This window comes from Candidatus Mycalebacterium sp., assembly GCF_977828045.1.
In genome coordinates this window covers 1-57,671 of sequence record NZ_CDWCUL010000002.1, presented here as the reverse complement: position 1 = coordinate 57,671, position 57,671 = coordinate 1, and the positions used below count along the sequence as shown (strand labels likewise).

The 57,671-nt window shown below is 48.7% G+C and carries 52 protein-coding genes, 4 tRNA genes and 1 pseudogene (1 of these 57 running past the window's edge); 22 read left to right on the top strand and 35 right to left on the bottom strand.

Annotated elements, in window-relative coordinates:
- Window positions 1–713 carry the 3' portion of an acyl-CoA synthetase gene (locus ACY430_RS00350; RefSeq protein WP_462136924.1) on the top strand. The gene continues 517 nt to the left of window position 1, outside the view, so the window shows 713 of its 1,230 coding nt (coding positions 518–1,230); its start codon lies off the left edge, out of view; the stop codon is at window positions 711–713.
- Between the two features lie 3 nt (window positions 714–716).
- On the opposite strand, the gene ACY430_RS00345 is transcribed toward ACY430_RS00350, so the two are convergent.
- Window positions 717–1,655: an LLM class flavin-dependent oxidoreductase gene (locus tag ACY430_RS00345; protein WP_462136920.1), complete on the bottom strand. Its 939-nt coding sequence runs from the start codon at window positions 1,653–1,655 to the stop codon at window positions 717–719.
- Window positions 1,656–1,972: 317 nt separating this feature from the next.
- On the opposite strand from ACY430_RS00345, the gene hflX reads away from it, so the two are divergent.
- From hflX to ACY430_RS00330, 3 genes are read left to right on the top strand one after another with little or no spacing between them, the layout of a single operon-like run.
- Window positions 1,973–3,583: a GTPase HflX gene (hflX, locus tag ACY430_RS00340; protein ID WP_462136919.1), complete on the top strand. Its 1,611-nt coding sequence runs from the start codon at window positions 1,973–1,975 to the stop codon at window positions 3,581–3,583.
- A 14-nt stretch (window positions 3,584–3,597) separates the two neighbouring features.
- Window positions 3,598–4,728 carry a M20/M25/M40 family metallo-hydrolase gene (locus tag ACY430_RS00335; RefSeq protein ID WP_462136918.1) on the top strand — a complete coding sequence of 377 codons (1,131 nt, stop codon included), beginning with the start codon at window positions 3,598–3,600 and terminating at the stop codon, window positions 4,726–4,728.
- On the top strand, window positions 4,709–5,104 hold the full coding sequence (locus ACY430_RS00330; RefSeq protein WP_462136917.1) for a CbiX/SirB N-terminal domain-containing protein: 396 nt from the start codon (window positions 4,709–4,711) through the stop codon (window positions 5,102–5,104). Before ACY430_RS00335 ends, ACY430_RS00330 begins: the two co-directional genes overlap by 20 nt.
- A 10-nt stretch (window positions 5,105–5,114) precedes the next feature.
- On the opposite strand, the gene ACY430_RS00325 is transcribed toward ACY430_RS00330, so the two are convergent.
- From ACY430_RS00325 to ACY430_RS00310, 4 genes are all read right to left on the bottom strand, one after another.
- Window positions 5,115–6,002 (bottom strand): metallophosphoesterase family protein, encoded by an 888-nt coding sequence (locus ACY430_RS00325; protein ID WP_462136916.1) that lies wholly within the window; start codon window positions 6,000–6,002, stop codon window positions 5,115–5,117.
- The gene (mtaB, locus tag ACY430_RS00320; RefSeq protein WP_462136915.1) at window positions 5,981–7,333 is read right to left on the bottom strand and encodes a tRNA (N(6)-L-threonylcarbamoyladenosine(37)-C(2))-methylthiotransferase MtaB; all 1,353 of its coding nucleotides are present in this window, start codon (window positions 7,331–7,333) and stop codon (window positions 5,981–5,983) included. The genes ACY430_RS00325 and mtaB overlap by 22 nt, the downstream gene beginning before the upstream one ends.
- Window positions 7,333–8,415, bottom strand: coding sequence for a tRNA 2-thiouridine(34) synthase MnmA (gene mnmA / locus ACY430_RS00315; RefSeq protein ID WP_462136914.1), 1,083 nt, complete (start codon window positions 8,413–8,415; stop codon window positions 7,333–7,335). Before mnmA ends, mtaB begins: the two co-directional genes overlap by 1 nt.
- 21 nt (window positions 8,416–8,436) lie before the next feature.
- Window positions 8,437–8,510 (bottom strand) — tRNA-Pro (locus tag ACY430_RS00310).
- A gap of 89 nt (window positions 8,511–8,599) precedes the next feature.
- On the opposite strand from ACY430_RS00310, the gene murI reads away from it, so the two are divergent.
- Together murI and ACY430_RS00300 are read left to right on the top strand one after the other, a co-directional pair.
- A complete protein-coding gene (gene murI / locus ACY430_RS00305; RefSeq protein ID WP_462136913.1) occupies window positions 8,600–8,995 on the top strand; it encodes a glutamate racemase in 396 nt (131 codons plus the stop codon).
- Window positions 8,996–9,116: 121 nt separating this feature from the next.
- On the top strand, window positions 9,117–9,401 hold the full coding sequence (locus ACY430_RS00300) for a hypothetical protein (RefSeq protein ID WP_462136912.1): 285 nt from the start codon (window positions 9,117–9,119) through the stop codon (window positions 9,399–9,401).
- Between the two features lie 50 nt (window positions 9,402–9,451).
- Here ACY430_RS00300 and ACY430_RS00295 read toward each other — a convergent pair whose 3' ends face one another.
- Both ACY430_RS00295 and ACY430_RS00290 read right to left on the bottom strand, forming a co-directional pair.
- Window positions 9,452–10,444, bottom strand: a complete 993-nt coding sequence (locus ACY430_RS00295; RefSeq protein ID WP_462136911.1) for an electron transfer flavoprotein subunit alpha/FixB family protein — start codon at window positions 10,442–10,444, stop codon at window positions 9,452–9,454.
- Between the two features lie 33 nt (window positions 10,445–10,477).
- Window positions 10,478–11,317: an electron transfer flavoprotein subunit beta/FixA family protein gene (locus tag ACY430_RS00290; protein ID WP_462136910.1), complete on the bottom strand. Its 840-nt coding sequence runs from the start codon at window positions 11,315–11,317 to the stop codon at window positions 10,478–10,480.
- A gap of 85 nt (window positions 11,318–11,402) precedes the next feature.
- Between ACY430_RS00290 and ACY430_RS00285 the strand changes: the two genes are divergently transcribed.
- From ACY430_RS00285 to ACY430_RS00245, 9 genes are all read left to right on the top strand, one after another.
- The gene (locus tag ACY430_RS00285; protein ID WP_462136909.1) at window positions 11,403–11,894 is read left to right on the top strand and encodes an RpiB/LacA/LacB family sugar-phosphate isomerase; all 492 of its coding nucleotides are present in this window, start codon (window positions 11,403–11,405) and stop codon (window positions 11,892–11,894) included.
- A complete protein-coding gene (locus ACY430_RS00280; protein WP_462136908.1) occupies window positions 11,891–12,892 on the top strand; it encodes an aspartate-semialdehyde dehydrogenase in 1,002 nt (333 codons plus the stop codon). Before ACY430_RS00285 ends, ACY430_RS00280 begins: the two co-directional genes overlap by 4 nt.
- A 70-nt stretch (window positions 12,893–12,962) precedes the next feature.
- Window positions 12,963–13,850, top strand: coding sequence for a 4-hydroxy-tetrahydrodipicolinate synthase (gene dapA / locus ACY430_RS00275; protein WP_462136907.1), 888 nt, complete (start codon window positions 12,963–12,965; stop codon window positions 13,848–13,850).
- Window positions 13,851–14,450 carry a ribonuclease HII gene (locus ACY430_RS00270; RefSeq protein ID WP_462136906.1) on the top strand — a complete coding sequence of 200 codons (600 nt, stop codon included), beginning with the start codon at window positions 13,851–13,853 and terminating at the stop codon, window positions 14,448–14,450.
- Between the two features lie 45 nt (window positions 14,451–14,495).
- Window positions 14,496–14,852 carry a MerR family transcriptional regulator gene (locus ACY430_RS00265; protein ID WP_462136905.1) on the top strand — a complete coding sequence of 119 codons (357 nt, stop codon included), beginning with the start codon at window positions 14,496–14,498 and terminating at the stop codon, window positions 14,850–14,852.
- Window positions 14,853–14,877: 25 nt separating this feature from the next.
- Window positions 14,878–14,954: transfer RNA gene (locus ACY430_RS00260), tRNA-Pro, on the top strand.
- A gap of 7 nt (window positions 14,955–14,961) precedes the next feature.
- The gene (gene surE, locus ACY430_RS00255) at window positions 14,962–15,732 is read left to right on the top strand and encodes a 5'/3'-nucleotidase SurE (RefSeq protein WP_462136904.1); all 771 of its coding nucleotides are present in this window, start codon (window positions 14,962–14,964) and stop codon (window positions 15,730–15,732) included.
- A complete protein-coding gene (locus ACY430_RS00250; protein ID WP_462136903.1) occupies window positions 15,729–16,361 on the top strand; it encodes a YqaA family protein in 633 nt (210 codons plus the stop codon). Before surE ends, ACY430_RS00250 begins: the two co-directional genes overlap by 4 nt.
- Before the next feature lie 166 nt (window positions 16,362–16,527).
- The gene (locus tag ACY430_RS00245) at window positions 16,528–17,262 is read left to right on the top strand and encodes a TonB family protein (RefSeq protein WP_462136902.1); all 735 of its coding nucleotides are present in this window, start codon (window positions 16,528–16,530) and stop codon (window positions 17,260–17,262) included.
- Here ACY430_RS00245 and purM read toward each other — a convergent pair.
- The 12 genes from purM to tpx form a co-directional block, all read right to left on the bottom strand.
- Entirely contained in the window at window positions 17,255–18,298 is a 1,044-nt protein-coding gene (purM, locus tag ACY430_RS00240; RefSeq protein WP_462136901.1) for a phosphoribosylformylglycinamidine cyclo-ligase, read from the bottom strand. The genes ACY430_RS00245 and purM overlap by 8 nt on opposite strands.
- 16 nt (window positions 18,299–18,314) lie before the next feature.
- Complete coding sequence (locus tag ACY430_RS00235) at window positions 18,315–18,455, bottom strand: hypothetical protein (protein ID WP_462136900.1); 141 nt, start codon at window positions 18,453–18,455, stop codon at window positions 18,315–18,317.
- Window positions 18,456–18,458: 3 nt separating this feature from the next.
- Complete coding sequence (locus tag ACY430_RS00230) at window positions 18,459–19,649, bottom strand: hypothetical protein (RefSeq protein ID WP_462136899.1); 1,191 nt, start codon at window positions 19,647–19,649, stop codon at window positions 18,459–18,461.
- Window positions 19,636–20,187, bottom strand: coding sequence for a c-type cytochrome (locus ACY430_RS00225; RefSeq protein ID WP_462136898.1), 552 nt, complete (start codon window positions 20,185–20,187; stop codon window positions 19,636–19,638). The genes ACY430_RS00230 and ACY430_RS00225 overlap by 14 nt, the downstream gene beginning before the upstream one ends.
- The gene (locus tag ACY430_RS00220) at window positions 20,174–20,695 is read right to left on the bottom strand and encodes a DUF3341 domain-containing protein (RefSeq protein ID WP_462136897.1); all 522 of its coding nucleotides are present in this window, start codon (window positions 20,693–20,695) and stop codon (window positions 20,174–20,176) included. Before ACY430_RS00220 ends, ACY430_RS00225 begins: the two co-directional genes overlap by 14 nt.
- Window positions 20,688–22,034: an NrfD/PsrC family molybdoenzyme membrane anchor subunit gene (gene nrfD, locus ACY430_RS00215; protein ID WP_462136896.1), complete on the bottom strand. Its 1,347-nt coding sequence runs from the start codon at window positions 22,032–22,034 to the stop codon at window positions 20,688–20,690. Before nrfD ends, ACY430_RS00220 begins: the two co-directional genes overlap by 8 nt.
- A 23-nt stretch (window positions 22,035–22,057) precedes the next feature.
- The gene (locus tag ACY430_RS00210) at window positions 22,058–25,000 is read right to left on the bottom strand and encodes a molybdopterin-dependent oxidoreductase (RefSeq protein WP_462136895.1); all 2,943 of its coding nucleotides are present in this window, start codon (window positions 24,998–25,000) and stop codon (window positions 22,058–22,060) included.
- Window positions 25,001–25,026: 26 nt separating this feature from the next.
- A complete protein-coding gene (locus ACY430_RS00205) occupies window positions 25,027–25,587 on the bottom strand; it encodes a cytochrome c3 family protein (protein ID WP_462136894.1) in 561 nt (186 codons plus the stop codon).
- A gap of 112 nt (window positions 25,588–25,699) precedes the next feature.
- Window positions 25,700–26,488 (bottom strand): dethiobiotin synthase, encoded by a 789-nt coding sequence (gene bioD / locus ACY430_RS00200; protein WP_462136893.1) that lies wholly within the window; start codon window positions 26,486–26,488, stop codon window positions 25,700–25,702.
- Complete coding sequence (locus ACY430_RS00195) at window positions 26,451–26,909, bottom strand: peroxiredoxin (protein ID WP_462136892.1); 459 nt, start codon at window positions 26,907–26,909, stop codon at window positions 26,451–26,453. The genes bioD and ACY430_RS00195 overlap by 38 nt, the downstream gene beginning before the upstream one ends.
- Before the next feature lie 5 nt (window positions 26,910–26,914).
- The gene (locus ACY430_RS00190) at window positions 26,915–27,244 is read right to left on the bottom strand and encodes a metal-sulfur cluster assembly factor (RefSeq protein ID WP_462136891.1); all 330 of its coding nucleotides are present in this window, start codon (window positions 27,242–27,244) and stop codon (window positions 26,915–26,917) included.
- Window position 27,245: 1 nt separating this feature from the next.
- On the bottom strand, window positions 27,246–27,749 hold the full coding sequence (gene tpx / locus ACY430_RS00185) for a thiol peroxidase (protein ID WP_462136890.1): 504 nt from the start codon (window positions 27,747–27,749) through the stop codon (window positions 27,246–27,248).
- Here tpx and ACY430_RS00180 point away from each other — a divergent pair.
- The 3 genes from ACY430_RS00180 to ACY430_RS00170 are packed head-to-tail and all read left to right on the top strand — an operon-like array spanning window position 27,721 to window position 32,420.
- Entirely contained in the window at window positions 27,721–28,614 is an 894-nt protein-coding gene (locus ACY430_RS00180) for an outer membrane lipoprotein-sorting protein (protein ID WP_462136889.1), read from the top strand. The two genes, tpx and ACY430_RS00180, sit on opposite strands and share 29 nt — an antisense overlap.
- 10 nt (window positions 28,615–28,624) lie before the next feature.
- A complete protein-coding gene (locus ACY430_RS00175) occupies window positions 28,625–30,178 on the top strand; it encodes a hypothetical protein (RefSeq protein WP_462136888.1) in 1,554 nt (517 codons plus the stop codon).
- 1 nt (window position 30,179) lies between these two features.
- Window positions 30,180–32,420 (top strand): efflux RND transporter permease subunit, encoded by a 2,241-nt coding sequence (locus tag ACY430_RS00170; protein WP_462136923.1) that lies wholly within the window; start codon window positions 30,180–30,182, stop codon window positions 32,418–32,420.
- Window positions 32,421–32,423: 3 nt separating this feature from the next.
- On the opposite strand, the gene ACY430_RS00165 is transcribed toward ACY430_RS00170, so the two are convergent.
- From ACY430_RS00165 to ACY430_RS00140, 6 genes are read right to left on the bottom strand one after another with little or no spacing between them, the layout of a single operon-like run.
- Complete coding sequence (locus tag ACY430_RS00165) at window positions 32,424–32,735, bottom strand: hypothetical protein (RefSeq protein ID WP_462136887.1); 312 nt, start codon at window positions 32,733–32,735, stop codon at window positions 32,424–32,426.
- Window positions 32,723–33,520: an indole-3-glycerol phosphate synthase TrpC gene (gene trpC / locus ACY430_RS00160; RefSeq protein ID WP_462136886.1), complete on the bottom strand. Its 798-nt coding sequence runs from the start codon at window positions 33,518–33,520 to the stop codon at window positions 32,723–32,725. The genes ACY430_RS00165 and trpC overlap by 13 nt, the downstream gene beginning before the upstream one ends.
- Before the next feature lie 4 nt (window positions 33,521–33,524).
- Entirely contained in the window at window positions 33,525–34,553 is a 1,029-nt protein-coding gene (gene trpD, locus ACY430_RS00155) for an anthranilate phosphoribosyltransferase (protein WP_462136885.1), read from the bottom strand.
- Window positions 34,546–34,989 (bottom strand): transcription antitermination factor NusB, encoded by a 444-nt coding sequence (gene nusB, locus ACY430_RS00150; RefSeq protein ID WP_462136884.1) that lies wholly within the window; start codon window positions 34,987–34,989, stop codon window positions 34,546–34,548. The genes trpD and nusB overlap by 8 nt, the downstream gene beginning before the upstream one ends.
- A 25-nt stretch (window positions 34,990–35,014) precedes the next feature.
- Window positions 35,015–35,485: a 6,7-dimethyl-8-ribityllumazine synthase gene (ribH, locus tag ACY430_RS00145; protein ID WP_462136883.1), complete on the bottom strand. Its 471-nt coding sequence runs from the start codon at window positions 35,483–35,485 to the stop codon at window positions 35,015–35,017.
- A gap of 29 nt (window positions 35,486–35,514) precedes the next feature.
- Window positions 35,515–36,729, bottom strand: coding sequence for a bifunctional 3,4-dihydroxy-2-butanone-4-phosphate synthase/GTP cyclohydrolase II (locus ACY430_RS00140; protein ID WP_462136882.1), 1,215 nt, complete (start codon window positions 36,727–36,729; stop codon window positions 35,515–35,517).
- 145 nt (window positions 36,730–36,874) lie between these two features.
- On the opposite strand from ACY430_RS00140, the gene ACY430_RS00135 reads away from it, so the two are divergent.
- Window positions 36,875–37,033 (top strand): hypothetical protein, encoded by a 159-nt coding sequence (locus tag ACY430_RS00135; protein WP_462136881.1) that lies wholly within the window; start codon window positions 36,875–36,877, stop codon window positions 37,031–37,033.
- Between the two features lie 52 nt (window positions 37,034–37,085).
- Here the strand turns inward: ACY430_RS00135 and ACY430_RS00130 are convergent.
- From ACY430_RS00130 to ACY430_RS00115, 4 genes are all read right to left on the bottom strand, one after another.
- Window positions 37,086–37,172, bottom strand: a tRNA-Leu gene (locus ACY430_RS00130).
- A 29-nt stretch (window positions 37,173–37,201) separates the two neighbouring features.
- A tRNA-Cys gene (locus ACY430_RS00125) sits at window positions 37,202–37,273 on the bottom strand.
- Between the two features lie 54 nt (window positions 37,274–37,327).
- Window positions 37,328–38,095, bottom strand: coding sequence for a PhzF family phenazine biosynthesis protein (locus ACY430_RS00120; RefSeq protein WP_462136922.1), 768 nt, complete (start codon window positions 38,093–38,095; stop codon window positions 37,328–37,330).
- A gap of 19 nt (window positions 38,096–38,114) precedes the next feature.
- The gene (locus tag ACY430_RS00115; protein ID WP_462136880.1) at window positions 38,115–39,317 is read right to left on the bottom strand and encodes a vWA domain-containing protein; all 1,203 of its coding nucleotides are present in this window, start codon (window positions 39,315–39,317) and stop codon (window positions 38,115–38,117) included.
- Between the two features lie 36 nt (window positions 39,318–39,353).
- On the opposite strand from ACY430_RS00115, the gene ACY430_RS00110 reads away from it, so the two are divergent.
- Window positions 39,354–40,049 (top strand): PolC-type DNA polymerase III domain-containing protein, encoded by a 696-nt coding sequence (locus tag ACY430_RS00110; RefSeq protein WP_462136879.1) that lies wholly within the window; start codon window positions 39,354–39,356, stop codon window positions 40,047–40,049.
- Window positions 40,050–40,130: 81 nt separating this feature from the next.
- Here the strand turns inward: ACY430_RS00110 and ACY430_RS00105 are convergent.
- From ACY430_RS00105 to ACY430_RS00095, 3 genes and pseudogenes are all read right to left on the bottom strand, one after another.
- A pseudogene (locus tag ACY430_RS00105) lies at window positions 40,131–40,983 on the bottom strand (AAA family ATPase).
- A 44-nt stretch (window positions 40,984–41,027) separates the two neighbouring features.
- Window positions 41,028–41,522, bottom strand: a complete 495-nt coding sequence (locus ACY430_RS00100) for a GNAT family N-acetyltransferase (RefSeq protein ID WP_462136878.1) — start codon at window positions 41,520–41,522, stop codon at window positions 41,028–41,030.
- Window positions 41,519–42,292 carry an enoyl-CoA hydratase/isomerase family protein gene (locus ACY430_RS00095; RefSeq protein ID WP_462136877.1) on the bottom strand — a complete coding sequence of 258 codons (774 nt, stop codon included), beginning with the start codon at window positions 42,290–42,292 and terminating at the stop codon, window positions 41,519–41,521. Before ACY430_RS00095 ends, ACY430_RS00100 begins: the two co-directional genes overlap by 4 nt.
- 99 nt (window positions 42,293–42,391) lie before the next feature.
- Here ACY430_RS00095 and purL point away from each other — a divergent pair, with 99 nt between their 5' ends.
- Entirely contained in the window at window positions 42,392–44,617 is a 2,226-nt protein-coding gene (gene purL / locus ACY430_RS00090; protein ID WP_462136876.1) for a phosphoribosylformylglycinamidine synthase subunit PurL, read from the top strand.
- A 6-nt stretch (window positions 44,618–44,623) separates the two neighbouring features.
- Window positions 44,624–46,048, top strand: a complete 1,425-nt coding sequence (purF, locus tag ACY430_RS00085; protein ID WP_462136875.1) for an amidophosphoribosyltransferase — start codon at window positions 44,624–44,626, stop codon at window positions 46,046–46,048.
- Window positions 46,049–46,059: 11 nt separating this feature from the next.
- On the opposite strand, the gene ACY430_RS00080 is transcribed toward purF, so the two are convergent.
- The 3 genes from ACY430_RS00080 to rpoB all read right to left on the bottom strand — a co-directional run.
- Window positions 46,060–48,828, bottom strand: coding sequence for a valine--tRNA ligase (locus ACY430_RS00080; protein WP_462136874.1), 2,769 nt, complete (start codon window positions 48,826–48,828; stop codon window positions 46,060–46,062).
- Between the two features lie 23 nt (window positions 48,829–48,851).
- Window positions 48,852–53,780: a DNA-directed RNA polymerase subunit beta' gene (rpoC, locus tag ACY430_RS00075; RefSeq protein ID WP_462136873.1), complete on the bottom strand. Its 4,929-nt coding sequence runs from the start codon at window positions 53,778–53,780 to the stop codon at window positions 48,852–48,854.
- Window positions 53,770–57,671, bottom strand: a 3,902-nt coding sequence (gene rpoB / locus ACY430_RS00070) for a DNA-directed RNA polymerase subunit beta (protein WP_462136872.1), incomplete at its 5' end; no start/stop codon positions are given. The genes rpoC and rpoB, both read right to left, overlap by 11 nt.

The following is a 57,671-nucleotide window of genomic DNA, read 5'->3' as shown; positions in this document are numbered from 1 at the left end:
ACTGTTTGAGCGCGGGCGAAACTCTCAGCCCGGAGCTTTTTTCCGCGTGGAAAGACGAATTGGGGGTTTCGCTTTATAACGGACTGGGAATGAGCGAGTTCAGCTACTACGTTTCAAACATGATCGGGATGGAAATAAACCCTGAGTCCCCGGGCAAACCGCAGCCCGGCAGGAAATGTTTTCTCGCAAACCCCGAAACCGGAGAAAAGGTCGCGGATGCGCGCGAAGGGGTTCTGGTTTCCGCTCCGGACGATCCGGGAATTATGCTGGGTTACTGGAACAAACCCGAAGAGACTCGCGCAATGTTTTCTCCGAAGGGCGATTTTATGAGCGGCGATTATTTTACTGCTGACGATGACGGCTACCTGCTGCCGCTTGGGAGAAGGGACGACATGATAAACAGTTTCGGTTACAGAATTTCGCCGTTTGAAATTGAGGCGGCGCTTTCAAAACACGGCAAAGTCGGCGATTGCGCCGCCGTGGGAATTGACGCGGGCGGCGGGAAAATAATCACAACCGCTTTTGTTGTAACAAAGGAACCGGCGGGCGAGTCGCGTGATTCGCTTAAAAAGGAGTTGAGAGATTTTCTGGAAAAACGCCTCGCCAAATACAAAATGCCAAAAGAGATTGTTTTTACGGACTCAATTCCGGTTACGAAAAACGGAAAGAAAAAGCGCGGCGAATTGCGCGAGCAGTTCAGTATGACTGACTGAAAATCAGCCGGAATAAGTCGCACAGGTGATTTTCATCACTTCAAGATTGCTCTGTTTTCCAACCGCGCCCGGCACGATAATTGGAAGTTGAACCCCCGCTTCCCTGTGCGCCTCAAGCTGTTCCCTGCAACGCGCCGCCGGTCCCACAAGCGCGATCGCGTCAACTAATTTGTCGGTGAAAACCTCATGCGGTTTTTCGCCGGCCTGAATTTTTTCAACCACATCGCCATGCCCGATGTTTTTTATGAGACGCTGGTAAAACGGAAAGCGCGCGTAGCCGGAAAGCCCGGTTTTTGCGGCTTTAACCGCATCTTCCAGACTGTCTGAAATAAATGAGGGGATTCCGTTTGTGATTTCAATTTCGGAAGGGTCTCTTCCCGCTTCTTTGGCTCCCGCCACAACCTGCTCTTTTAACTGCTTCACATATTCAGGCGGAGACATATACGGCATAAGCCCGTCCGCCACCTTACCTGCGAGGCGGGCGGCAGAGTTCGTCAGTCCGGCTATGTGAACGGGAAAACCCGGCAGATCGCGTTTGATTGTCAGTAATTCCGAAGAGCCGTCCAGCATGGGTCTGAGTTCGGAAATGTATTTTTCCATCTCCTCAACCGGATTGCCCATGTCTATTCCGAATTTGTCATTGACGGGCTTGTGGCTCACTCCGAGACCGAGCATCATTCTTCCGCCCGAAATCTCCTGAACAGTAAGCGCTTCGGCGGCGCAGATGACGGGTTTGCGCATGAATATATTTGTTATCCACGTGCCGACTTTGATTGTTGAAGTCGCTTCGGCGAACACCTGCGCGTTGGAAATCGCGCTGTAAGGCGGAACTTCGGGCGAGAAAATCGCTTCAAAACCCGCGTTCTCCGCTTCGCGCGCGAGCGCTCTTAAATCATCAACTCCACAGCCCCATACGGGGGAAATAGTCGCTATTTTTGTCATTTTGCGTTCCCTTTTGGCGGTCTTTTGCCGCCTCTAATAGTTAATAGTATTTCTAATAAATTTAACCCGTGAAACGGAAAAATTACAATCCGCCCGCTTTTGACACCGCACGGGGTTGGTATTATAATCAACCGTGATGAAGAAAACAGGAGCTGAAATCTACATAATCGGGATTTTTGTTCTGGTTGCCTCAATTCTTTTGATTGCATCTCTTACGCATGTTGTATTGAAACCTTGATGTATAAAAAGAGGCAATCCCAATAGCGAACATCTCTGTTTACGGCAACAGATCCGGCCTTACCGGCAGAGAAATCAAGTTGCTTCTCAAAATCTATTCAAAATCTGTTGACCCAAACAAGGTGATGACGCCGGAATTCGGTTCCGCGCTTTGCAGGGCGTCGGAAGAGGTCAAAAGGAATGTGGCGGTTTTGCTCAATAAAAAAGGCAGAGTGGCGGCGGTTTTTGTGGGAAACTGCGGCGATTTTCAAATCGCGTCGTTTTTCAGAAGGCATCGCGACACCGGGCGCGGAGTCAGAAACTTTCGGCTCATTCTCACACATACAGACGGGCGCGGGCTTACGGACAACGAAAAATTCACGCTTATAAACGAACGGCTTGAAATAGTGGGCGTCGTTCGGATTAGGGGCGGTGGCGCGGGCGGGTTTGAGTTTGCCTATCCTCTTGTTCCGGACGCAGAGCGGAGCGATTCTGAAAAATGGAAAATCGCGGAATTCCCCAGTTGCTCAAACGTAAATTTTGATATTGAAAGCGCGCTTGAGCCGGTACAAAACAGACGTTTTGCCCCGCTAAATCCACGTCATAAAAACAGGGAACACGTTTTTCTCATTGCGACGGGGCGTTCGCAGAGGGAAGCCGGAACATCACTGCAAGAGATTGATGCTCTCGCGGTTTCTGCCGGGAAAAAGGTTCTGGGCTCACGCGTTCATATTCTCAAACGGTCAAAAAAATCCGTTGGCAACACTGTTCTCGGAGAGAAAAAATTGACTGATTTCCTTCTGCTCGCAAAACATGAAGCTGCGGGAGCGGTGATTTTTGACACCGAACTCGCGCCGTCTGAGATTTCCGAAATACAGAGCCGCACGGATATGAAAATTGTTGACCGTACGCAACTCATACTTGAAATATTTTCCCTGCGGGCTTCCTCAAAAGAGGGAAAATTGCAGGTTAAACTTGCGGAACTCAAATACGCCCTTCCCCGTCTTTCGGGAAGCGGAATTCAGATGTCGCAGCCCGGTGCGGGAATTGGAACAAGGGGGCCCGGAGAGAAAGCGCTTGAAAAGGAAAGAAGGCAACTCAGAAGACGGGTAAGGGATTTGGAGAAGCAGATGGAGGCGATATCCTGCAGGAGAGAAAGGACGCGGGCAAACCGCATGAGAGGAAACACGGAAATTATTTCGCTTGTAGGCTACACAAACGCGGGCAAGTCCACGCTGTTTTCCGCTTTGACAAAAGAGCACACCGAAATCGCGGATAAAATGTTTTCCACGCTCGGAACGAAAACCCGCAGAATGTATTCGCCGGGCAATTCCACTCTTCTTTTCACCGACACGGTCGGTTTTATAAAAGATCTTCCCAAAGATTTGGCGATGGCGTTCAGAGCGACTCTGGAAGAGCTTGGCGAAGCCGATTTACTGCTTCATGTGGCGGACGCGGGTGATCCGGACGTTGAGAGCAAGATAGACGCCGTTGAATCCATACTTGACTCAATGGGGTTTGGCGAAGTGCGCAGGCTGCTTGTATTTAACAAAACCGACATTGCCCCTCGCCAAAAACTGAAAGACCTTTCCGTGATTTATCCCGAATCCATTTTCGTTTCCGCCGCCGTGCGAAACAATCTCGGCGAGATAGCGGCGCGCACGGGTGAGATTTTAAAAGACCGCAAACAAAACTATCCTCTTGCGATATAACAGAAGGGCTTACGATGATTTCATACAAAAGAATGTCCGACCACTTGATGAGCATAATCCGCATAGACAGCGAGCCGCGTTTTGAAAAAGATGTTGCGCTTGTTCTGGAAAAAGAGATGAAGGAGATAGGCGGCGAATGTTTTTATGACGATTGCGGCGCGAAAGTCGGCGGAAATACGGGCAACCTGATTGTCAAACTTAAAGGCAATACGGACGCGCCACCGTTTTTTCTTTGTTCGCATATGGACACAGTCGCTCCCGGAAAGGGGATAAAACCCTCAATCAAAGACGGCGTTATGAGAAGCGATGGAACGACAATTCTCGGCAGCGACGACAAAAGCGGAGTTTCCATAATTGTTGAAGCGGTGCGTTGCCTCAAAGAGAACGCCCTGCCCCACGGCGACATTGAAATAGCGTTCACGATATGCGAAGAAGTTGGGTTGCTGGGGGCGAAATTCATTGACTGTTCAATTTTCAACTCCTCTTACGGAATTGTTCTTGACAGCAGCACTCCGGACCGCCTTGTTCTGAAATGCCCGGCTTCGGATAGACTCAAAGCCAAAATCACGGGTGTTGAGGCGCATGCGGGGCTGTGCCCCGAAGATGGTGTGAGCGCGATAGAGATTGCGTCAAAAGCCATAGCGAGAATGAATCTGGGAAGAATAGATTTCGAAACCACCGCGAACATCGGCACAATTTCAGGCGGAAGCGCCATGAACATCGTTCCGGGTGAAGCAAATGTTCTCGGCGAGGCGAGAAGTCACGACGAGGAAAAACTCCTGGCACAAATGGACCACATGAGTGAGTGTTTTGAGGAAGCGTCAATTGAAGTCCGCGGAGATGCTTCCGCCGTGGAAATTGAGCGGGAAAACATCTATCCCCTGATGGACGTTTCTCCCTCGTCCGTGATTACGAAAATGGTTGAGGAAACTGCGCGCGGACTCGGTCATCCGGTTGTTCTTCACACAAGCGGCGGCGGTTGCGATGCGAACTACCTGAACCGCAAGGGGCTTGAATGTGTAAATCTGGGAACGGGAATGTACGATCTTCACACAGTTAATGAGCATCTTGTTATTGAAGAGTTCAACAGGTCGGCGGATATTGTTCTTGCGACCATTATGAAAAATGCCGGACACTCAAACTAACGCCAAAACCAAACGGGCTCTCATACTTGTTGACCACGGAAGCGCCGTTGCCGAAGCCAATAGCGTGCTTGCCGAAGTAACCCGTGAAATCAGGGAAAGAGGCGCGGGCTTTGATATTGTTGAATACTGCCACATGGAGATTGCGTCTCCGACTATGGAAGAGGCGTTTCAAAAATGCGCCGAGTTGGGAGCGGGCGAGGTGGTCGTCCACCCTTATTTTCTCGTTCCGGGCAGGCATTCGGGTTTTGACATACCCGCAATGGCAAAAAAGGTTGCCAAAAAGTTTCCGAATTTGAAACACACGGTTACCGAGCCGCTCGGTCTCCATGAGAAAATCGTGGATGTTGTTCTGGAGCGCGTTTCGGGTGAGAAATAACCCTCCCGACCTACGGACACTCAATAGTTTTTGAAAGAGTAAAATGTTTGGCGTGCCTGTTCTGCCATTTTCTTTTTTTGTGATTTCTTGAAAACACCGACACTTTGTCCGTTCCGCAGTAGAACGCTAAAAAGCGGGATTCAGGATGCTTCAAACCGCCCACTTCGGGGCGTATGGAAGATATGTGAACAAACACCACTCCGTTCAGATTTTCTTTTTTCTTAACCGTGCGCGGGAAAAAATGCGGGACGTGGAGATGCCCCGAGAGCCAGAGGTCAACTTTCTCTTTTTTCAGCACTTCAGTAAAACGCTCTGAGCCCGCTATCTGCCTGTCACGAAGTCCGGAGAACACAATGGAACTTCCTTCAAGCGGCGCGTGGGTCATCACGACTACGATTTTGTCTCTGTTGTTTTCAACGGTTTTCTTCCACCACTCAAATACTTTGTTGCTTATGACAGTTGGCTTTGTGCCGTCTTCGTCTGAGATGAAAATAAAAAGGATGTTGCCGCGCAGAACGGTTTTGTTGAATTTGCCGATTTTTTTCCTGAAAAGCGCGCCGCCGTCCGGTTTGACATCGTGGTTGCCCGCGATTTCATGCCACGGCACAATATACGATTTTGACCGTGTCGCGAGATACCAGTCAAAAACTTCTTCGCTTGCGGAATTGACAATGTCCCCGGCGACAAAAGCCATGTGAACGCCCCTTGTGTTCCGGTTCAAATCCTCAACGGCGTTTTCAAAAGCCCGTCTGTGCGAGGGATGCGTGGGCTGAGTGTCCGCAAGCGCCCAGACTTTGAAAACGTCTTTCCTATCAAATATTTCATGCGGGAAAGGGGTGCCGGCGCATGATGAAAACACAAGAGGGACGAGAGCTGTCAGCAGAATGAGCGGATGCATCCTTTTGTTTTTTCTCCGCAGACCGAATCTATTCGCACTTTCAAATTGACGCCCGCCTCCAGGTTTGAGTCGGGAACCGCGACCGGTATGTAGTTGTCCGTCATGCAGATTGACCGGGTTTCAGATATCGCCGGAAGAGTTCTGCCGATGAAACTTTCATAAAAATTTTGTTTTTTCATGGCTCCGAGTTCTCGCATTTCAAAGCTTCTGCGTTTCTTAACCTCTGCGGAAACCTGCTCGTCCATCACGCACGCAGAGGTGTTTTTTCTGCGCGAATACGGGAAAACATGGAAATATGTGAGTACGGAATCGCGCGCGACCTCAAAGGTATTTTGAAACTGACGTTCGGTTTCGCCGGGAAAGCCGACCATAATGTCTGTTCCAATTGAGGCGTCCGGCATCTCGCGCCTTATTAAGTCCGCGCAATCCGTGAAACGTTCAGGTGAATAGCGGCGTCTCATTTTTTTCAAAACATCGCCGTCTCCGCTTTGAAGAGAAATATGGAAACTTTTGCAGACCGACTCAGAGCCCGCGCAAAGCCGTATCAGTTCATCGCTTATGTCTGCGGGGTCAAGCGAACTCAAGCGTATTTTCGGCAACGGGCGCGAACAGTTTTCAATCTCCCGAATCATTTCCACCAACGATGCGCCTATGTCCGTTCCGTAACTTGCGAGGTGAATTCCCGTTAAAACCGTTTCCTTGTAGCCGTTTGAGTAAAGAGTCGCGAGCCGCTTCAAAACCTCATCGGGTGCGAGGCTTCGCGACCTTCCCCGCGCTCTCGGAATTATGCAGAAACTGCAGGCGTAGTTGCAGCCGTCCTGAATTTTCAAAAAAGCCCTTGTGCGCTCCGGAAAGTTTTTTATTTTCGGGGATTCAAACTTTCTTTTCTTGTCCGCGAAAAGATCCGACACAAAAACCCGCGCAGTTTTCTGAGGCTCGCCTTTTCTGACGATTTCCGAGAGTGCGGGAAATTTGTGAGAGTTCCCGACAACATAGTCAACGCCTTCAAGCGCCGCAATTTCCTCAGATGACACCTGCGCGTAGCAGCCGGTTACCACAACGACTCCGTGGGGGTTTGATTTTTTCGCCCGCCGCGCGTAGTTCCTCGCTTCAGAATCCGCCTTGCCCGTTACGGTGCAACTGTCAATCACATAAACATCGGCTTTATCCGTGAAGTTTCCGTTGATTTCATATTTGCTTGGCGGAAGCTGTCCCAGCATTGCGGCGGTGTCGTATTGGTTCGCTTTACATCCCAGAGTTACCACCGAGATTTTGCGCCGCGCATCTTTTGAATTTGCCGTGTTGGTTTGCGCCATTTTGACCGTTTCCATTACGCCGAAAGCGCCTGTTTTATCCAGCCGCCTCCGAGCACTTCGCCGTTGTTGTAGAAGACAACGGCCTGCCCGGGAGTAACCGCTCTCTGCGGCTCTGCGAAAGAGACAACGGCTTTGCCGTCCGCCCGGATTTCAACCACCGCTTTTTTCTCGGAATGCCCGTGTCTTATTTTGGCTTTGACCTCCATTCCGTTTTCCGGCACTTCCCGAACCCACGAAAGCCCTTCCGCCACAAGGCCCGGATTGTAAAGCCCGCTCTCATTACCGACAACAATTTTGTTGTTCCGCTCATCAATTTTGATTACATACATCGGGTCGTCTTCGGGTCCCGAAGTCGGAATTTTCAACCCTTTTCTCTGCCCGACAGTGTAGGAATGGATTCCCTTGTGGTCTCCGACTTTTTCACCGCGAGTGTCAATCATTTCACCTTCGGACGGAGCGTCATCGCCGATTTGTTTGGACAGGAAATTTCTGTAATCACCGCCCGTGAGGAAACACACGCCCATGCTTTCGGGCTTTTCGGCGACTTGCAGTCCGAACTCATGCGCTTTTTGCCTGACTTCGGTTTTTCTGCTCTCTCCGAGCGGGAACATCAGGTTTTCCAGTTCTTTCTGCTTGAGTGTAAAAAGGAAATAGGTCTGGTCTTTGCGGTCGTCAATGCCTTTGAATAGCGCCTTTTCGCCTTTTTCGCCTAACACCCGCGCATAATGTCCGGTCGCCAGAGCGTCCGCGCCGAGCTCTTTCGCGCGCCGAAGCAGAAGGTCAAACTTCATAAACTGATTGCATAGAGTGCATGGAACAGGAGTTTCCCCCGATTTGTATTTGCCGACAAAATCGGCGACCACCGTTTTTTTGAACGGCTCCATGTAGTTTGCGACATAGTGCGGAATGCCGATCTGATGCGCCACATTTCTCGCGTCTCTGACCTCGTCAGCGGAACAACATCCTCCCGATGACTCGCCGTAATCCCAGAGCTGCATGGTGATTCCAATCACCTCGTGCCCATCATTTTTGAGCATCGCGGCGACAGTTGAGGAGTCCACTCCACCGCTCATCGCGACAACAATTCTTTTTTTCATTTTCTAAACCCCGGCGTTTTTTCGGGGTGACTGGACTTGAACCAGCGACCTCTGCGTCCCGAACGCAGCACTCTACCAATCTGAGCTACACCCCGCTTTTGTCTTTTCAGGGGAACAATCATAACGGATATAACATTTTTTCACAGTTGAAAAAGCAGTTTCCCAGCGTGATACATTTCTCAAAATGTCATCTCCCCGTTCAATTGGAATTTTTGATTCAGGCATTGGAGGACTCACGGTTGTCCGCGAGGTGGCAAAACTTCTGCCGCGTGAAAACATCGTTTATCTCGGCGATACCGCACGGCTTCCATACGGAACAAAATCCCGCGAAACGGTTGTTAAATACTCGCGTAAAAACGCGGATTTCCTTGTCTCAAAAGGCGTGAAATTTGTAATTGCCGCCTGTAACACCGCTTCGGCGTATTCAATGGAGGTTCTTTCGGACGAGTTGCCCGTTCCGGTTCTCGGTGTGATTGAGCCCGGAGCGAAAAAAGCGGCTTCAGTAACAAAAAACGGTAAAATTGGAGTCATCGCGACACCGTCCACAATCAGAAGCGGGAGCGTATTTGCGCGCTATTGAGTCCGAAAATTCATCGTTAGAGGTCGTCTCTCAGGCCTGCCCCTTGTTTGTTTCTCTTGCCGAAGAGGGGGTGCACGAAGGAGAAATTGCTATAAGTATTGCTCTTAACTATCTTAATCCATTGAAAAATCAGAGTGTTGACACAGTTGTTCTCGGATGCACGCACTACCCTCTTCTAAAAAAGACAATTTCCGGAGTTATGGGCGAAAAAGTAACGCTTGTTGATTCAGCGGAAGAAACTGCAAGGGAGGCAGAGGCGGTTTTGAATCAAAACGGGCTTTTGGAAACAAGCGGTGACGGCTCGCAGGAGTTTTATCTCACGGACGGCTCGGAAAGTTTTACGCAAATCGCCGAACGGTTTCTCGGAAGAGAGCCCGGGGGAATAGATGTTGTTGACCTGCCCTAGTTTGCGGCGGCATTTGCTTTCCGCCAGCGCAATTTTCTCAAAAACACCTCTCAATCAGCCAGAGCTTTTTTCAACTCTTCTGTGAGCGGCGGCAGAACCTCAAAAAGGTCTCCGCATATTCCGTAATCGGATTTCGCAAAAATCGGGGCTTCGGGATCTTTGTTGATTGAGACTATCACTTTCGAAGAACCCATTCCTGAAAAATGCTGAACAGATCCCGATATGGCAACTGCGATGTAAAGGGTGGGTGAAACCGCTTTTCCGGTCTGCCCGACCTGCATGTCGTAGGGGCAATATCCCGCATCCACCGCGGCACGTGTCGCTCCCGCCGCCGCGCCAAGCATGTCGGCGAGGTCGTATATATGTTTGAAGTTTTCCTCGCTACCGAGCCCCCTGCCGCCGGAAACAACCTTTTCCGCTTCGGTGAGTTCGGGCCTGTCGGACTCTTTTGTTTTCATCTCCACAAGTTTGATTTTGAGGTCGTCCGGAGCAATTTCAACATTCTCCTGCACGGTTTCACCCTGAACGGGCGCCTCTTCCTCTTTGAATGAGTTCGGGCGCACGGTCGCTATCATCGTGTCGCTTCCGTGAAAAGTTTGAGTGGAAATCGCGCGGCTTGAATGCGAGTAGCGGCTTATGACAAGCGCGCCGTCCGCGAAATCAACGCTGACAACTTCCATCGCGAGCCCCGAACCCGTGTTCGCCGCCACGCGGGGAATGTAGTCCTCGGAAAAAGAGCTGTGCCCAACGAGAACAATTGCGGGCGAATGTTTTTTGATGAGTTCGGAAAGCGTTTTTAAATAACTGTCGGGATTGAACTCTTTCAGGTGCTCATTTTGCGCCGTGTAGATTTTCTGCGCTCCGAATTTGCTCATCTCTTCGGGCTGCGCGGAAACCGAATCCGCCATCACAACGCCGCACAGAACCGCCCCGTCAAGTTTCGGCACGAGCGCGCGACGCGCTTCGGAGAGCGCTTCAAAAGTTACTTTTCTTATTGAACCGTCCAGTTTCTGGTCTGCCACAACCCATATTTCATTTGCCATTTTTTTGAAATCCTCCGTTTGATTTTGCGTGAGTCAGATGACTTTGGCTTCTTCCCTGAGCAGTTTGACTATTTCTTGAGCCGATTGTGCTATTTCGTCATTTTTAACCGTCGTTTCGTCCGACCCCTTGATGATTTTCAGTTTTCTCTCAATCTGCGGAACTTCAATTTTGATGGTCTTAACCCGTGAGCCGCCCTTGCCCACGTTCTCGCGCGCGATTCCAAGCGCGGCGAAATCAATGTCATCAAGCGAGACTTCCTGAACGGGTTTTTTCTTCGCCTTCATTATTCCCGGCAGAGACGCATAGCGCGGTTCGTTCATCGCGTCCGGACAGGTTATGAGAGCCGGCAACGGAATTTCAACGGTTGCACTTCCCCCGTCAACCTCTTTCTGACAAATCATTTTTTTCTCGTTGGGGTTTATCTCTATAACTTTGCTCACGAGCGCCGCATGCGGAATTCCGAGTTCCTCGGCTATCTGTATTCCGATTTGTGCCGATTCTTCGTCAATTACTTTCATTCCGGTGAAAATCAGGTCAATGTCTCCAATTTTTTTAATCTCGCTCGCCGCGACTTTGGCTATTGTATAAGGGTCCGTGTCCGCGAAACCATCGTCCTTGATGTGAACAGCCGAAGCCGCTCCCATGGCGAGCCCCTGCCTGATTGTTTCAATACTCCTCGCGGGACCGACCGACACTATTACCGCTTCACCCCCGTGTTTTTCAACCGTCTGAATCGCTTCTTCAACGGCAAATTCGTCGTAGGGGTTCATTATCCATTTAATCCCTTCCGGGTCTATTGAATCTCCGGACGCGCTCACCTTAATTTTGGCTTCGGTGTCCTGTGTTTGAGTTATAAAAACTACAACTTTCATTTTTCTCCTCTCTGTTGAGCCTTGTTTTCCGCGTGGAAAATGTTTGATAGAAACAAGTCTGCGGTTTATTATAGAGAATGACTTTTTGCTGTCAAGAACCGCGAAACTCAAGGGGTCCGAGAAGGAGTTTATGGACATAGCGGTCGGAAGCGACGAGAAGACCCATCTTACGGATTTTGTGCTGCGCTATCTTGAGAAACGCGGCGCGCGGGTCAAACTTTTCGGGCCTCTCGCGGGAGACGGCGCTGAGTGGACGGACGTTGCCGAATCTGTCGCGCGTGAGGTTTCAGACGGCAACTGCGAACAGGGCATACTTTTCTGCTGGACGGGAACCGGAGTTTCAATCGCCGCAAACAAGGTTCCCGGAATACGCGCCGCGCTGTGTGCTGATTCAGAAACCGCGTCCGGCGCAAGAAAGTGGAATGACGCGAACATCCTTGCGATGAGCCTGCGGAGCACTTCAACGCAAGTCGCCTCGGAGATACTTGGCGGCTGGTTCGGTTCAAATCCGGAAGAGAGTGAAAAGGCGAACATAGAAAAGGTTTCGCTGCTTGAGAGGAAGTATTTCAAAAAATGAAAAAAGATTTAAACATTGCGGTGGTGGGCGCCACCGGAGCAGTTGGGCGCGAGGTTCTTGAGATTCTTTCGGAGCGCAATTTTCCGGTCGGTAATTTAAAACTTTTCGCCTCAGAGCGTTCACGCGGCAAAGAGGTTGAGTTTTGCGGGCGTCCCTTCAAGGTTGAAGCGGTTGACCCCGGATGCTTTTCCGGAGTGGACATCGCCGTTTTTTCCGCAGGCGCTTCAAACAGCCGGGCTTACGCTCCTCAAGCGGTGAATGAAGGGGCGGTGGTTGTGGACAACAGCTCGGCGTTCAGAATGGATGATGAGGTTCCGCTTGTGGTGCCGGAAATAAATGGAAGCGCTCTGGACGCGATTCCGGAAAAACGCATAATCGCCAATCCCAACTGCACGACGGCGATTGCCTCCATGGCGCTCAAACCCATTCACGACGCGGGAGTGGTCAAAACTGTAATAGCAACTAGTTTCCAGTCTGTTTCAGGAGCGGGCGGCGGCGGAATTGCCGAACTTGAAAACCAGATGCGTGAGTGGCCCCGTGCCGTTAAAAGCGAAATTTTTCCGGCTCAAATATTGCTCAACATCATTCCTCAAATAGATGTTTTTCTTGACAATCAATACACGAAAGAAGAGATGAAATTTCACAACGAAATGAGGAAAATTCTGCAGGCGGACATCAAAGTAAGCGCGACCGCCGTGAGGGTTCCCGTTATGAGGGCTCATTCGATTTCAATGAGTATTGAGACTGAAAAACCGCTTTCGCCGGACGAGGCAAAAAGCGCGATTAACGATTTTCCGGGCGTTCAAGTTACGGCCGGAGACAGCTCCTACCCAACGCCGGTGGACTGCTCCGGCAGGGACGACTGTTTTGTCGGAAGAATACGCCACGACATAGTCGGGGAGAACCGCATCTGTTTGTGGGTTGTGGGAGACCAGTTGCGAAAGGGGGCGGCGCTTAACTCCGTTCAGATAGCGGAGCGAATCGCGGATGTTTTATAACACATCTTGATTTTACCGCGTCTGAAAATACAATGATTGATTATCCATCGTTTGCGGGAGTTATGTTTCCATGTTTTCCGGTTCACTTGTCGCTCTTATAACACCATTTAAAAAAAACCTTTCAGTGGATGAGTCCGCTCTTGAACGGCTGATTGAGTTTCACTCAGAAAACGGCACTCACGGGATTGTGTCGTGCGGCACCACCGGGGAGTCCGCCACTCTTTCGCACGATGAGCACAAAAGAGTTGTGGAAGCCACCGTCAAAATGTGTGCGGGCAGGTTTCCCGTAATTGCGGGGACGGGTTCAAACAGCACGGAGGAAGCCGTTGAACTCACGCGTTTTGCAGAAAAGGCGGGCGCAGACGCTGCTCTTGTTGTTGTTCCATACTACAACAAACCCTCTCAAAACGGGTTGTTCACACATTTTGGAAAAATCGCTTCAAAAACCTCGATTCCGATAATTCTCTACAATGTGCCCGGGCGGTCGGCGGCGAATCTTCTTCCGGAGACGGTCGCGCGCCTGAACGATAAATACAAAAACATCGTTGGGATAAAAGAGGCGTCCACAGTTGAGCAGGCATCAAAAATTATGCATCTGTGCGGCGGGGGTTTTACCCTTTTGTCCGGAGATGACTCGGTCAATTTTCCACTTCTTTCGCTTGGGGGCAAAGGGTCAATTACGGTTACTGCAAATGTCGCACCGGGGGACGTGGCAAAAATGCACACCCTTTATGCCAAAGGCGATGTCGCGGGTGCAAGGAAACTTCATTACAAACTTTTGCCTCTGAACGAGGCGATGTTTCTGGAATCAAATCCCGTTCCGGTAAAAACAGCGCTCGCTCTTATGAAAATGGATTCAGGGATTTTCAGATCGCCGCTGTGCGCTATTTCACCGGCTAACAAAAAGGCGCTCACGCGCGTTCTTGCTCAATACGGTTTGATTCAGGGGCGTGTTTGATTGCCGATTGACGGGCTTTCATACGAAACGGAAATTCGGGCTCACGGGCTTGTGCCGGCGGGTGTGGACGAAGCCGGGAGGGGCCCGATCGCGGGGCCCGTTGTTGCGGCGGCGGCGATTTTGCCCGAAGGGTTTTACTTTCCCGAAGTTGACGATTCCAAGAAACTTTCCCCCGCATGCAGAGAGATGATTTTCAACTCTCTTTCTTCGGACGGAGGGGTTGTCTACGCCACCGGAGTGGCGAACCCGCGCGAAATAGACGAAATCAACATACTCAGAGCCACTATCAAGGCGATGGAGCGCGCGGTCGCCGCCCTGGAGGTTTCTCCCGACTTTCTTTTGATAGACGGAAACACCGAAACATCTCTTTCGCTCAAACAACGCGCCATAGTCGGCGGAGATGGTAAGTGCATGTCAATCGCGGTCGCTTCAATTATTGCGAAGGTAACGCGCGACAGAATGATGAAGGATTTGCACGACAGGTATCCCGTTTACAACTTTTCCAAGCACAAGGGCTATCCCACCAGGGAGCACAGGAAGCTTGTTGAAACATACGGCGCCTGCCCGGAACATAGAAAAAGCTTCAAGTTAACGGGATAGCGCCTTGAAATCATACAAACTTTTCAATATCATAGTTTTGAAGCAATGAGCGGCGCACAGGAAGCAAAAAAACTCCCCGACAAACTTTACTTCAAAATTGGAGAAGTGAGTGAATATACGGGTTTGAAGGATCACACCCTTCGCTACTGGGAAAAAGAGTTTGAACAGATAAAAACGACCAGAAGGCGCAAACATCGCATGTATGACAGAGAGGCAATTTTTCTAATTCTCAGAATTAAGAGCATGCTTCACAAGGAAAACTACACAATTGAGGGCGCGAGAAAGAGACTGAAGCAGGGATTGCCTGTTTCCGATGGAAGACAGAGAGACAAGGAAATTTTCACTGCAGTTTTGGAAGATTTGGAGCAAATCCTCGGGCTTTTGGACGACAAACGGTTATAGGTTATAATGCCCTTTCAAATTAAATCGGGGCGTAGCGCAGTCTGGTAGCGCACCGGTCTGGGGGACCGGTGGTCATCGGTTCAAATCCGGTCGCCCCGACCATTTTTATATGCCAAGCGGTATTAGAATACTCATATCAAACGATGACGGGATAAACTCTCCCGGAATTACCGCCCTTGAAAAATCACTTTTAAATCTCGGAGAAGTGATTGTGGTCGCGCCCGACCGCGACAATAGCGCGGCGAGCCACGCATTGAGCCTTTCCAGACCTCTGCGGGTTGAGAAAATAGCGTCCAACAGATACAGCGTTGACGGCACCCCGACAGACTGCATAAACCTCGCCGTGAACGGTTTGATAGAGGGAAAAAGACCTGATTTGGTTGTTTCAGGAATAAACAAAGGCGCCAACGTGGGTGATGACATTACCTATTCAGGAACGGTCAGCGCGGCTATGGAAGGAGTTCTGTTGAGGATACCCTCTATCGCGGTGTCGGTTCCCGGGAAAAACAGTTTTATTTTTGAGCCCGCCGCGGACTACGCTAAAACGGTCGCCGAATTTGTTTTGAAAAATGGACTTCCAAAAAGCACCCTTCTCAATGTGAACGTTCCAAATATGCCCGCAGACAAAATAAAAGGCGTGAAGTTCACCAATCAGGGCAAAAGACACTACAACGAAAAGATAATCAAAAATAAGGATCCCAGAGGCAGAATCTATTACTGGATAGGCGGCGATGAACTCGCGTATCACAAAATTCCCAACACAGACATTGTTTCGGTTGTGAATGGCTGGATATCGGTAACCCCTATCAAACTTGACTTTACCGACTATTCGTATCTTGACACGCTCAACGAGCTGCACAAGGCGGATTTGAAAAAATGAATTTCCTCAAAAGCGTTTACCGCGCTTCGGTGGAAACTTTTTACAAGCCCGTGAATTTTGCGAGGCGTGTTTACGAAATGACTTTGGGATTGGCCTCAAAGCCATATGCCCAACACTCTCTCGCTGCGATTGCGTTTTTCGAGTCTTTTATCTTCCCCATTCCACCGGACTTTTTTCTGTTGCCGATGTATCTGGGCAACCCGGCTCGCGTGTTCAGGTTTGCCGCCATATGCTCAGTGTTTTCAGTGCTTGGCGCATGTGCCGGTTTTTTTCTCGGAAAGTTTTTATGGGGATTGACCAATGAGTGGTTTTTCAGTTTTGTTTTCAGTGAGCAGACATTCAATTTCGTTGCCGGCAAGTTCGATGAAAATGCTTTTGAGGCGATTTTGCTGTCAGCGGTTACTCCGATTCCGTTCAAGGTTTTCACCATTGCGGCAGGCGTTTTTAATATGAGTTTCGGCGCTCTTGTCATGGGGTCGGTTATTGGCAGAAGCGCGAGATTTTTTCTTCTGGCGGTGCTTGTATGGAAATTCGGAAGCGGCATCAAATCGTTTATTGAAAGATATTTCGGCATTTTGACACTTGTTCTCGCCCTTGTTCTTGTGGGTTTTTATTATTTTCTAAAATAATAAAAATAGTGAAAAACTCCAATTTCATGATTAAAATTGCTATGAGCAAATGTTGAAATCATTTGAAAAAAATAAAAATGACAGAAGGCGGTCAAGAAAAAGGCGTCTTATAGTGTCGCTAACCGCGGCATTGCTTTTTCATTTCCTCTTGTTGGTGTTCACGGGATTGAACCCGCTTTTTGTCGCCGTGCAGGTTCAGGAAAAAGACGATTTACTGCTTGAAATAACTGATTATGTGCCTCCGACCGAAGAGCCTCAGGACACGGTGGTGGAGAATCCAAAGGCGTATTCAACGAAATCGTACAATTCCCGCGAGGACAAGGTGAAATACGGAACTTACGGCGCCCCGTTCCCTTCCGCCTCCGCCCCGGTGTCCAAAAAAGCCGAAGAAAGCGAAGGCGATGCGGAGTATGTGTCGCATGACACACTTTCCGTTGACGATAGTTCCGTTCAGCAGTTGGTTAAAGCGGTTGCAGACGAAGAGCGGCGGAAAATCTATCATCAGCCCGAAGACCGCCGTCTCGGCAATGACGGGGACTACAGGGGGGACTCTGAGGAGAACAATTTCAGTGTTCTCGCGCCAACCGATAAATATATTTCCTACATTCAGAAATTCAGAAGCCGGGTTCAAAACGTTTGGAGGCCCCGGCGGGTTTCTTTCGGCGGTTCGGAAATATTTTCGGATATTTATACCGTTCTGCGTGTGGAGGTACGAAAAGACGGACAGTTGGAATTTGTTGAAATTTCGCGGTCTTCCGGAATAGCCGCCTTTGATCTTGAAGCGGTTAGAACCGTAAGAGACGCCGCTCCCTACAGCCCTTTTCCCGCGAGTTGGAAAGACGAGTCAACTTTTACTTTTACTTTCGGATTTAAAATAATTGACAACCTGGAACTTATGTAATTACGACCGCAGACTTGTTTTTACCTGTTCTCTTCTCAACTCTACCGACAACGTGCGCGCCTTCGCACCCCGTTTGCCGCAGTTTTTTCACAAGCGCGCCGGAATCCGCCGGACTGACACACAAAGTCATTCCAATTCCACAGTTAAAAACCCCGAACATATCATCGTCGCTCAAATTCGCGGATTCCCTGATAAGTTCAAAAATCGCCGGAATTTCCCATGAAGATTTTTCAAGAACCGCGATGCATTTTTCCGGCAGAGAGCGCGGAATGTTTCCGAGCAGTCCGCCGCCCGTTATGTGGGAGAGGCAATGGATGTCAAAACTCTCAAATGCCGCCCGGAGCGGGCGGGCGTAGATTTTTGTTGGTTCAAGCAGTTCGTCCGCGAGCGGGCGCGAAAGCCCGCGAGGTTTGGATTTAAGCGAAAGTTTCCGTCTCTGCAGAAGGGCTTTTCTCACAAGAGAGTAGCCGTTTGAGTGTATTCCACTTGATGGAAGCGCAATTATTTCATCACCCGCAACGGCGTTACTTCGTTCCATGTAGCGGTTTTTATCAACGATTCCCACCGCGAATCCGGCGAGGTCAAATTCATCTTTTTTGTAAAAACCGGGCATCTCCGCGGTCTCTCCGCCCAGCAGAGCGCATCCCGCATCCGTGCACCCGCGCGCGACTCCTTTGATAATCTCCGCCATTTTTTTAGCGTCAAGTCGCGCGGTCGCGATGTAGTCCAGGAAAAAAAGAGGCGTCGCCCTGCTGGTCAAAATGTCATTCACGCACATTGCCACAAGGTCAACACCAATGGTGTCCACCCTACCCGCGGCAAATGCTATTTTGAGTTTTGTTCCGACCCCGTCAGTGGCTCCGACCAGATACGATTTTTTGTCGGGGAGTAAGTAGGCGCCCGAAAAGCCGCCGTATGACTTCGGAACATTTTTGCCTTGAGTCGCTTGGACAAACGGCTTTATAAGACTGACAAATTTGTCTCCCTCTTTTGTGTTAACGCCCGAGCCGGAGTATGTCAGTTTTTTTTTCGCCATTGGCTTTTTCATCCCGCTACCACGGCAGTTTATTCATAAGCGGCGCGAGGGTTGGTCCGAAAAATGAGACTGTTACGATAAGAGTGATGAAGCCCGCTATGAAAAGAACGATGTTGGCGACAATCAGTTTTGTCAAGTTGTCAAGAAACCTGTCCATTCTTCAGTTTCCTCCGTGGTGCGAATTCGGTCCGTCAAAGAAAGGATCTCCAAAAGGTATAGCGGGAAACCTGTTCAGGAAAAACAAAACAGCGCAGAGAAAACTTCCGGCAAAACCAAGAGTAATCAAAATCTCATACGTTGAAATTTGTAACGATGATGAAAGTGACGGCGTAACAAGCAGGAATTTATCCATCCACAGCCCGCACAGAAACACCGTTGATATAAACACCGCGATAGGTGTTACGATTTTATGCGTTCTCGGCATGAATGACACAAACGGAAATATGAAACAGCATGTAAGAACCGCCCATGCAAGAGTCCGGAAAGGCTCTTCGGCTATTCTTTTGATAACAAAACCCGTTTCTTCGGGCATGTTCGCGTACCAGATGGGCAAAAGCTGGGAAAACATAAGGTAAGCCCACAGAAGAGCGAATCCGTTAAGCATTTTCCCGATGTCCCAGAAGTGGTAGTCGTTGAGATAGTTTTTGAGATTCAGATAACGCGAAAGAGCCGCCGAGACAACTATGGTCATTGCCACCGCCGATATAAGCCCTCCCATGAAGTAGTATGGCCCGAACAGCGTGCTGAACCAATGAGGGTCAAGTGACATCATAAAATCCCACGAGAACAGACTGAACACAACTGCGTAAGAGCCCACTATGTAAGGCGCGAGTTTTTTGATGCGGGCAAAATCGGTTTTTGAAGGGTCAATATCAAGAAGCAGAGAGCCACGAACATATTTGTATGTTAAAAACAGCATAAGCGCGAACCCTAAAAGATTTCTTAGAATAACAAAGGGCATGCTGAGCCACACGTCTTTCGGGGCGTGGTAGTGGTGATCCGCATAGGGAAGGACATGCTCGGAGCCAAGAAAAATAACAATCAGCAACAGCATTGAGACGGGAAGAAAAGAGCTGAATGATTCGCTTATTCTGAGAAAAGACCTGCCCCATCGCGCGTTTGTAATTCTTAAAACACACGAAAATATGACGCCGCCCTGAGCGACTGCCGTCCAAAAAAGAAAATTGATAAGCAAGACGCGCCACGCTCCGGCGGACTGTTCATCCGAAATCGCGGCAAGTGCGAACGCAAGTGCGCCGGCCACCCCGATGCCGCCGAGAAACAGCAAAACCCATTTGGGAACACGTCCGGTTTTACCCATTACGTCTTGCGCCGCATCAATTTTTTCCATTTTCTCTCCCTTGTCTGTTTTCTTTTTCTTTCTGCAAATGCCTTACATAGTTGACCACATGCCATGCGTCATCAGGGGAAGTCATGTTTTCCGAGTAAGCGGGCATCATCACCTTTCCGCCATACATTATGTAGGCGTAGATGTATCCGTCTGTCCGCGCCACGACTCCCGGCGCCGTGAGGTCAACCGGATAAAACCCGTGCCCTTTTTGAATGATCAGCCCGTCTCCCCTTCCTTTGGCCCCGTGACACGAAATGCAGTTGTAGGAAAAAAGTTCTTTGCCTCTCCGAACGGACCGGTCGGTCGGCGGAACGGGTGACTTCGCGACCGTTTCCACCTCTTCCCTTGTCATTTTTGGCGGCGTTTTATCGTTCACGGATTTTTGCGGATGAAGCACCGGCTTTTCATAAGGGTCAACCGATGGTTGAACCCACATATCAAGCGACCACGGAAAAGAAAAAGCGTTGTCCGCAGCGAACAGAACACAAGCTGCGAAAACCGCCGCATGCGCCAACAGTTTTACGCTATGCGGAATCAAACTTGACCTCCTCCGCTCCCCCGGAAAGCATAATTTCGCGCGCGGCGAGGGTTGTCTTCTCATCGGGGCAAACTACCATCAGACCGAATTTGTCATCGGAAAATCTGGGGTCATACATTGTAACGGGAACCCTTCTGCGCAAAAGAGAGTTGATGAGCAGCCCCATCAGGGTCGCGAGCGCGCCTATAAGAATTGTAAGTTCAAATATGATCACCATAAACGGCAGTATGGAAACCACGGGTTTCGCGCCGACCTGAATAGGCCAGTCGCTCGCGGTGATTGTTGTGAATGCCACGCCGGACGCTCCGCCGAGTAGCGCCCCTATGAGGGTGAAAAACCGCACAGGGCTTTCGGGCTCGCCAATGATTTCCTCAATCTCATGGCTTGGAACCGGCGAGAAAACCCTTATGTTACGGAAGCCCTTTTCTTTCAGGGTCTTCAGACAATCCACAAGCGTATCAAGATGGCCGTAGACCCCGAGCACTCCCTCTTGTTGTTTTTTACTCATGCCCGTTTTCTCCATTTTTTTTGCGCGGAACAGGAAGCATTTCCTTAATCTCCGCTATTGCGATGGGGGGAAGAGTTTTCAGGAATATCAGAAAGAACATGAAAAACCATCCGAAACTGCCCATTGTGATACCGGCTTCCACCCATGAAATTTTGTAAACGCCCCAAACTGCGGGGTCGAAATCGCGCGAAAGAGAAATTACGATTATGTTGAAACGTTCAAACCACATTCCTATGTTTATAAGGATTGAGATGACGAACAGAATCGCCAAATTGTGGCGAAACCTCTTGAACCACAGAAGAATCGGAACCGCCACATTGCAGATCACCATCGTCCAGTAGAAAAGCGCATATTCTCCGACCGCCCTGTATACAAACTGGTCCCATTCAGCGGGAACTCCGCTATACCACGCGAATAGAAACTCCACGCCGTACGCATATCCGATTATCAGAGAAGTGAAAATTATCAGTTTCGCCATTCCGTCAAAGTTTTCCATCGTGATGTAATCCTCAAGATGGAAAATCTTCCGTATCGGTATGGCGAGGGTTATCACCATCGCGAGCCCTGAAAAAATTGCTCCGGCGACAAAATACGGTGCGAATATGGTTGTGTGCCAGCCGGGAAGACTTGCCATTGCAAAGTCCCAGGACACAACGCTGTGAACCGAAAGAACAAGGGGAGTCGCAAAAGCGGCAAAATACAGATACGCCCTTGAGTAGTGCAGCCATTCCCAGTTTGAGCCCTTCCAGCCGAGCGAAAGAAGCGAGTAAATGATTTTGCGCGGTCTCCCCGTTACCTTGTCCCTTATCGCTGCGAGGTCCGGAATCATTCCGACAAAGAAAAAAATGGAACTGACCGTAAGGTATGTGCTTACGGCGAAAACGTCCCACAAAAGGGGCGATTTGAAATTGACCCAAAGCTCACGCTGGTTGGGATACGGAAAGAGCCAATAGAAATTCCACGGACGCCCGAGGTGGATTATCGGGAACAGTCCCGCGGTCAAAACCGCGAAAACAGTCATTGCTTCAGCGAGGCGGTAAATGGATATTCTGAACCTTGCCCTGAAAAGGAAAAGCACGGCGGAAATCAATGTTCCCGAATGGGCTATTCCAACCCAGAAAACAAAGTTCGTTATGTATATGCCCCAGAAAACCGGATGGCGAAAACCCGCCACTCCGAGTCCCGTGTAAACTTGATAAAGGAAGGAAAACAGCCCTATACCGACAAAAAACAGAGCCGTGCCGAACAGCAACGCCCATTGTCCGGAAGGTTTTTCTAAAATCCTTACAACGTCAGCCGTAACTTTTGAATATGTCAGCCTGTTTTGTTTGTTTTCCACTTTGCCGAGCCGTTTGCCCCGTCTTACGACTGAATAACCTTTTTAAGATATGTAACCGCAGGTTTTGTGTTTATTTCTTCAAACAGTTTGTAGCCCCTCTCGTCATGAGACGACACCGAGACCCTGCTCTGCTCGTCCAGCAGATTACCGAACTCTATGGCGCTTGTCGCACAGGTCTGCTGACACGCCGTCATTACGTCTCCGTCTCTTACGCCGCGCCCTTCATCTTTTGCCGTGTCATGAGCGCTTCTTATCCTCTGGACGCAGAAACTGCATTTTTCCATAACTCCCTTCGTTCTCACCGTAACATCGGGGTTGAACTGCCAGTTAAGCGGCTCGGGCACTTTGTATGAATACCAGTTAAACCGCCTGACTTTGTAAGTGCAGTTATTGGCACAGTATCTTGTGCCCACGCAACGGTTGTAAATCATTCCATTCAAGCCCTCGTGGTTGTGGTAGGTCGCAAAAACGGGGCATACCGGCTCGCAAGGGGCGTTGCCGCAATGCTGGCATGGGACCGGAATAAACCGCGCCGTTACTTCACCGTTCGGGTTTTTTTCAAAAAATCTGTCTATTCTCAGCCATGCCATATCTCTGCGCCGTGCGACCTGTTCCTTGCCGACAAACGGAATATTGTTCTCCGCATAACACGCCGTTACGCACGCGCCGCAACCCGTGCATTTGGAGAGATCAACCGACATTCCCCATCTGTATTCCTTGTATTTCAAGTCCGGGTAAAAATCAGGGTGATGCTCATCTTGATGCCCATTGTCTTTGTGCCCGAGGTCGTGAATATCAACCGTTCGCGCCACGCCTCTGTCTTCCTGAGATGTTGTGTATTGTGTGCGCACAAGCAGAGAGTCTTTGCCGGTTGGTGTTACTTTTACCTTTGTGGAAAACCACGCATAGCCGCCGGAAAGCACATCGGATGCCGGAGACATTATCTTCATCGGGCTTACCCCTCTGTCTTGCGCGTATCTTCCGTATTCTTCGTGCCCCTGCCCGATTGGAATCGCCACTGTGTTGGAGGATATTCCCTCATTGACAAACACCTGCGTTTCAACCGCACCGAAAGGAGATTCAATTTTTACAAAAGAGCCGGTCCGAACTCCCATTGCTTCCGCCGTTTCAGGGTTGAGTTCCGCCCATGAATCCCACACAACCGAAGTGAGTGAGTCGGGCAGTTCCTGCAACCAGGGTTTGTTGGCTCCCCTGCCGTCGTAGAGTTTTGCGGACGGGAAAGGCATGAGATACATATCTCCGTCTCCATGAAAATCCGCTTCCCTGCCGGAGAATGAAAACAGCCTCATTCTTCCCGAAAGAGCGGTTTTCCCTCCGGAGAGCGCCATGGGCACTCCCCCTTTTTTGAGCGTCTCGCTCCAGAAGGTTTCAAAAGGCGTTCCGGGAGAAATCTCCGTGCCCAGTCGTTTCCAATACTCCCTCATAAAAGAGTAGTAGTCCGTAACCGCAAATAGATCCGCAGTTTCTTTCATCTGCTTGCTGACCGAAATTATTACGTCTCCGGACGCTTTGGTGTTAAAAACTCTTGAAACCGCCGGCTGGGTTATGCCGTGAAAACCCGCCCGCGCCCTGAAATCGCCCCAACTCTCAAGGGTATGGTTGTCCGGCATAACAAGCGAACACATCTGCGTGGTTTCATCCATAAACGGCGAAAAGCTTACGGTGAACGGAACCTTTTTCATCGCTTCGGCAAATCCCGCGGATTGCGGAAGAGAGAACACCGGATTTGAGCCTCTGATAATAAGCGCGGCCACCTTGCCGTTTTGCATGTCTTTGATGAGTGCGGTGATTTCCTCATATGAGGTTGAACTCGAAATCGCGAGCGTGTCCGCAAAATTGATTGTTTCGTTCAGGTTGCCTGAAAGGTAGTTAAGTATGTTGATGGCGACAAGCAGTTCGGTCGCGTTTGAAGCGGTTGTCGCCGCGCCGCCGCCGATTGCCAGACTCTTTTTTGAAATCATCTCTTCGGCGATTTCGTTGATGGTTTCAACGGGAACGGATGTTTTCTCCGCGACTTTTTCGGGCGTGTATTGCCGTACCAGTTGGCGCAGGTAGTCTTCGGCTTCGGTTTTCCGGGACATTACGTTTGCTATCGCGAGGGCCAGATAAATTTCCGTTCCGGGGTTGATTTGAATCATGCGGTCGGCGTTCGCGCCCGTCATTGACATTCTGGGCTCAACCTGAACAACCTTGCCGGTTTTGCCTTTTTTGACTTCGCGCAAACTGCCGAACCCTTTGCCGTTGTATATCGGCGAGAGCCAGGTTTCAAGGAAGTCCACCCCGAAAGAAAGCAGGTATTCGGCTTTGCCTATTTCGTAGGAAGGTATGGAGTTTAAGCCGAAAACAATCTCGTTCGCTTTTTTAATAGGTTCATGTGAAAAGGTTTCATAGGAATATTTCCTTGCCCCGATTGCGCCCGTCCAGATGTTCAGCAGCTCGCCATACGACCCCGCCGACACTCCGTCGAGATACACTACGCGCCGTCCCTTCCCCTGTGAAACGAGTTCTCCAATTTTTTCGGCAACTGTTTTCTCCGCGTCTTTCCAGGTGACGGGGCGGAATTTTCCGCTTTCGTTTTTCGCGAGAGGGGACTTGATTCTGTCCGGATTGTAGAGCCCCTGAAGTGCGGCTTGCCCTGAAGCGCACAAAGCGCCCGAGTTTATGGGGTTGTCGGGGTCGCCCTCCATTTTAATGGCACGCCCTTCCCTTGTTTTTACAATCACTCCGCATCCCGCCGGACATTCGCGGCAGGTGCTTGAATAGTAGTCGGGTATTCCCGGAATGGTGTTTTCGGGCGGAATGACATACGGAATAATCTGCTCAACCGGCTCAGGCGAACACCCGCCTGACGCCGCCGCGACACCGCCCGTCACACCGATTACTTTCAGGAAATCCCGTCTGGTTATTCCCTGTTTGCCGTTTTCGTTTTTAATTTCGTCAGACACTTTTTTCCTCCGTCAGGCGCCCCCTTTTAATGGTGGCAAGTTAAACAGTCCTTCAGCTGCCTTTCGTGGTATTCATCGCGGGCGTTCTGCTCATGACACGATATGCAGAATCCCATATTGAGCCGCTCCGTTTTTCTTACCACGTCCATTTTTTCAACCTCGCCATGGCAGGTTGCGCACTCAATACCCTGTTTGATGTGGCGCTTGTGGGTGAACTGAACATACTCGGCCATCGGCGAGACTTTTATCCAGGGAATCGGCTCTTTTCTGTCCCAGTATTCCCGCACCTTATCTATTTCTCCGCGTATGTTGATGACCGTGCCGTCATCGGCTTTATACTCAATGTTTCTGCCCCTGATTTGTGAATGACACCCCATGCATTTTTGAACCGAGGGAATACCCGGATGGGTGGACACGTCCACATAACTGTGGCAGGTCCGGCACTCTATTTTATTGTCTCCGGCATGGATTTTGTGACTGAAAAGAACAGGCTGTTCAGGTCCCTTTTCCGCCGCCGCGCTTTGCTGTAAAAGAGAGACGGAAGCGAGCCCGTAGATTACAAGAAAAAATGTGACAGTTGCTCTCATCTGCGGGTGTAAAGTCTTTGTTTTGAAATCTTTTCAACTCCGCCACTCAGTCACGCGCGGCAAATGCGGTAAATTAACACACTTGCCCCGTGTGTCAAATAGCCGTTTTTCTTCACGCAGGCGGGGGTTTTTCATCAAGTGAACCTAATAAATCCGATGTGAAAAATGACCGGCAATTACGCCCAACCAAAGAGTCCGCTTTTCCGCCTTCAACATCCAGCCCGTCAAGAAAAGGTATGATGCCGGCAATTTTTTGCCCCCGCTCCCTGAGATAAATCAGATTGGTTTCCTCGCACACGTTTTTCCCTTGCGGATATCCACAGATTACGATTCCGGCAATTTCAAGGTCTCTGGCCCTCGCGGCTTCAACCGTCAAAAGCGTGTGATTGATTGTTCCGAGCCCCGCCCGTGCGGCGATAAGAGTTTTGAACCCCAAATCCGAAGCGAAATCCGCCATTGAATAGTCTTTTTTTACCGGAACAAGCAGCCCGCCGGCGCCTTCAACAATCACCGCATCATGAGTGGCGGATTCGGACTCAACAATTTCCAAAATCCCGCCGATGTCAAAACTGGTGTTTTCAATCTCCGCCGCAACCATGGGGGCAAGTGGTTCTTTGAGGCAATACGGACTTGAAACCGAAGGGGTGAACGGTTTGCCCATCGCGCGGTGAACAAAATCCGCATCCGTAACATTTTCGCCCAAACAGCCGGTTTGAAACGGCTTAATCATTGAAACCGTTTTCCCGGCTTCCATAAAACAGCGTGCGAGCGCCGCACAGACAACGGTTTTTCCCGCACCCGTGTCGGTTCCGGTAACAAAAAAACGCGGTTTTTCGCTATTTGGGGTTTGTTCCCGCAAAATGTTAGAGGGAAAGTTCTTCGATTTTGTTGAGGATTTCACCACCGTGGGCGTGGGTGTCAACCTTTGTCCAAATGTGCCGTATTTCCCCCTTTCCGTCCACCAGAAAGGAGACGCGGCGTGCGCTGTTTGACGGGCTTACAACTCCGTAGGCGTTGATAATTTTTTTGTCTTTGTCGCTGATGAGCGTGTAGTTGAGTTTTTGCCTGTCTCTGAATCCCTCGTGGGATTTCACGCTGTCCGTACTGATTCCCAGAACCGTTATCCCTTTTTTAGCGATGCGGCTTTCAGTGTCCCTGAGTGAGCATGCTTCGCGCGTGCAACCCGGGGTATTGTCTCTGGGGTAAAAACACAAAGCCGCTCCGCCACCGGCAATGATGTCCGAAAGCGAGACTTTTTCGCCGCCGTAGGTTTCCGCTTCAAACAGCGGCGCAGAGTCTCCTATTTTGAGTTTGTCTGACACGGTCCCTATATGTTGAAACTTTCCTTCGCCGCCTGACTCATCATTTCAGGTGTCCACGGGGGGTCCCACACAACTTCCACATCCGCTTTTCCCACTCCCTCAATTTCGGCCGTGAGCATTTTTACTTCGGCGACTATCTGCCCCGCCGCAGGGCAGCCGGGTGAAGTCATTGTCATAAGAACCTTTACTTCGCCGCCGTTGATTTCAATATTGTAAACGAGTCCCAGATTGACAATGTCCACCGGAATTTCAGGATCATAGATGTTGCCAAGAACTTCAAAAATCTGTTCTTTGGTAACCGTTTCAGTGGTTTTGCCGCTTTGTTTTTCAGCCATTTTACAACGCTTTGACCGCACTTAGAACCGCTTCGTAATCCGGTTCGTCCGTAATCTCTTTCACGTATTCGGCATGCCGCACAACATCATTTTCATCAACAACAAAAACCGCTCTCGCGAGAAGCCGATTTTCCTTCATAAGAACCCCGTAGGATTTTCCGAAAGACGCTTCGGAGTGGTCGCTCAAGAATGAGCCGCCTTCGATGCATGCCTCTTTTACATAGCGCGACTGCGCAAAGGGAAGATCCATACTGACCGTAACAACCTCAACATTGTCCGGCAGAGATTTCAGTTCATCGGAAAAACGTTTTGTCTGAACATCGCAGACCGGAGTGTCAACCGAGACCACGACATTAAAAATCTTTACCTTGCCCGCAAAATCCGAAAGCGTTTTTTTTGATCCCGGACCCGCGAGAGACGAAAAGTCCGGAGCGGCGTCTCCGGTTTTAACCTCCGCTCCGTCAAGCGTGAGCGGGTTGCCTTTCATTGTTACAGTTCTTGCCATATGTTCTTTCTCCTATACTATTATAGTAACTCTATGCGCGCCATTTTTACATAGTGCCGGAGTTCCATTCAATCCCGGCGGCTCGGAGAAACATATCATCACAAAATCAGTTTTTGCTGCCGTTCTTCTTCCTCTGGTAACTCTGCTCGCTCCCGCGAGCGCCCATTCAAGCCCGAACGCGGATGAACTTATGCGGCAGGTTTACGAACAAAGCCGCATTCACAAAAGTCAGCGAATGGACATGGAAATTCTCGTCAAAGACCCCAAAGGGCGCAAACGCGTACGTTTTTTCAAAATGCTTTACAGAATTGAGGACGGACAAACAAAAAGTCTTTTGCGTTTTTACAAACCGGCGGACATCAAAGGAACGGGGTTGTTCAATATTGTTTACGACCGCGAAGGGAAGCAGAGAGACCAATGGATATATTTCCCCGCTTTTAGAACCGTGAACAAACTCAGTGTTGAGCAAAAGCACCAGAGTTTTATGGGCTCGGACTTCACAAACGCTGATATCACGGGAAGGATACCCAACGAAGACAGACACAAAATTATCAAGTCGGGTGAAGAAATCTCGTTGGTTTCAAGCGTTCCGAAAGACCGCAATGCCCCTTACTCAAAAATTGAGAGCAGTATTATTAATAAAATCAGAGTTCCTGAAAAGATTGTTTTTTATGACCACACCGGCGCGAAACTCAAAACTTTGACAAGTAAAAAAATATCAAAAATCAGCGGCATGTATGTCATAATTGATGCGGAAATGAAGAACCACTTAACGGGCGGCTCAACTTCCATAAAAAAGAAATCAATCAACTTTAAAAAAATAAAATCGGGAGAGGTCGTCATTGCCAGACTTCAAAACCGGTAAGGAGTTACAAATGAAAAAACCATTTTCTTTTTACGGACGCGCGGCGGCAACGGCGGCGTTTTGCATTTTGTTCGCGGTTCTCGCGTTTTCTCCCGCACCCGCGCAGGAAAAAGGCGGTCCCGTGATTGAGGAAAGCGGCTACAAACAGGAGGGAAGCGGCACTCTTGACACGATCAGGAAGTATGTATTTCTGAATCTTGGCTCTTTTACGACCCCGACCGGGCGGAACAAACGATACTTCGTCATAGGAAACGGAGGGTTTGATTTTTCAACTGACAATTTCCAGGCGTATTTTGAAGGAAGGATTTGGAAAGAGAAGGTGCAGTTTGAGCAGGCATGTAAATCCGCCACTACACTTACAGACGGCTGTGACAATCCCGGTGGCAGCGATGTGCCGTTCAACGGGAAAAGAACGCTGGAGATTGAAACCGACACGGCGGAGGTTTCCGAGGCCTATCTTTCTTATTCACCGTTCCCGCAGTTCAATGTCAAAGTGGGACGGCGTAAGGTCATTTGGGGGCAGTTTGATATTTTCTCTCCGGTGTTCTTTTTCACGCTTCCGATTCGCACTCAGAACATATCAACCAACTTTTCAAAGGTTAATTTCGCTCTTCCTCAGGACAATGTGCAGATTTCAATTCTTCCTCACGAAAGAGTTGAACTTCAGGGCTACTTTTTCCTGAATACCATAATTGACCCGTTGCTTACGGGTTCTATTCGTGTTCGGGACAACTCTGTAAGGGTGAGCAGAAAAGATTTGCAAGATCATAACCAATACGCGGCGCGCGCGATTTTCTATCCCGACTGGGCGACAATTGCGCTGACCTACTACAACGGAAGAAACGGTTTCTCTATAAATTCGCTGGAAACTCTGGGAATGGATGCGGGGGAAGAAAGCCAACAAAACTTTGGACTCTCAGAACTTCAAGCATATTCAATTGAAGCAACCGTGCCAAGAGGAAGATGGAATTTCAGGGGAGAGCTTTCATACAGAAAAAGCGAAGGGGATTTGGAATCTTTCAACCCCGATATCATGGACGGTTCCACTCAACAAACGGACTACTTTAACTGGGCGATGAATCAAAACGGCGGCAGGCTCTACGCCGACACAACCACCCTGTTGGGCGGGCTCGGAGTTGAGTATGTGGCGGACAGGTGGAAGGCTGAAATCGCCGGATACTTCTTGAATGAGGAATTCACCGGAAGTGGAAAAAGAGGCGCGGACCTTTCCGAAGCATACGCTAATGACGACCCCGCCATGGGGCTGCTCGCCGCTCCGTTTGTCAACGCCGCTTATTACATAACGGGCGATAAACAAACCTTTGTCGGACTAACGGGCGGGTTTCTCGGTTCGTACGCCTATGGGGGAAGCCTCTACGGAGTGGTAACTTTTGACAAGTTTGACTACCTCGGAGTCGGTACGTTGCAACTTGTTGCCGGGCTGGACTTTCTTCAGTATTTTGCGGACAGTCAACTCAGTGACCTCAACAATGAAGGCGGACAATATGATTTTGAAGACGAATTTGTCATCGCGCCGCGCTTCGGGGTAACATGGAGATTCTGATCTGTTTAAAAGAATTTTCCTTCTCGCATGGCTCGTAGTTTTCTGCGCTCTCGCCGCGGGCTCATACGGGCTGAAATTTGACAGCGACCTCTGGCTTTCGCCCGACCACCCTCTTGAGAAGCAGCTGGACTATCTGGCGGAGGAGTTTGAAGAAGGGGAATCCCTTTTTCTTGTTTTTCCGCTTAAACAAAACTTTTTTTCAACCCCCGATGTTTTTCCCGCGATTGACGATTTTGAAAAAAAACTAAAGGATATCCCCGGCGTCATCAAAACGCGCTCCCCGCTTTCCGCCAGGATAGTGGTAAAAAAAGACGGTGAACTGCAAATCCGCAGTTTCACAAGCGCTCTCAAAACCGGCGTGATAAAAAATGACGGGCAGTTTGAAGCCCTTTTTACCGCGAGCCCGTATCACAAAAAACTTCTTTCGCAGGACGGTAAAACCGTTGGAATTCAGACCCGGATTGACACGCGAAACCGTTCCGCGGAAAGAAGCAAGGTTCTTGAACGCATTGAGGAGGAAATCACCTATTCGCCGTTCAGGGGCGTTCTTCTCGCCGGAGACGCCGCTCTTAAAGGAGAAATAAACCGCACCGTCAGAAATGAACTTTTTGCCTTGCTTTCCATCGGAGCGGTTGTTCTGGCGTTTTTCCTCTATATTTTCGTGCGCGACCCGTTTCAGGTCGGAGTGCTTTTAGCATGCTTCGCCACTGCTGTGATGCAGTCTTTCGCGGCGGTCAATTTTCTCGGACACGCCCTCACGCCCGTGAGTTTGTCTATTCCGCTTATGGTCGCCGTCATTGTAATCGCGGACGGGCTTCACATTTTTGCAATCTGGAACAGGGAGGCGCGCGAAAGTTCAAACCCGTTGCGCTCGACAATCGGCAAAACATGGCTGCCCTGCCTTGTTACAAGTTTAACAAGCGCAGTCGGTTTCGGGGCTTTTTCGGTAAGCAATCTGATTCCCGTGGGCAATTTCGGAATAGATTCATTTATTGCCATCGCCCTATGCTATCCCTTGCTTGTCGCGACCGTGTGGGGAGCGTTGTGGGTGTTTCCGCGACACGCTTTGCGGACGAATTTGAAAGACGGCGGCAAAATCACTTCCTTTACCTTGCGGGTTTCCTCAAAGTTTTCAGGGCGCAGAAAACAAACCGCCATCGCGTTTGTGGCTTTCTCCCTGATTATGGCTTTCTCTCTCAGCTTCGCGCGAACTGAAACAAACTTCTTGAATGTACTGTTCAAAAAATCAAGCCGCATATCCGAAGCGTTTCATTCCGCAGATGAAAAACTTGGCGGTTCAGGCTCGCTTGAAATTCTTGTTGAGGCTCAAAGCGCGAACTTCTTCCGGAAAATTGAAAATATGAACCGCGTCCGCCAACTTGTCGAAGGCGTTAACACAAGCTCATTTGTGAATGATTCAAACAGTTACCTTTTGCCGCTTGAGATAACCCACCGCCCGCTTGCGGCCGAGACGGGGTCTTCTTTAACTTTGCCACGAAGTGACAACGAACTTGCGCAGGAACTTCTTTTTCTTGAATTTTCGCGCGGAGAGAGGGAAAAAGATCTTGTCAGCCCCTATTTGAATTTCAATTCTTCCACGGCGCGAATTGAGGTTCAGACCCCCAATCTGACTTCTTCCGAACTTGGCTCGCTTATTGAGTTCGCAAGGTTGGTTTCTTCGGAGGCGTTTCCGGACGCGCGGATTCTCATCACCGGAATCGGAGCGTATATCCAACGCTTGAGTGGATACGTAATTTCAACCCAAATAAAAAGTTTCGTGCTGACTTTTGCGGTCATTGGGACGCTTTTTGTGTTCGTTTTTGGAGTGAGGCTCGGAATGGCGGGCTTTGTTTCCAACCTGTTTCCAGTTTTTCTTTCAACGGGAATGCTTGCTGTTTTGGAAGTGCCTTTTGATTTCGCGACTATTCTGGTCGCCGGAGTAACGCTGGGCTTGAGTGTGGACGACTCAATCCATTTTCTTCATCACTACAAAAGAAGCAAAGGCGGGCACCTTCAGGATTCTGAAAACCGAATTGAGCAAACCCTTTCAATTGTCGCCCGTCCCGTTGTTCTCACAAGCATTCTGTTTTGCGCGGCTCTCGCGGTTTTCTTCACTTCAAGTCTTGTGGTTATGGTAAAATTCGCGCTTTTTACAATCGTAGGGCTCACAGGAGCCGTGCTGTCAGCCGTGCTTTTTTTGCCTTGTCTTGTTGAGGTTTTTTGCGACAAGAAAAAGGCGTAAGGTTCACCCTTGCTTGTCCGGATGTTTTTGGTTGATTCTATCCGTGCCTATTTTCGCATCAATCATTGCAAACACGGTCAGCACAATCCCGGCGAACACATAAGCCCAGAAAACGGGTTTGTTTTCATCGGCAATCTGGTTTTCCATAACCTGTTTAAGCAAATCTTTGTTCAGAATTGTTATAAGAAAATTCAGCGCCAGAAGCATCAGCCCCTTGCCTAAAACCCCGTTGTATATCTGCCCAAGCCCCGGAAGCAACGCCGAAAGCACGACCGAGAGCCAAGCCCTTTTCTTTCCGGAGCCTATTGTTGCCACCCCCGTGTGAGATTTTGAAGAGATTGTCCCGGATTCGGTGAACTCATCAGGGTTTCGCCGACAAGAAAAGCGTGAACGCCACATTTTGACATAAAAATCATATCATTTAAGGAAGTTATGCCGCTTTCCGTAACTATCACTTTATCTTTTTCAATCATTGGCGCAAGCCGTTCGGATACGGACAAATCCACCTCAAAACTGTCTAAATCCCGATTGTTGATGCCAATAACGCCGCTTTTTGCTTCCAGAGCCATTTCCACTTCGGATTCCGTGTGAACCTCAACCAGCGGTTCCATACCCAAATCGCGCGAAAGCCCAAGCAGATCTGAAAGATGCCCCGCATTTTCCATCGCGGCAACTATCAAAAGAAGCGTGTCGGCTTCCGCCGCTCTTGATTCGTAAATTTGGAACGGGTCTATCAGAAAATCCTTCCTGAGAACCGGCAGTGAAATTTTGCGCTTAATAGCCGCAATATAAGAGAGACTGCCTTGAAAAAACCTTTCGTCCGTCAGTACGGACACCGCCGCCGCGCCGTTGTGCTCATACTGCGCGGCAATTGAAACCGGATCAAAATCTTTCGCGATAACGCCTTTTGATGGAGAGGCTTTTTTAATCTCCGCTATTACTCTCGGCTTTGTTCCCGATAAAAGAGCGGAACGAAAATCCTCCGGCGCAGGCGCGTTTCCGCTGAGGTCTTTAATTTCGCTCAAAGAAAACCGTTTTTTCAATTCGGCAATTTCTGTTTTTTTATTTTCAATAATTTTTGTGAGGATTGACGCAGCCACGGTTTTAACCCTTTTTATTCATGGAAAGTTTCGTTAACTCTTTGAGTTTCAACATTGCCGCACCGCTTTCAAGGGAGTGTTTCGCCACTTCAAAAGCGGATTTCATGCTCTTTTCCCGCCCTGAAACATATATCGCCGCGGCTGCGTTCAGAAGCGCCGCATCAGTTTTTGCCCCGCCCTCGCGGTTGTCAAGAACGGCCTTCATAATGGAGGCGTTCTCGCGCGAATTTCTTCCGCCTTTGAGTTTGGCGGCCGCACTTTTGCGAATTCCGAATTTTGAAGGGTCTATGGTGTATTGCCTTACGGAACCATTTTTAAGTTCCAGCACATCGGTTTTTCCCGTAACGGTTATCTCGTCCATTCCGTCTTTTCCGTTCACAACCATGCATCTTTGCAAACCCAGCCCCTTTGCCGTTGCCGCTATTTTCTTCATTATCTCGTGGGACGGAACACCGATGAGTTGGTTTTTTACGCGCGCCGGATTGACCAGAGGTCCCAGAATATTGAAGACGGTTCTGATGCCCATTTCTCTACGCACTTGTGCAACATTTTTCATTGAGGGGTGGAACAACGGCGCAAAAAGAAAGGTTATCCCCGCTTTTTTAAGGCAACGCCCGGCGGTTTTAGCGTCCATATCAATCTTTACTCCCGCGGCTTCCAGCACATCGGCGCTGCCGACCGGGCTTGAGACGGAACGGTTGCCATGTTTGGCGACCAAGACGCCCGCTCCGGCGGCGACAAAAGACGCCGTGGTGGAAATGTTGAAACTCCCCTTTGAGTCTCCGCCCGTGCCGCAGAGGTCAACCGCACCTTTTCCGCCCTTTATTACGCGGGCGCAAGAAATCATCGCTTCGGCGGCTCCCGTAAGTTCTTCTGCGGTTTCGCCCTTGATTCTCAGTGCGGTGAGAAAAGACGCAGTCTGCGCGGGCGTTAACGCCCCGTCCATTATCGCGCGAAAAACAACGGCAACCGTTTTTCTGTTCAGGTTTTTGCCTGTGGCGAGCCGTTCAATTAAATTTGAAATTTCAAGCATTGGCGGTGTTTGTCTCCGTCCGTATTTTGTCAAGGATGCCGTTTATGAACGCGCCCGATTTTTCCGTTCCGTATTTTGCCGCTATCTCAATTGCTTCATTTATGCTCACTGCTTTATCTATGTCGCACATATAAAGCAATTCGTAAACTGCCACTCTCATTATATTGACGTCCACGGCGGACATCCGTGAAATTTTCCAGTTTTCAGAGCAGTTTTCTATCTCGCAATTTATTTCGTTAATTTTTTCACAAATTCCCGAAGCGAGATCCACGGCAAATTTTCTGTCAAACGGAGTTTTTTCTTCAACTGTTTCAAGAAATCTCTCAAAATCTTTTTCTGCAATTTCCCCGGAAACCCCTTCGCGCAAAAGCCCGTTCGCGTCGCGTTGGTAGAGAAACTGAAAAGCAAACTCTCTGGAAAGTCGTTTTTGTTTCATTCCCATTATCGGTATGGCGTGGAAGTTAAAGCGATTGCGCGAGACTTGCCATTTCGATTGCGGACACGGCGGCGTCAACACCCCTGTTTCCGGCTTTGCCTCCCGCTCTGTCAATCGCCTGTTCAAGTGTTTCGGTGGTTACGACTCCGTCCACAATTGGAATTCCGGTTTCAAGCCCCGCCCCGCACAGCCCGTTCAGAACGGCGGACGCAAGGATTTCAAAATGAGATGTCTGCCCGCGTATTATTGAGCCGATGGCGATAACAGCGGAGTATTTGCCGGACTGCGCGGCTTTTTTTACCGCAAGTGGAATCTCAAAAGAGCCCGGAACTTTTATGATTGTGATGTTCGCATCCGCGGCGCCGTGTCTTTTGAGGGCGTCAACCGCGCCGTCAAGCAACGGGTTTGTCACCACGGAATTGACCCTGCTCGCAACCACGGCGAACTTCATTTTTTTTGCGTCCATTTTCCCTTCTTTTTTCTCAATAAGCGACATGATTTTTCCTCCGGAATTTTACGGCTTTTTCAGTCAACCATCGAAAGCAGATGACCGAGTTTGTCTTTTTTCGTCCGCAAATAGCTTTTGTTGTTTTCGTTAGGCGAGATTTCTATCGGAACCCTTTTCCCTATTTCCAGACCGAACCCGTCGAGACCGCTGACTTTCCGGGGGTTATTGGTCATGAGGTTCATTTTCTTCACGCCCAGGTCGCGCAAAATCTGCGCGCCTATTCCGTAATCCCTCAAATCCTTTTTGAATCCCAGCGCTTCGTTTGCTTCCACCGTGTCCATACTCTTCCTTTGCTGAAGGTCGTAGGCTTTGATTTTGTTCAATAGACCGATGCCGCGTCCTTCCTGTCTGAGATAAAGTATGACGCCCTCGCCTTTTTCAGAAACTATTTTCATCGCCTGCCTCAACTGAGGACCGCAATCGCAACTGAGCGAATGAAACACATCGCTTGTAAGGCATTCGGAATGCACGCGCACAAGGGTTTCCTTTGATTTTTTGATGTTGCCCATTGTCAGGGCGAAGTGTTGTGAACCGTCCAACTCGTTTACATAGACAAAGCCGTCAAAATTACCGAATTCGGTTGGAATTTTTGCCACCGCCTCTTTTTTTACGAACGATTCTTTGGTCAGTCTGTAACTAATCAAGTCCGCAATGGTGGCCATGGCGATGTTGTGTTTGCGCGAAAATTCAACAAGTTCGTCCATTCTCGCCATGTGTCCGTCACTTTGCATTATTTCGCATATTGCGGCGGAGGGGAAAAGACCGGCAAGCCGCGCGAGGTCAACGGACGCTTCGGTGTGCCCCGCTCTAACGAGCACTCCGCCCTCTCGCGCTATAAGCGGGAACATATGCCCCGGGCGGATAAAATCCGATGGCTTTGAATCTGTCGACACCGTACGCCGTATGGTTTCGGAGCGGTCATAAGCGGAAATTCCGGTTGTAACACTTTCTTTGGCATCTATTGAAACGGCAAAAGCCGTATGCTGAGAGCCGTGCGTGTTTTCCGGCTCCATCAGTTTCAGTCCTATTCTCCGGGCGTTTTCATTGGTTAAAGCAATGCATATCAAACCTTTTCCGTAAGTTGCCATAAAGTTTATGGACTCCGGAGTCGCAAATTCGGCCGCGATTACAAGATCGCCCTCATTCTCTCTGTCCTGATCGTCAACAAGGATTAAAAACCGCCCGGCTTTTATCTCCTCAATGGCTTCAGGGATGGTTTTTAAGATTGACATTCACTCTTACCCCCAACCGTGAGTTAATATTGTCTTATACGGTGTGTTTGTCAATAATGACGGCTCTTGAGGCGGCTGTTTGACTTTGCGTTTATCGTGTATAAGTTTTTCAGTATCACACGGGAGTTGCGGAAGCGGAGGAAGGATGTCTTTGTTCTTTAATTTGCTGAGAATTCTCGCCGAAGAAAACCTTGAAGAGGTTGACGAAGAAGAAATTCTTGAAATGCTTGAAAGTGAAGATTGGGAAGAAATAGAAGAGTTAATTGAGAAAAAATCCGAATCTTTCAACAGGATTTTGCACTAACCTGTCTGAGGTGAAAACCCTTTTCCCAAGCGATATGCTTTCCCAAGCGATATGCCCGGGGCCGGACTTGAACCGGCATGGGATATTAATTCCCGAGGGATTTTAAGTCCCTTGCGTCTACCAATTTCGCCACCCGGGCAAGCTGTTTTCAGGTCTCCATAATGAATAAGGCGGCGCCCGGAGTCGAACCGGGGTATAACGGTTTTGCAGACCGTCGCCTTACCTCTTGGCTACGCCGCCGTCTCTGAAAAACCGCATTAGTATCTATTAAAAAGCCCATATTGTAAAAAATTGTCATAACTCGACAGACCCGCTCGTTACCGCTTTGCCGCCTATTTTAACCCTGTCGCCGGTAACTTCCACGCGCACAACTCCTCCTCTTTTCGAAAGTTGCAGACCTTTCATTTTTTTCTTTCCGGTTTTTTCAGACCAATACGGGGCAAGAGAGGAATGAGTGGAGCCGGTAACGGGGTCTTCGTCTATGCCCGCGCGCGGAGCAAAAAACCGCGAAACAAAATCGTAGCCGTCTTTTTCGGACGCACTTGTAACAATCACACCCCGGCAGTCCAGATTTTTCAATTTTTTAAAGTCGGGATGGACAGACGCCACATCATCCCCGCTCCGCAACTCAACCAGATAGTCAAAGCGGGTTTTCCCCGTATAAACAATCTCTGCGCCCAAAATCTCGCGAAGTCCTTCGGGCTCAGCGCATTTTTTCTCCGTAACCGGAGGAAATTCCATTGTTATGACATCCGCTTCAGTTTCAGCGCTTAAATTGTAGTCATTTGAAACAAACCGGATTGTTTTTCCGGCGTATCCGCTTTGCCGTATTGCGTGGACGGCGGCAAGAGTCGCATGTCCGCACAGAGCGACCTCGGTTTCGGGAGTCCACCACCGTATAAAAAAATCATCTTTTCGCTTTTTTACAAAAGAGGTTTCGGAAAATCCCGCTTTTGCGGCTATTTGAAGCATTTTAGAATCGGGCGGAAAAGACTCAACAAAACACACACCTGCGGGATTGCCAAGCAATCCGTCTTCGGCAAATGCGTTTATGACGAGAATTTTTATTTTATTTCTCCTTTCAGTTTGCGGAAAAAGTTGCCTTGCTGTCCATCAGCGCTTTAACGGCTCGCGTGATGCCGCCGATTGTGAGCGGAAACATTCTTTCGCCCGTGAACTGGCGAAGCATGCCGATTGTCTGAGTTTCGCGCCATTCATTTTCAGGAACGGGATTGAGCCAGACCGTAGTCGGGTATTTGCTCTTTATGCGCTCAAGCCATGTGAAGCCGGGCTCTTCGTTGTTATGCTCAACGCTTCCGTTCATATACAAAAGCTCATAAGGAGACATTGAAGCGTCTCCGACAATAATCACTTTGTAGTCGCTGTTGTATTTGTTCAGAATGTCAAAAGTGGGAAGGGCTTCCTGCCAGCGGCGTTCATTGCTTTTCCAGATGGATTCATAAATGCAGTTGTGAAAATAGTAATACTCCAGGTGTTTGAATTCATAGCGTGCGGCGGAAAACAGTTTTGAGCAAAGTTCAATGTGGTCGTCCATTGAGCCGCCGATGTCAAAAAAGATTAAAATTTTCACATTGTTTTTTCTGTGCGGAACCATTTCAACATCAAGAAATCCCGCGTTGCGTGATGTTTTTTCAATTGTCTTGTCCACGTCAAGTTCTTCGGACATCCCCTCCCGTGTGAGAACGCGAAGTTTGCGGAGAGCCATTTTCATATTGCGCGTTTGCAGTTCCACCGAATCGTCAAGATCTCTGAATTCCCTTTTATCCCAAACCTTCACCGCCCTTCTGTGTCGGCTTTCGTGCTGCCCGATGCGAATGCCTTCGGGGTTATATCCGTAAGCGCCGAACGGAGAAGTCCCGCCCGTGCCAATCCATTTGCCGCCGCCCTGATGCCGTTTTTTCTGCTCTTTCATCAACTCTTTGAGCCGTTCAATAAGTTTGTCCAGCCCGCCCATCGCTTTAATTTGCGCTTTTTCCTCTTCGCTCAGGGAATTTTCCATTGTCTTCCGCAACCATTCATCGGGAATGTTCATAAACTCCTTGTCGTCTATGTATTCAAGCCCCTTGAAATATTGCCCGAACAGGCGGTCAAACCGGTCCAGATTTTGCTCGTGTTTGATAAGCGCGCTACGGCTGAGATAATAAAAATCGTCCAAGCCGCGCTCAACCATTCCGCCGTCCAGAGCGTCAAGAAGCGTCAAATACTCCTTTATTGAAACCGGAATTCCGGAGTTGCGGAGATAGAGGAAGAAGTCCAGAAACATTGCGGGTAGAATTATAACAGAGAGGTTAGTGAAGTAATGCCCTTAATAGAGTTTGGTGGATTTAGCATTATAGGACTTGCTGTCTTTGCGCTGGTTTTTTGTGCGTTCAAATTTTTCTGGAAACTCACAAAAATTTTCTTTCAAACCATTTTTGACATTACTGCGGTAGAACCCTCCGATGAATTTAAACTGCCCTCACATTTCGTACCAAAGGAAGAAATTGGCTATACGGGAGAAAAGAATCTTAGAGAGGCGGGGCTTCCCGAACAGTTCATAATTTTGAGTGTGGAAACCACAAGTTTAAATCTTGAGACAGATAAAATCACCGAAATCGGAGCTGTCAAAGTAAACCGTGATTTGATAGAACACCCGGCTTTTCTTTGCACATTGAAACCGGAAATGACGGATGGTGAAGTAAAAAATGATTTAAAGAAACTTTTGGAGTTTATAGGCAATTTACGGTTTGCAGTATTTCATCCCGATGAAGAGATTTTGTTCAGAAGGCTTTTGCAAAAGCACGAAGTAAACTTTGACAATCACTCTTCCTGTGCACTTGAGATGACAAAAAGGGCATTTCCCGGATTGCCGAGTTATGAGTTGGGAGACCTTTATTCTCATGCGGATAAGCCCGTAACTTCAAGGAAAAAAATTCCTTATCGGACAATAGCAAACTGCGAAATGGCATTAACAGTGTATGTGGGTGCGGCTTCGAAACTTAAGAGTGTTGATTAACCAATAGTCCTGTCATTCCATTTCTTTGCTGTTTGACCTTGACGCCATTCATTTATAACTTTTCTCTCGTCTTCCACACTCTCACCTCTTCATCCGATACCGCAGCACATTCAACATCTCATAATCCTGTTCATTTTTAATCAGCGCGCCCGCATATGGCGGGTCTTCTTCGGCGAGATCAAATTTTTCAAGTTCGCTTGAGGCGATTTTTCCTGCGGTCAGGAGTTTTATCCAGTCAATCAATTCGGACGTTGACGGCTTTTTCTTCAATCCCTCTATTTCGCGCAGGGAGTAGAAAATCGTGAGCGCGTTGTCCAGCAGTTTCTTCTCAAGTCCCGGATGGTGAACATCAACAATCGCTTTGAGCGTTTCAATTTCGGGGAACGTTATGTAGTGAAAAAAACAGCGCCGCAGAAAAGCGTCCGGAAGTTCTTTTTCATTGTTGGAAGTAATGATGACAATCGGGCGTTTTTTTGCCTTCACGGTTTTCTGCAACTCGTAGCAATAAAACTCCATCTTGTCCAATTCAAGAAGCAGGTCGTTAGGGAACTCAATATCGGCTTTGTCTATCTCGTCTATGAGAAGCACGGACTGCTCTTTTGCTTCAAACGCGTCCCACAGTTTTGCCCTTGTTGATGTAGTTTGAGAGGTCTCCAACCCTTTCATCTCCCAACTGCGAATCGCGCAAACGGGCGACCGCATCATATTCATAAAGTCCCTGCTGAGCCGTGGTTGTGGATTTGATGTGCCATGTAATAAGGTTTTTGCCGAGCGCTTCGGCGACTTCAAACGCGAGCATGGTTTTACCCGTTCCCGGCTCGCCCTTGATAATAAGCGGACGCTCAAGCGTTATGGAAGCGTTGACGGCAAGAATAAGGTCTCTTGTCGCAACATACTGCTCGGTTCCCTGAAACTCTTTTTTGTTCTGAGCCATAGAATATAAAAATACTTGCGCCGGAGTGGATTATCAACTTATCCCTATGACCACGGCTCTTTGTAGTAATAGACAAAATTGGCAACTTTCGGACGCTCTGTCCAGCCCATTTTTTTGTAAAACCCTCTTTTGTAGGACGGTTTCTCCTTTCCGTTCGTTACCATAAGCCGGAAGCAGTCCCTTTTTTTACCTTCTTCCATAACCGCATTTAAAAGTAAACTCCCCGCGCCCATTCCGGACACCGAAGGGCTGACGAACACATCCGAAACATATCCTTCTGTTCCCGCGAGCATAATGAATGGAACCCAGTGAACATTGACAAAACCCGCGACTTTGCCATTTTTGTTTTCGGCGACCAGAACCGTGTGCCCTTTCGGGTTTTTAAGTGATTCCTCTATGAGCCCCCTTACCGGTTTGGCGGCTTTACCAAGAGGCAACGCGTTTCTTTTTTCAGACCAGCCAATCTCCTTCAGGATTTGCATCATCGCTTCAGCGTCTCTTGTTTCCGCCTTGCGGACGGCAAGCAGTTTTTCAGTCATTGTTTTCTTCCTTTTTTCAAGGTCTCAATCAGTCCTTCCAACTTTCCAACCGTTTCAGCGGAGGAAAGTTTTCCGGCGAGAGTTTTTGAATCCTCGTCGGCAAACGCTTTTCTGATTGACTTGGAGATTTTTCCGTTTTGCGCTTTTTTCAGTTTGGTAAAATCACCTGAATTTAACTTTTGAACCTCTTTCAACGCTTTTGAAACCACCGTTTCGGGCTCCGCTACGCAATTGATAAGTCCGTTTTCAAGCGCTTGTTCAACGCTGTGGAGTTTACCCTCGCCAATGATTTTTCCGCCCTCTTTCTCTCCCAAAACCCCTTCAACAAGCGCGGTGAGCGAACAAGGCATGGGAAAGCCGATTGAGGTTTCATTCAAGCCCAGAAGCGTTTTTCCCTTTTCAGCAATTCGCGTGTCACAACACAACGCAAGTATGCACCCTCCGGCAATCGTGTGTCCGCCGATTGCCGCCGCGACCGGAGCGGAATGATTAAAAACGGTCAGCATCGCGTTCAAAAAATCCTCAAACCAGCGGTCAATTTCGGTTTTGTCGCCTCTTTTGAAAAGAGAAACGCAATGTTCAAGGTCAAGGCCGGGGGAAAACATTTTTACGCCCGAACAAAGAACAACGGGCTTTCCGGAACTATTTTTCTTTAATGACAAAAAAGCGGAATTGAGGTCGGCAAAAAAACCACTGTTCATTGTCCCGACTGAATTGGAATTCATCGTTACAATTGCCGCGTTTTCTCTGTCTTCAATATCCCAGGGCACTGCGAGCGGGAAACTAACAGACTGACATCGCACACGCAAGGCGGAAATGACACGCAGGCAACTGATAGGTATAATCTGCGACGGTTCTTCCCTGCGCAAATGCCGAAATCCTCAGACAAACCCGAATACCGGAATGGACTTGCCGCCGCGCTTGAACACGGACTTTCGGAACCCGAATACTCGCTTATAAAAAAACGACTCGGCAGAGAGCCAAACACGGTTGAGATTGGTATTCTCGGCGCAATGTGGTCCGAGCACTGCTCATACAAAAGTTCAAAAGTTCATCTGCGCAAATTTCCAACAAAGGGGAAAGCGGTTATTCACGGACCCGGTGAAAACGCCGGAGTGATGGACATTGGGGACGGGTATTGCGTTGTTTTCAAAATGGAAAGCCACAATCACCCCTCTTTTATTGAGCCGTATCAGGGTGCCGCGACCGGGGTCGGCGGAATTTTACGGGATATTTTCACAATGGGCGCGCGCCCCGTTGCGATTATTGACTCTTTAAGGTTCGGCAATCCGCAATCTGAAAAAACCAAATTTCTCGTTGAAGGCATTGTGTCCGGAATAGCGGGATATGGAAACTGCGTTGGCGTGCCAACGGTGGGCGGCGAGATAGATTTTGACGATTGCTACAACGGAAATCCACTTGTTAACGTTTTCGCAGTCGGCATAGCAAAAAAAGACGGTATTTTCACCGGACACGCCAGCGGAGTCGGAAATCCGGTTGTTTATGTCGGTTCCAAAACCGGCAGGGACGGAATCAAAGGCGCGGTGATGGCTTCCGATGTTTTTGACAATGAGTCCCCGGGTGAGCGCCCCACCGTTCAGATAGGAGATCCCTTCACGGAAAAACTTCTTATTGAGAGTTGTCTTGAGCTTTTCAAACTGGACGCCGTAGTTGGGATACAGGACATGGGCGCGGCGGGGTTGACTTCGTCTTCGGCGGAAATGGCAAGCCGCGGCGGAAACGGCATCAAAATTGAATGTGAAAAAATCCCCTTGCGCGAACGGGCGATGACTCCTTATGAAATTATGCTTTCGGAATCTCAGGAGCGAATGCTGGTGGTGCTCAAAAAAGGAAAGGAAGAACAGGCCCGCAAAGTGTTTGAAAAATGGGGGCTTGATTTTTCCGTCATCGGAGAGGTTAGTGGCGAAAAAAACCTCACGCTTATGGAAAACGGTGAAACTGTCGGCGAAATACCCATTGATTTGATAACCGAGCCACCCGAATACAGCAGGACCGTAAAAAAACCCGCTCCCCGCCCCGCTCCCGGCCCGCCTCGCGAGGGAGGGGAAAAGGACAGTTTTTTGAAAATTCTTTCCTCTCCTTTCTGCGCAAGCAAACGCTGGATTTACCGGCAGTATGATTACATGGTGGGCGCCAACACCGCCGGCGCTCCCGGTTCTGATTGCTCGCTTATTCTGGTGGACGGAACTTCAAAAGCGCTCGCCCTTTCCGCCGACTGCAACTCCCGTTATTGCATTCTTAACCCCAGAGAAGGCGCAAAGGCCGCGGTCGCCGAAAGTGCGAGAAACATAGCGTGTTCCGGCGCAAAACCTCTTGGAATTACGGACTGCCTGAATTTCGGCAACCCCGAAAATCCCGAAGTTATGTGGCAATTTAAAGAGGCGGTTGAAGGCATCTCGGAGGCAGCAAAGCATTTTTCAACTCCGGTTGTCAGTGGAAATGTGAGCTTTTACAACGAAACGGCGGGTGTTTCAATAAATCCCACTCCGGTTGTTGGTATGGTTGGGCTGTTGAATGATATTTCAAAAGCAGTTGGCCAGCATTTCAGGAAAGAGGGAGATGCGATTTTCATCGCCGGCGACACTTTTGAAGAAATGGGCGGCAGCCTTTATTTCGCTCTTATTCACGGTGAAACCGCCGGAGAGCCGCCCGCAGTCAATCTGGAATCTGAAAGCCGCCTTATATCGGCTTTGATTGAAGCGGCGGACAGGTGTATAATTAATTCCGCCCATGACATTTCCGAGGGAGGATTAGCGGTGGCGCTCGCAGAGAGTTGTTTCTCTCCGCAGAGATGTATGGCGGGTTTCTCCGTCTCTCCGGGAATGCTTAACCCCGGAATTCAAAACGGCAACGCGATTCTTTTTTCCGAAACCCAGGCGCGCACAATTATTTCCACGAGTCCTGAAAACGAGGGGAAAATCAGCGAAGTTTTCGAATCTCACAAGGTTCCTCTGAAAAAAATTGGAAATGTAACTGCGGATAATGTTATGGAATTTAAAGATATTTTTAAGACCAATGCTGAGGAGGCGATGCGGCTCTGGCTTGAAGGGTTTGAAAAGAATGTGATTTCGTAAGGCGTTATGATGTCTCAACTGAAAGAAGAATGCGGGGTTTTCGGGATTTTCAATCACTCCGAAGCCGCCAATCTTGCGTATCTTGGGCTGCACTCCCTCCAGCACAGAGGGCAGGAAAGCGCGGGAATTACAACCTCGGACGGCAAACGACTTCACAGAAAGCGCGCAATGGGATTAGTCGCGGATATTTTTGATGAGGAATCGCTCAAAAAACTTCCCGGCACAAGCGCGATTGGGCATGTTCGCTATTCGACTTCGGGTTCAAGCACTCTGAACAATATACAGCCGATTGTCATAACCAGAGCCGGGTCTGAAATGGCAATTGCCCATAACGGCAATCTCACAAACGCACTGACGCTTCGGCACCGGCTTGAGAACGAAGGCGCGATTTTTCAGTCCACAGTTGACACCGAAGTGGTTGTTCACCTGATGGCAAGATCGTCCAAACAAGACCTCGCCGGCAGAATTATCTACGCCCTTTCCTTGTGCAAAGGCGCTTATTCAATGGTTTTTCTGGATTCAAACAAACTTGTCGCCGCGAGAGACCCTTACGGATTCAGACCTCTTGTGTTAGGCAAACTGGGTGACGGCTGTCATGTTGTCGCGTCTGAAACCTGCGCCTTTGATTTGATAGAAGCTCAATATGTAAGAGAAATAGAACCCGGCGAAATTGTCATTATTGACGAAGAAGGAATTCAATCACTCAAACCGTTTCAGAAAAAACCGCCGGCAACCTGTGTTTTTGAATACATATATTTTTCCCGTCCCGATAGTTCCATGAACGGGCGCAGCACTTATCTGGTGCGAAAGGAGTTAGGCAAGCGGCTTGCCGTTGAGCACCCGGCAGACGCTGACATTGTTATCGCCGTTCCCGACTCAGGTGTTCCCGCCTCGATGGGTTACGCCGAGCAACTCGGTATTCCCCTTGAAATGGGATTTTTGAGAAGCCACTATGTCGGCAGAACATTTATTGAGCCGGAGCAGTCAATCAGGAACTTCGGCGTAAAACTCAAACTCAGTGCGGTTAGAGAGGTTATAAAAAACAAACGGGTTGTGGTGGTGGACGATTCAATCGTTCGGGGAACCACAAGCAGAAAAATAGTGAAAATGCTCAGGGGGGCGCAAGCAAAAGAGGTCCACGTGAGAATATGTGCGCCACCGATGAAGTTTCCCTGCTATTACGGTATAGACACGCCTGACAAGGGCGAACTGATAGCAAACTCGTTGAATACCGAAGAAATAAAAAAATACATAACCGCGGACTCTCTGGGATATTTAAGCAAAGAGGGAATAGACATAGCGATTCAAAACTACTCTCCCTTCAATACAAAAAAAGAAGGATATTGCTACGCCTGTTTTACGGGAGATTATAAAGTGGAGATAGATGATTTGAAATTATCTCCCACGCAGATGAACCTTTTTCCGGAGTAATTTTCAATTTTTCACCCCTGTTTGAGTTCTGATTCAAGAACCTCTTTGCGGCGCGCAAACTCTTCAAGTTTCCCTTTTTCTTTTTGGATAATTTTCTCCGGAGCCTTGTTTTTGAAATCCGGATCTGCGAGTTTACGTTCGCATTCACGGATTTGTTCAGAGAGTTCGTCCAGTTTTCTGTGAACGGATTCAATGTTCGGAACACTCATTTGCTCTTTACGTTCAGGCTCAATTTTCAGACTAATGTTAAACCGCTTGCCGGTTTGAGTTTGTAAATCGTCCAAAACGGCAAAGGAAACTGAGCCCGCAAGCCCCGACGCGGAGGAAAACTCATCTTCGTTCGCGCAAAAACTGTGAGAGGAAATTCCCGCGAGTTTTTTCAAAACTCCCGCTTCGGACTCAATTAACTGTTTTATGCGCTCTTCGTCTTCTCCGGCTTCGGGAAAGAAGACGACATTAATTTTTTCAGACACTTTAATGCCCCCCTCCCCCCTTTTTGTGCGGATTTCATCAATCAATCCCTCAAACAGAAAACTTATATCGTTAAAGTCTGCGCTGAACTCTTTTTCAATTTTTTTATCATGCGCCGGATAATCCAAATCAAGCAAATTCAAAGTTTTAACTCCAAGCAACGCCCCCATCCTGTCATTAATCTCTTCGGTAAGATGCGGGCAGAAAGGGTGCAGTGCGCGCATTGAGGCGGAGAGAACATACAAAAGAACAGCCGCCGTCCTGAGCACGGTTTGCTCATCGGAACTGCGCATTGAGATTTTCGCGGCTTCAATGTAGCGATCGCAAAAATTTCTCCAGAAGAAACGGTAAATCTCCTGAGCGGCTTTCCCGAACTCGTATTCATCCATAAAGTCATCAATTTGTTTCAGACAACCGTGCAAACTTGCAAGTATCCATTTGTCAGTTTTGCTCAAACGTGTTTTCTCTTTGGAAGTTTCAATCCGTTTCAAAGCGTCGGGAATTTCGGCTTGCCGCCGGATAATCGCTTCGTCTTCAAGAACAAATCTGGATGCGTTCCATATCTTGTTCATAAAATTTCTGTAGCCCCGTATGCTTGAAACGGAAAGGTCTATATCCTTTCCGCCCGAAGAAAGTGCACAGAGACAAAAACGCAGGGTGTCCGCTCCAAACTCATCGGCAACTTCAAGCGGGTCAATCACGTTTCCCTTGGTTTTGCTCATCTTCTCGCCGTTCTCGTCCCTTATCAAGCCGTGAATGAAGATGTCCGTGAAAGGCGGTTTGCCGGTGAATTGAAGCCCCATCATCGCCATACGCGCCACCCAGAAAAAGATGATGTCAAAACCCGTTATCAGAACCGTTGTGGGATAGTATTTTTGGAACAGGGAATTGTCATTCGTGCCCCAGTTCATCGTAACAAACGGCCATAAAGCTGAAGAAAACCAGGTGTCCAGAACATTCGGATCTCTTTTGAGGACAACATCTTCCCCGTAATGTCTGCTTGCGCTTTCGAAGGCTGTTTTTTCGTCTTCTTCAACAAACACTTCGCCGTCGGGACCATACCAGGCAGGTACTTGATGTCCCCACCATAACTGCCTTGATATGCACCACGGCTCTATGTTGTTCATCCATTGAAAATATGTGCTCTCCCAGAACTTTGGATAAAAAACCATATCTCCCTTTTTAACCGACTTGACCGCCTTGGCCGCAAGTTGTTTCACATCCATATACCACTGTTCCATAATGCGCGGTTCAATGACTGCGCCGGACCTGTCGCCGTAGGGAACCGTATGGGAAACGGATTCGGTTTTTTCAAGGAAGCCGCCCGCTTCAAGATCGGCAACGAGTTTTTTACGCGCCTCAAACCTTTCAAGTCCCCGATATTTTTCGGGTACGTTTTCATTCAGGCGCATATCTTCGTCAAAAATGTTCACAAGCGGCAAGTCATGCCGTTTACCGACTTCAAAATCATTAAAATCATGGCTTGGGGTTATCTTGACCGCGCCGCTTCCTTTTTCGGGGTCTGAATACTCATCGGTAATTACCGGAATAAATCTGCCCGTGAGAGGCAACTCCACCTCTGAGCCGATAAGGTTTTTATACCTTTTGTCTTCAGGGTGAACCGCCACTGCGGTGTCTCCGAACATGGTTTCGGGCCTTGTGGTCGCAACAACTATGTGGCCGCCGCCATTTTTAAACGGGTATTTGATGTGCCAATAATTGCCGGGAACCTCTTTCTGCTCCACTTCCAAATCGGAAATAGCCGTTTTCAGTTCGGGATCGTAATTAACCAGACGGTTGTCGCGCCGTATTAAACCTTTTTTGTAAAGATCAACAAACACATGTTTAACGGCGTCTGAAAACCCGTCATCCATTGTAAAACGTTGTGTGCTCCAATCGGGAATGAATCCCAGCCTGCCTATCTGTTCAACAATTCTGTCGCCGGATTTTTCCTTGAACTCCCAAATCTTTTCAACAAAATGCTCTTTGCCCAATTTTTCTTTTGTAAGCCCCTCTTTCGCAAGTTCGCGCTCAACAACCATCTGGGTCGCGATTCCGGCATGATCCGTTCCCGGAACCCAGAGAACATCAAAACCTTTCATTTTTTTATAGCGGACAAGAACGTCCTGAAAAGTGTTGTTAAGAGCGTGCCCGATGTGCAGAGAGCCCGTAACATTGGGAGGCGGCATCACTATGGAAAAACTTTTCTTTTTCCCTTTTACCCCCCGTGCCGACTTGAATTTTTCATTTTCAAGCCAGTAGTCCCGCCATTTTTTTTCAAGGGGAGCTGGAGTATAAGCTTTTTCCATGCCGTCCGAAACGGGAGGCAAAGCTACACTCCCGATTTCTCTTTAATCTGTTTAGATTTGGCTTCTTCCACAAGAGGCATGGGAACTGCCTGATCTTCAGTCTCAATTTTAATGTTTTTATACACATTGAGACCCGTGCCGGCAGGAATGAGTCTTCCGAGAATGACGTTCTCTTTCAACCCTTTGAGTTTGTCCTCTTTGCTCTCGCAGGCGGCTTCGGTGAGAATTTTTGTCGTTTCCTGGAAAGATGCCGCGGACAGCCAGCTTTCAGTGATGAGAGACGAGCGCGTTATTCCGAGCAACAACGGTTCGGCGGCGGCGGGTTTGCCTCCCTGCTCTTCCACTTCGGCGTTCTCTTTGTGAAACATGGATTTCGTTACGGACTCGCCGGGAATCATTGTTGTATCTCCGGGGTCTTTGATCTTCACCCTTTTTAGCATCTGCCTGACAATTACTTCAATATGCTTGTCGTTGACCCTGACTCCCTGCAGTTCATAAACACTCTGAATCTCTTTAACGAGAAATTCGCTGAGCGTTTTTTCTCCTTTAATTTTCAGAATGTCATGCGGGTTCTCATCTCCGTCCACAATCTTGTCGCCCGCGACTACAAAATCGCCTTCGCTGACGATGATGTGTTTTCCTTTCGGAACAATATATTCCTTCTCCTCTCCGATTTGCGGATTAACCAAAATGCGCCTTTTGCCTTTCACGTCTTCCCCGAATGACACGGTGCCGTCAATCTCGCTTACTATCGCAAGGTTTTTATCTTTGGGAACGCGCGCTTCAAACAGTTCAGCGACCCTCGGCAGTCCGCCGGTTATGTCTTTTGTTATTCTCTTTTTCGGAATTTTTGCGACAATGTCTCCGGGCACCACCTTTTCGCCGCTATTCTTCTCAATAATCGCGCCCACCGGAAGACCGAATTCCTGTTTGGAATTCTTGCCGCTCCTGATGATGATGGTCGGGTTCAGTTTTGCAAGTTCCTTAATACCCGTCGGTGGAGCTACAACCTCAATTTTGAGAATCCCGGTAATCTCATCGGGTTGCTGGCGGAAGTTTTTGCCCTCTTCCAGATCTTTCCACTGAATTGTTCCCGAACTCTCGGCGATATACTGGTTTGTGTAAGGATCCCACTCGGCAAGGGTTTCGTTTTCAACCTTTCCGTCCTCTTTGTTCTGCTCCCACTTGACCTTCTGACCGTCCTTAACCTTCAAGATGGCTCCCTGCTCAAGTTTGTGTGTTTCCTTCTCGTAGCCTTTTTCATCCACAATTGAAATGCGGCCGTTTCTGTTGATGACGCGCCACAGAGCGCCCGGTTGCAGTTCAACCGTTTCCACATTGGACAGTGATACGGTTCCAAGGTGGTTGTTTTCAAGAGTGGCAACTTCGGCTTTCGCCTCTCCGCCCACGTGAAAGGTTCTCATCGTGAGCTGAGTTCCCGGCTCGCCGATGGACTGAGCCGCCATAATTCCGACTGCCTCGCCTATATCCACGATTTTTCCGGTTGAGAGGTTTCTCCCGTAGCAAAGACGGCATATTCCCTCTTCGGTGTCGCAGGTTAGAACCGAGCGGATTTTAACCTCATTGATACTGCTTTGATTAATTTTTTCAGAGGCGTCGTTGTCTATTTCATTCCCGCCTTTGACAATGATTTCACCTGTTTCCGGATCTTTTAAGTCATCCAGAACAACTCTTCCGAGCACTCTGTCTCCAACCCGTTTTTTAATCTTCCCGCCATCCACTTCATTTGTGTAAATAAGCCCCTCAATGGTTCCGCATTCTTCCTCTTGCACAATTATGTCGTGCGCGACATCAATGAGTTTCCTTGTGAGATAGCCCGCATTTGCAGTTTTAAGGGCAGTATCGGCAAGACCTTTGCGTGCGCCGTAGGTTGAAAGAAAGTAGTCCATCACCTTCAACCCTTCGCGGAAGTTTGAGGTTATGGGCTTCTCAATAATGGTGTCATCTCCCTTCGCCATCAACCCCCTCATTCCGGCAAGCTGCCTCATCTGGGACATGCTGCCCCGTGCTCCGGAATCAATCATCATGTATATCGGGTTTGAGCTTGTGCTTGTTCTCTCGACGCCTTTGTCGTCTTTAACGGTCTCAAACTTGATGTTTTCCATAACATCTTCGGCAATCTCATCACTCGCTTTCGTCCAGATGTCCACAACCTTGTTATAGCGCTCTCCGTCCGTCAACAGCCCTTGAGAATACTGCCCGTGAACCTTGAGTTCCTCTTCGCGCGCCTCCTCAACAATTTTTTCCTTGCTCTCGGGAATTTCCATGTCGTTAATGGAAATTGAAATGCCGGATTTTGTGGCGTATTTAAATCCAAGAGTCCTTATGCGGTCCGCCATAACAACGGTTTCCTTCCCACCGTTTTTTCTAAAACACGTATCCACAAGGTTCTCAACTTCACCCTTGTTCATCGGTTTGTTGACCATCTTAAACGGAATGGTTTTCGGAATCGCCTCGTCATAGAGAATGACCCTGCCCACGGTTGTTTCAACAAGCTCGTCGTTGATTTTGATTTTCATCAGAGTGTGAATCCCGATGTGCCCCGAATCATACGCCATAATGACCTCTTCGGGCGAGGAGAAGTATTTGCCTTCCCCTTTGCTGTGAGCGGAATCCTTGGTCATGTAGTAGATTCCGAGAACGATGTCCTGCGTGGGCAGAATCACGGGCTTGCCGTGCGCCGGGGAAAGTATGTTGTTTGTGGACATCACAAGCGTGCGGCACTCGGCTTGCGCCTCTATGGACAGAGGCAGATGAACGGCCATTTGGTCGCCGTCAAAGTCTGCATTATAAGCGGGGCAGACAAGCGGATGAACCCTGATGGACCTGTCTTCCACAAGCACCGGCTCAAAAGCCTGAATGCTCAATTTGTGAAGGGTCGGAGCGCGGTTAAGCATAACCAGGTGCTCTTTAATCACATCGTCAAGGGCATCCCACACCACCGGAGCGCCGGTTTCAACAAACTTTTTCGCTATTTTGATTGTCGGCGCGATGGGGCTGCCGTCTTTGTTTTTGAGCTCCTGCAGTTTCTGATAAATAAACGGCTTGAAAAGCTCAAGCGCCATCTGTTTGGGAAGCCCGCACTGGTGAAGTTTGAGGTCCGGTCCCACTGTAATAACGGAACGCCCTGAATAATCCACCCTTTTCCCGAGCAGGTTCTGGCGGAATCTCCCACTTTTGCCCTTTATTATGTCGGTCAGACTTTTCAGCGGACGGTGGTTGTGACCGAGAACAGGTCTTCCCCGCCTACCATTTTCAAATAGCGCATCCACTGCTTCCTGTAGCATTCTTTTCTCATTCCTGACGATGATGTCGGGCGCGTCCAGTTCAAGCAACCGTTTCAGGCGGTTGTTTCTGTTGATAACCCTTCTGTAGAGAACATTAAGGTCTGAAGTGGCGAAACGCCCTCCGTGCGGAACAAGCGGACGCAAATCCGGCGGCAGAACGGGAATTGTTTTGAGAACCATCCACTCGGGGCGGTTGTTTGACTTGCGGAAGGTTTCACAAATCTTGCGCCTTTTTGCGATTTTCGCCTTTTTGAGTGAAGAACTTGATTCCTGCATCTCCGTTTTCAACTCTTCCGAAAGTGATTTCAAATCAATACTTTTGAGCATATCGTAAATAGCTTCGGCGCCCATTCCGTATGTGTAATCAATCTCAAAACTTTCATCCGCCTCGGTAAGGGTTTTGATTTCCTTTTCGGTAAAAGTTACTTTTTTTATAATTTTGGCGAAGTTGCTCTGAGATTTTTTCAAACCTTCTTTGGCTTTCACGAGTCGCTCCTGCGCATCTTTGAGATGCGGGGGAACTTCCTCTCCCTCGGCTTCCACTTTCTTTATGTTTTTCTCGGCTTCCTTATACAGTTTGCGCAATGCGGCGTGCTCTTTTCCGGCATCACCCTTCGTGAGATTATCGCGGGAAACGTCGAAGGCTTTTTTGTCCGCACCTCCGGATTTGGAAAGTTGTTTGAAAGCATCCCGAATTTTTTTATCACTCGTGGGAATTTCTTTAAGTCCGAGGGTTTTGTAGTGTTTCGCGAATTTTTGCTCAAACTCTTTTTTAACGGACTGAAAATTGTCCATTGCCTCTTTGAGTTTTCCTCCGGACCCAAGTTCGCCCGACTCCGATACTTTCGCGTCATAGGCCGCCTGCTCTTTCTCAAGCCCCTTTTTCGCATCCATAAAAGAATGGAGCATCTGCCGGGCTTCCGGCTCGGAAATACCGGTTTTACCCGACATAACATTTTGCAGGGAAAATTTAGTAACCAGCTCCGCGGGTAGAAGATGTTTATACCAATAGTCTTTGACCTGAGACATGACTTCTTCGCTAATAAAAAACGCAACGGCGCGATTCACGTCCTCTTCGGTTTCAAGGTTGAAGAAAATGCCCTCTTCCGGACAACTCCTGAGAGCGGTAATCACATATTCCGCCTGCCGCAGTTGAGACAGATCTTCACCCGTGAGCGTCTGCCCCATTTTGAGAGGATGGGCGCCCGGGCTTACGACCACATGGGATTCGTAGTAGAGAACCCTGTCAATGTCCCTGATGCTCATGTCAAGAATCATTCCTATGCGGCTCGGGGTGCTGCGCAAAAACCAGATATGAACAACGGGCGAGGCAAGGTCTATGTGAGCCATTCTTTCCCGTCTCAATTTTGAGGTCGTAACCTCAACGCCGCATTTTTCGCAGACAATCCCTCTGTGTTTTAGCCGTTTGTATTTGCCGCAGGCGCATTCGTAATCTTTTACGGGACCGAAAATTTTTGGACAGAACAAACCGTTCTTTTCCGGTTTAAATGTTCTGTAATTTATAGTTTCGGGTTTCTTAACCTCCCCGTGAGACCATAACTTGATGGCTTCAGGAGACGCTATTGATATCTGAACCCCCGAATAGTTGTCAGCTTTATTTGATACCATGTCTTCAAATTCCATTTTTTGCCCCCCTGTTCTGTTTTGCCGCCAGCCTTGACCGTGATTCTGCTGTTTCTTCATCGCTGTCGGAAATCAAATCTATTTGAAGTCCAAGCGACTGAAGTTCTTTTCTGAGAACGTTGAAAGATTCCGGAATTCCGGGATCAAGCCCCATTTTACCCTCAACGATTGACGCGAACATCTTTGTTCTTCCGGCGACATCATCGGACTTAACCGTCAGAAACTCTTGAAGCGTGTACGCGGCGCCGTATGCCTCAAGCGCCCAAACCTCCATCTCACCGAGCCGCTGTCCGCCGAAATGCGCCTTTCCGCCGAGCGGCTGCTGCGTGACAAGTGAGTAAGGCCCTATTGAACGTGCGTGGATTTTCTCCTCAACAAGGTGGTGAAGTTTGAGCATATACATAATTCCAACCGTTACTTTCTGGTCAAACGGCTCTCCGGTGCGCCCGTCAAACAGGATTGTTTTTCCGTCTTCTGAAACCCCTGCCAGGTCCATAAAACTTTTTATCTCTTCTTCGGTCGCACCGTCAAAAACCGGAGACGCGACGGGAATACCGTCTTTGAGGGCTTTGACAAAATTGCGCGTTTCATCTTCGTTCATTTTGTCTATAAATGAAGTGTCCCCGCCCTGTTTTCCGTAAGATTCTTTGAGTTTAGCTTTGAGCGCCGCGACTCCGTAGTTTTGCTCAATGTATTCGTTGAGTTGCTCTCCGATTTTTCTGGTTGCCCAGCCCAGATGCGTTTCCAGCACCTGCCCGACATTCATTCGGGACGGAACTCCCAGAGGGTTGAGCACCATATCAACCGGCGTGCCATCCTCCATATAAGGCATATCTTCCTGAGGAAGAATTCTTGAGATGACGCCCTTGTTACCATGCCGTCCCGCCATTTTGTCTCCGACCTGAAGATTCATTTTGACAGCGACAAAGACCTTGACGGTTTTGAGAACACCCGGCGCGAGGTCGTCTTTTTGTTCAAGTTTCTTTTTATTATCCTCATACTTCTCTTCAAGGTCGTCTATCTGCTTTAAAACCGCCTCCACCGCCATCTTGACTTGTTCGGAGAGAGCTTTCGGCTCAACTTTTATGCCCTTTATATCTTCAAGATTGAGAAGCGCGAGATTGTCAGCGGTAAAAGAGTCTCCCTTGGAAATTATCTTTTCGCCTTTACTCTTAATTTCTGATGACGCCTTCTTGCCTTTCAGCAAAGACGCCACAGTTTCAGTCGCGCTCTGTTTCAAAATGCGCGACTCATATTTCATTTCACCTTTTATTTTCTCAATGTCATTAACCTCAATATTTTTCGCCCGCGGGTCTTTTTCCGAAACGGCGCGTGAAGTTAGCACCTTGACGTCTATAACCGTGCCGGGAATGGAAGAATGACTTTTAAGGGATGTGTCTTTAACATCTCTGGCTTTGTCTCCGAAAATCGCGCGAAGAAGTTTTTCCTCCTGTGACAGACGCACCTCGCCTTTGGGGGATATTTTGCCCACAAGAATGTCCCCCATATTGACCGTTGAGCCAACCCGGATTATGCCACTATCATCAAGATTTTTGAGGGCCTCCTCTCCAACATTGGGAATGTCGCGGGTGATTTCCTCGCGCCCCAGTTTGGTTTCTCTTGCCTGACACTCAGACTTCTCTATGTGAACGGAGGTGAAAACATTGTCTTTTACGATTCTTTCACTGATAAGTATCGCGTCTTCAAAGTTATATCCGCCCCATGGCATAAACGCCACCATAATGTTCTGCCCCAGTGCCAGTTCGCCGTTTTTGGTTGAGGGTCCGTCCGCAATAACCTGCCCTTTGACCACTTTCTGACCCTTGGAAACAATCGGGGTTTGGTTCCAGCAGGTTCCCTGATTGGATTTTCTGAACTTAATCATTTTGTATATTTCCACGCCGGAGTCCAAAGAGTCGACGGACTTTGCCGTCTTGCTGTTTTTCACAACGATAATCTCGGCATCCACGTGAATGACTTCGCCATCCTCTCTGGCGATGACCGCAACTCCGGAGTCTTTTGCGACTGAAGACTCAAGCCCCGTTCCCACAAGTGGCGCGACCGCCTTAATCAAAGGAGCCGCCTGCCTCTGCATGTTTGAGCCCATAAGAGCTCTGTTCGCGTCGTCGTGCTCAAGGAACGGTATCAAAGAGGCGGAGATTGAAACAAGCTGGGACGGCGAAACGTCCATATAGGTAACTTTGTCATTTTCCACCATTTTGATTTCGCCCTCGGAGCGGCATGAAACAAAGTCCAGAATAAACATTCCCTTGCTGTCCAGAGGAGCGTTTGCCTGCGCTATGATGATGTTTTTCTCCTCTTCCTCAAGAGCGCTCATCTTGACGATTTCATCCGTTACTTTTCCGTTCTTAACAACGCGGTAGGGAGTGCGTATAAATCCGTAATCGTCAATTTCGGCGTAAGTGCTGATGCTTGATATAAGCCCGATGTTTGGTCCCTCGGGCGTTTCAACCGGACAAATCCGTCCGTAATGCGATGCGTGAATGTCCCTGACGGCAAATCCCGCTCTTTCGCGCGTAAGCCCCTTTGGACCCAGCGCGCTGAGACGCCTTTTGTGAGTGATTTCCGAAAGCGGATTAGTCTGGTCCATAAACTGCGACAACTGACCCGTTTTGAAAAAGTCCCGGACTATTGTGTCCACAACCTTAGGCACCACTATCTCTCTGGGCATTTTGTTCTCTATGCTCTGGTATCCGATCCTTTCTTTCACGGAGCGCGAAAATTTTTCAAGCCCGCTATAGAAAGTGTCTTCTATCAATCCACCCACTGTTTTAACCCCTCGGTTGCCGAGATGATCTATGTCGTCCACCTGCCTGCGCCCACCTTTGAGTTCCAAGAGGTATTTCAGCGTCTGAATAATATCTTCGCGTGTGAGCCTGAGAATTTCCTCATCAACATTGTGTTTGAGTTTGTAGTTCAGTTTTTTCCTTCCAACCTGCGAAAGCCGGTATTTGGAGGGGTTGAAAAACATATCGGAAAAGAAAACTCTTACCGCATCCGAACTCGGCGGATTTGTAGGACGGAATTTTTTGTATATCTCAACAATAGCCCCGTCACAGAACACCTCAACCCCGGCGCCAATCTTGACAAACTTGTTCCTAAGCCCTTCAATGTCGTTCATGGGAAGATTTTCAAAACATATCGTATCTTCATCTTTGGTATCGGCGAGAAAACCTGACAGGTTGCCGGTCAGTTTTGCAAACTCTTTCTTGCCGGCGTTGCCCTGTTTCACTTTAAGGGCAAAGGTGTTGTTGATTGAGTTTCCGTAAACCCTCTTTTCTTCAATCAAGGTGTCGGCAACCGAAGAAGGAATGGAAATATCGTCCATGTAGTAGAACGAGATTTTTTTAACTGAATTATCTCCGGCGGCTTGCAGAATTTCTTCGGTGATTTTTTCTCCAAATCTTGCGATAACTTCGCCGTCTTTTGTGAATATGTCTTCGGCGCATATCTTGTCAAGCAGTTCCGATTCACTCTCCAGAGGAATGGTTTCTATTTTCAGACTTTTCAATCTTTCAATAATTCTTTGAGTGAACTTTCTGCCTTTTTTGACAATTACTTCGTCGCCTTTTTTGATGTCCGCGGAACTTTTCTGATAAATAATTGTTTTCGGATTTATTTCTTTTGACGCGCCGTCTTTCTCAAACCGGACGGTTTCTATACTGTAAAAATGGTCAAGAATTTCTCTCTCCGTATATCCCAGCGCCTTGAGGAAAAGCGTAACAAGAAACCTTTTTCTACGGTCAATGCGGACGTTAAGAAAGTTTTTTGAGTCAAAATCAAAATCAAGCCACCTGCCGTCCTGAGGAATAATTTTTGCGACAAATGACTCGGTTGAAGACTGGGACTGGCCTCCGAGTTTCGGGCCAT

What these genes read in the sequence shown, in the direction of transcription:
- ACY430_RS00345 (WP_462136920.1), bottom strand. Translation starts at nt 1,655, where the DNA reads ATGACAAAAATAGCGACTATTTCCCCCGTATGGGGCTGTGGAGTTGAT.
- ACY430_RS00335 (WP_462136918.1), top strand. Translation starts at nt 3,598, where the DNA reads ATGATTTCATACAAAAGAATGTCCGACCACTTGATGAGCATAATCCGC.
- ACY430_RS00330 (WP_462136917.1), top strand. Translation starts at nt 4,709, where the DNA reads ATGCCGGACACTCAAACTAACGCCAAAACCAAACGGGCTCTCATACTT.
- ACY430_RS00325 (WP_462136916.1), bottom strand. Translation starts at nt 6,002, where the DNA reads ATGCATCCGCTCATTCTGCTGACAGCTCTCGTCCCTCTTGTGTTTTCA.
- mtaB (WP_462136915.1), bottom strand. Translation starts at nt 7,333, where the DNA reads ATGGAAACGGTCAAAATGGCGCAAACCAACACGGCAAATTCAAAAGAT.
- mnmA (WP_462136914.1), bottom strand. Translation starts at nt 8,415, where the DNA reads ATGAAAAAAAGAATTGTTGTCGCGATGAGCGGTGGAGTGGACTCCTCA.
- murI (WP_462136913.1), top strand. Translation starts at nt 8,600, where the DNA reads ATGTCATCTCCCCGTTCAATTGGAATTTTTGATTCAGGCATTGGAGGA.
- ACY430_RS00295 (WP_462136911.1), bottom strand. Translation starts at nt 10,444, where the DNA reads ATGGCAAATGAAATATGGGTTGTGGCAGACCAGAAACTGGACGGTTCA.
- ACY430_RS00290 (WP_462136910.1), bottom strand. Translation starts at nt 11,317, where the DNA reads ATGAAAGTTGTAGTTTTTATAACTCAAACACAGGACACCGAAGCCAAA.
- ACY430_RS00280 (WP_462136908.1), top strand. Translation starts at nt 11,891, where the DNA reads ATGAAAAAAGATTTAAACATTGCGGTGGTGGGCGCCACCGGAGCAGTT.
- dapA (WP_462136907.1), top strand. Translation starts at nt 12,963, where the DNA reads ATGTTTTCCGGTTCACTTGTCGCTCTTATAACACCATTTAAAAAAAAC.
- ACY430_RS00265 (WP_462136905.1), top strand. Translation starts at nt 14,496, where the DNA reads ATGAGCGGCGCACAGGAAGCAAAAAAACTCCCCGACAAACTTTACTTC.
- surE (WP_462136904.1), top strand. Translation starts at nt 14,962, where the DNA reads ATGCCAAGCGGTATTAGAATACTCATATCAAACGATGACGGGATAAAC.
- ACY430_RS00250 (WP_462136903.1), top strand. Translation starts at nt 15,729, where the DNA reads ATGAATTTCCTCAAAAGCGTTTACCGCGCTTCGGTGGAAACTTTTTAC.
- purM (WP_462136901.1), bottom strand. Translation starts at nt 18,298, where the DNA reads ATGGCGAAAAAAAAACTGACATACTCCGGCTCGGGCGTTAACACAAAA.
- ACY430_RS00235 (WP_462136900.1), bottom strand. Translation starts at nt 18,455, where the DNA reads ATGGACAGGTTTCTTGACAACTTGACAAAACTGATTGTCGCCAACATC.
- ACY430_RS00230 (WP_462136899.1), bottom strand. Translation starts at nt 19,649, where the DNA reads ATGGAAAAAATTGATGCGGCGCAAGACGTAATGGGTAAAACCGGACGT.
- ACY430_RS00220 (WP_462136897.1), bottom strand. Translation starts at nt 20,695, where the DNA reads ATGAGTAAAAAACAACAAGAGGGAGTGCTCGGGGTCTACGGCCATCTT.
- ACY430_RS00205 (WP_462136894.1), bottom strand. Translation starts at nt 25,587, where the DNA reads ATGAGAGCAACTGTCACATTTTTTCTTGTAATCTACGGGCTCGCTTCC.
- ACY430_RS00190 (WP_462136891.1), bottom strand. Translation starts at nt 27,244, where the DNA reads ATGGCTGAAAAACAAAGCGGCAAAACCACTGAAACGGTTACCAAAGAA.
- tpx (WP_462136890.1), bottom strand. Translation starts at nt 27,749, where the DNA reads ATGGCAAGAACTGTAACAATGAAAGGCAACCCGCTCACGCTTGACGGA.
- ACY430_RS00175 (WP_462136888.1), top strand. Translation starts at nt 28,625, where the DNA reads ATGAAAAAACCATTTTCTTTTTACGGACGCGCGGCGGCAACGGCGGCG.
- trpD (WP_462136885.1), bottom strand. Translation starts at nt 34,553, where the DNA reads ATGCTTGAAATTTCAAATTTAATTGAACGGCTCGCCACAGGCAAAAAC.
- nusB (WP_462136884.1), bottom strand. Translation starts at nt 34,989, where the DNA reads ATGAAACAAAAACGACTTTCCAGAGAGTTTGCTTTTCAGTTTCTCTAC.
- ribH (WP_462136883.1), bottom strand. Translation starts at nt 35,485, where the DNA reads ATGTCGCTTATTGAGAAAAAAGAAGGGAAAATGGACGCAAAAAAAATG.
- ACY430_RS00140 (WP_462136882.1), bottom strand. Translation starts at nt 36,729, where the DNA reads ATGTCAATCTTAAAAACCATCCCTGAAGCCATTGAGGAGATAAAAGCC.
- ACY430_RS00135 (WP_462136881.1), top strand. Translation starts at nt 36,875, where the DNA reads ATGTCTTTGTTCTTTAATTTGCTGAGAATTCTCGCCGAAGAAAACCTT.
- ACY430_RS00115 (WP_462136880.1), bottom strand. Translation starts at nt 39,317, where the DNA reads ATGTTTCTGGACTTCTTCCTCTATCTCCGCAACTCCGGAATTCCGGTT.
- ACY430_RS00110 (WP_462136879.1), top strand. Translation starts at nt 39,354, where the DNA reads ATGCCCTTAATAGAGTTTGGTGGATTTAGCATTATAGGACTTGCTGTC.
- ACY430_RS00100 (WP_462136878.1), bottom strand. Translation starts at nt 41,522, where the DNA reads ATGACTGAAAAACTGCTTGCCGTCCGCAAGGCGGAAACAAGAGACGCT.
- purL (WP_462136876.1), top strand. Translation starts at nt 42,392, where the DNA reads ATGCCGAAATCCTCAGACAAACCCGAATACCGGAATGGACTTGCCGCC.
- purF (WP_462136875.1), top strand. Translation starts at nt 44,624, where the DNA reads ATGATGTCTCAACTGAAAGAAGAATGCGGGGTTTTCGGGATTTTCAAT.
- ACY430_RS00080 (WP_462136874.1), bottom strand. Translation starts at nt 48,828, where the DNA reads ATGGAAAAAGCTTATACTCCAGCTCCCCTTGAAAAAAAATGGCGGGAC.
- rpoC (WP_462136873.1), bottom strand. Translation starts at nt 53,780, where the DNA reads ATGGAATTTGAAGACATGGTATCAAATAAAGCTGACAACTATTCGGGG.